Origin of the sequence: Actinokineospora baliensis (genome assembly GCF_016907695.1) — a bacterium.
GTDB lineage: Bacteria > Actinomycetota > Actinomycetes > Mycobacteriales > Pseudonocardiaceae > Actinokineospora > Actinokineospora baliensis.
The window spans coordinates 3,440,172-3,497,842 of sequence record NZ_JAFBCK010000001.1; the positions used below are offsets into that span (position 1 = coordinate 3,440,172).

The window sequence follows — 57,671 nt, forward strand, 5'->3', positions numbered from 1 at the left end:
CTACGGCACGCCGGAGGCGATGCGCCGCGCGTTCCTGCGCGCGCTGCAGGTGGGTCCCGCGGAATACCGCCGCCGCTTCACGTCCACTGTGGAGCGCTGACCAGAAGACCGATCCGCGCTGGGGGTGCGCCCCGGCTCCCGGGGTGTTTTCCGGGGCCGGGGCGCGATCGGGACCGCTTGACGCCATTCGGGGGTACCTGCACCGGTGGTGTTTCTTCTAGCGTGGCCCGCGATCGCCCGCCTGACCGTGTTCGCCCGACCGGTTCCCGTGGTGCCGGTCCTGGGTGCGAGTCACGGCCGTGGGGCGGCTTATGCCCAGGCCGCCCCACGCCCGCGGTCACCGTCACCGGGGTGGGTGAGGCTGCTGGCGTCCGCCCTCTGTGGACGGTACGACTCGGGGTGCCGCCTGGATCCGCGGTGCCACCTCCCCGAGGAGCAGTCCGATGACGCGTGCCCACGCCAGAATCGCCGCCGTGCTCGCCGTGACCCTGGCCGCGAGCGTGCCAGCCCTGCCCTCGCAGGCGGCCCCCGCCGCGCCGCTGCAATGGGTCGCGCTGGGGGATTCCTACGCCGCGGGCGCGATTCCCGCCGCCGGGGTGGAGCTGCCCGTGCCGGGTGGGCGCGACGGCTGCGGCAGGACAGCGGGTTCCTACCCGGAAGTGCTGCGCGAGCGGCTGGCGCAGCAGTACGACCTCACCAACGTCACCTGCGCGGGCGCGACCATCGCGAACCTGTACGACCAGTCGCAGGAACCCACCGGGTACAACCTGCCGTTCTTCGACGTGTTCGACCCCGACTACCCGTTCCCCCTGGTGCCACCGCAGATCTCCGCCATCCCCGAGAGCGCGAACCTGGTGACGATCGGCGTCGGCGGCAACACCTTCGGGTTCGCGGAGTTGGTCTACGCGTGTCTGCAGTTGGGCAGCATCTCGGACAAGGACCTCGACCACCCCTGCACCGACTACTTCACCTCCGGCGGTGACGGCGTGCCCACCGTCACCGAGCGGCTCACCACCGTCAGCCAGGAGTACGGCGACCTGATCGAGATGATCCGCGCGGTGGCGCCCAACGCCACCGTGGTCGCCGTCGGCTACCCGTCGATCATCCCCGAGGACGTCAACACCTGCGCGTACGGGACCGACCCGCGGGCGCTGCGCAACTTCGCCACCGCCACCTACCCGGACCTGCGGTGGCTGCGCTCGGACGTGCTGGAACGGCTCAACCAGGTGATCGCGCAGCAGGCCGCGGTGCACAACGCGGTGTACGTGGACACCTACGCCGCCACGTTGGGGCACGACGTGTGCAGGCCCGACGGGGCCAACTGGGTGGAGGGCATCGTGGACCGCTCCGGTGGCTGGGCGCTGATCCACCCCAACGCGGCGGGCCACCAGCGGGTCGCCGACGCCATCGAGGCGGTCCTGCCGCGCCGGTAGTGCTGACTCGGGCTCGCTTCTCGGGTCTGGGCTGCCGACACCCGGCGTACCGACCTTCGGCTTGCCGCCCTTGACCGTGCGCGGCCCGTCCCCGAATGCTGGACGGGTCCGCGCGTGGGAGGGAGACGGTCGGTGCGTGCCGTGGTGTTCGAGCAGTTCGGCGAGGACCCCTGGGTCGAGACGGTTCCCGACCCCACCCCGTCCCCGCGCGGGGTCGTCATCAGCGTCGCGGCGACCGGCCTGTGCCGCAGCGACTGGCACGGCTGGATCGGGCACGACCCGGACATCCGGTTGCCGCACGTGCCGGGGCACGAGCTCGCGGGCACGGTCGCCGCGGTGGGCGCGGGGGTGAGCCGGTGGCGCGAGGGCGACCGGGTGACCGTGCCGTTCGTCTGCGCGTGCGGGCGGTGCCCGTCCTGCGCGGCGGGCGACCAGCAGGTGTGCGAACGGCAGACCCAGCCCGGCTTCACCCATTGGGGATCGTTCGCCGACTACGTCGCGGTCGAGGACGCCGAGGTGAACCTGATCGGGCTGTCCGAGGACATGCCGTTCGCGACCGCGGCGGGACTCGGTTGCCGCGTCGCGACGGCTTTTCGCGCAGTGATCGCGCAGGGCCGGGTGGCACCGGGGGAGTGGGTCGCCGTGCACGGGTGCGGCGGCGTTGGGCTCTCCGCGGTCGCTGTGGCGGTCGCTGCCGGAGCCAGGGTGCTCGCGGTCGACATCTCGTTCGCGGCGTTGGAGATGGCGGCATCGCTGGGCGCGGTGTCCTGCCTCAACCCGGTGACAACCGTAGACATACCGTCGGCGATCGTGGACGCCACCGGCGGCGGGGCACACCTGTCACTGGACGCCCTAGGTAGCCCAGCCACGTGCGCGGCGTCGATCACCTGCCTACGCAGACGCGGAAGGCACGTGCAGGTGGGCCTGTTGCCCAAGGACCCGCCGGTACCCATGGCGCGGGTGATCGCCTACGAACTCGAGTTGCTCGGCAGCCACGGCATGCCCGCCCACGCGTACCCGGAGATGATGTCCATGGTGTCCACCGGCATCCTCCGCCCCGACCTGCTCATCACCCGCACGATCCCGCTGGACGACGCGCCGTCCGCGCTGACGGCCATGGGCAACACCCCGGGCAACGGCGTCACCATGATCGAACCCTGACCGCCCGTCGGGGCCTTCAGACGCGGCCGGTCTCGTAGGCCCACATGGCGACCTCGACGCGGTTGCGGGCGCCGAGCTTGCGCATGAGGTTGGCCAGGTGGGCTTTGACGGTGCTCGGGGTGATGTGGAGCTCGCCCGCGATCTCGGTGTTGGTGCGGCCCTGCGCCACCGGCACGAGGACTTCCTCCTCGCGGGCAGTGAGCGGCTCTACCGGCTGCCTCGGCGAGGAGGGTCGTTCGTGGGCGAACGCCGCGAGCAGCCGGACGGTCACGCTGGGCGCGATCAGCGCCTCGCCGTCGGCGGCGGCGTGGATGGCCTGGGTCAGCAAGGCGGGTCCGGCGTCCTTGAGCAGGAACCCGCGGGCACCCGCTTTGAGCGCCCCGTGGACGTACTCGTCGAGGTCGAAGGTCGTGATGACCACGATCGGCAGGGGATCGGCGACATCGGGACCCGCGAGCCGCCGGGTGGCCTCGATGCCGTTCATCAGCGGCATCCGGATGTCGAACAGGCCGACGTCGGGGCGCAGGTCCAGCGCCAGGCGGACGGCCTCGCGCCCGTCGGCGGCCGCGCCGACCACGTCGATGTCGGGTTGGGCGTCGAGCAGCATGGCCAGCCCGGTGCGCACGATGGGCTGGTCGTCGGCGATGAGGACCCTGATGCTCATCGGGGCGTCCCGGTTCGGGGCAGGACCGCCTCCACCCGCCAGCCCCGCTCGGCGGCGGGGCCCGCGTGGAAGGTGCCGCCGAGCAGCGCGGCGCGCTCCCGCATGCCCACCAGGCCGTAACCCGCTGGGGAGCGCCCACCTGCGGCGGAGCCGTCGTCGTCGACGGTCAGCCGCACCCGGTCGGCATCACCCGTGACGGCGACGGTGACCCGGGTCGCGTGCCGGGCGTGCCGCCGGGCGTTGGTGATGGACTCCTGGACCAGGCGGTAGACCGCGGCCCCGACCGCCGGGCTGAGGTCGTCGAACTCGCCGCGCAGCGTCACGTCCACGCGGGGACGCGTCTGGCCTCCGGTGGCGAGCCGCTCGACCTCGGCGACGCCGGGCTGCGGCGCGAACTCGGTGTCCTGCGCGGCGCGGAGCACGCCCACGATGGCGCGCATCTCGGCGAGGGTGCGGGTCGCCGCGTCCTCGATGGTGGCCAGGGCCTCGACGGCCCGCTCGGGGTGGGTGGCCGCGACGGCACGCCCCGCTTGGGCCTGGATGGTGATGCCCGAGACGTGGTGGGCGACGGTGTCGTGCAGTTCGCGGGCGAGCTGTTCGCGCTCGCGGGCCTTGGCCTGGTCGATGTCGCGGACGCGGATCTTCGTGCCGTAGCGGACCGCGGCGCCGAGCGCGGCGGCGAACAGGAAGAACGCGTACCCCGCGACCGTGTCCTCCAGGCTGGTCGGGTCGGCGACGAAGGTGATGGCCAGCCACAGCAGGATGAAGCCGAAGCCGCTCGCCGCTTCGCGGCCGGAGCCCCACCGGAACAGGGCGTAGGTCAGGACCAGCGTCGCGGAGGTGCTGTTCAGCAGGGTGCCCTGCGACCCGGTGAAAAGCCTGACGAGGTCGACGACGGTCAACGTGCTGAACGCGACCGCGACAGCGGCGAGCGGGTGCGTACGTCGCCACGGCAGGGGGCCGAGGACCGCCAGCACCACGAGCAGCAGCAGCGGGCGTGGCGCCAGACCCTCGCGAAGCACCACTTCCACCAGGGACCAGCAGACCAGTACCGCGACCAAGGCCCAGTCCTGCGGCCTCCGCTGCGGGGCGTGCGCGGGACGGGGTTCGGCCCACAGCGAGCGGAGTGCGTTGGTGGCCATCTGGTCAGCCTAAGCGGCCCGCGCGGTCGGCGTATCCGTCGAAAGTACAAGAGCCCGGCTGTGCCAATGGCCAGGTCGAATCAGGCTCCGCGGCGGATGTATCCGCCGCGGCCATCCGTGAGAGTTGGAGCATCCACCCGATCGAGTCAGGGAGCACCGTGATGAGGACGTCTCAATCCCCCACCGCACTGGAGAACCCGTCGTCGTCGCCGGGCGCGCTGGAAGACCAGCGCGTGTCCGTGCGGACCAAGCTCGCGGCGGCGTGGGCCAGCCTCATGTCCCTCTACATCTACGTCGACTACCTCGCCCTGTACAAGCCCGGCTTCATCGACGAGATCCGGGGCGGCTCCGTCCACGACTTCGACACCGGGCCCACCTTCGTCGGCCTCTCGATCACGCTCATGTCCATCCCGGCCGTGATGATCCTGCTGTCCACGGTGCTGCCCGCCAGGGCCAACCGCGTCACCAACCTCGTCGTGGCGGTGCTCTACATCCCCGTCACGGTGTACAACGTGGCGGGCGAGCCGTGGAGCTACGGCTACTTCTACGGTTTCTCCATCGGACTCGAGTTGCTGATCCTGGCCTTCGTCCTGCGCTCCGCCTGGGCCTGGCCGCGCCGGACGCACTAGCCGCGCCGGACCCACTAGCCGCGCTGGTCGCTCTAGCCGCCGAACTCCGCGCGGACCTGCGGGAGCACCTCGGTGCCCAGCAACTCGATGGCGGCCATGACCTGCTTGTGCGGCACGCCGGACCAGTCCATCTGCATCGCGTAGCGGTCGGCGCCGACCAGCTTGCCGACGCTGATCATGCGGTCGGCGATCTCGGCCGGGCTGCCCGCGAACAACGCCTGGGCGTTGTGCGCGTAGGCGTCGTAGTCGGCGCGGGACGGAACGCTCCAGCCGCGGGAGCGGGCGCCGTACTTCATGGTCTCCAACCAGTACGGGTAGAACGTGTCCTTGGCCTCTTGCGACTTCTTTGAGATGAAGCCAATGGCGCCCATCGTCACGTGCAGTCCGGTTTGGCCGGTGCTCTCGCCCGCGCGCCTATAGAGGTCCACGAGTGGGGCGAACCGTTCCGGCTGACCGCCGATGACCGCGTAGACCACCGGTAGACCCAACAGTCCCGCTCGGACGGACGACTGCGGGTTGCCGCCGGTGCCGACGGAGATGCGCAGGTGCTCGCCGTAGGGCCGCGGCAGGACGTGCGCGTCCTCCAGCGGCGGCCGGAACCGGCCGGACCAGGTGATCGGGTCCTCGCGGTCCAGGTGCAGCAGCAGGGCCAACTTCTCGTCGAACAGGTCGTCGTAGTCGCCCAGGTCGGCGCCGAAGAGCGGGAAGGACTCGGTGAACGACCCGCGGCCCGCGAGCAGCTCGGCGCGGCCCCGGCTGAGCTGGTCGAGCGTGGTGAACTGCTGGTAGAGCCGGACCGGGTCCTCGGTGCTGAGCACGGTCACCGCGCTGCTGAGCGTGATCCGCTCGGTGACCGCGGCCGCGGCGGCGAGCACGGTGCCGGGGTTGGAGATGGCGTAGGTGTCGAGGTGGTGCTCGCCGAGCCCGTAGAACGACAGGCCGAGCTCGTCGGCGAGCCTGATGCGTTCGAGGGTGTTGGCGAGCGCCTCGGCCACCGAGACCTGCTCGCCGGTGACCGGGTCGGGGTGGCGGTCGGCGAAGCTGTAGATGCCGAGTTCCATGCGGGCCTCCATTCGCCTTATGATGACACATCAACAAATCGCGGGAGCGGAGGCCCCTCCGGATGTGGCTCGACGAGCGCGAATCCCGGGTCTGGCGGGCCCACCTGGCCCTGCACCGCGACCTCCAGGCCGTCCTGGAACGCCGCCTCACCCGCGACAGCGGCCTGTCCCTCGCCGACTACGCCCTCCTGGTCCCCCTCTCCGAGTCCGCCGACGGCCTCGTCCGAGCCCGAGACCTGGCCGCCGCGGTCGGCTGGGAGCGCAGCAGGCTCTCCCACCACCTCACCCGCATGGAGTCCCGAGGCCTGATAACCCGAGAAACCTGCCCCGAAGACGCCCGAGGCGCCATGGTCCGCCTCACCCCCCACGGCCGAGCCACCATCACCGCCGCCGCCCCAGACCACGTAGCCACCGTCCGCCGCACCTTCCTCGCCCCCCTCACCGACGCCGACCTGACCACCCTCGACGACATCTACCGCCGCCTCTCCGCCGCCCTCGCCGAAGAGGAGTGACCGGTACCCAACTGACCCGCTGGCGGTGCGGCAGCGTGTTGTCCGAAGTGCTGCGGATCGCGTCCACCACGATGGCCTGCCTCGGGCGGCCGGACATCGGCTTCCTCCACCAGTTGAGCTCCTCGACCCGCCGCTGAGGTAAGGAACGGCCCCTCGGTCGGCGCGCTCACGTCTTCGACGCGGTTAGCCCCGGAGGGGGCCAGTGGGGGGCTGACCTGGGCGAGCTAAGGTGAGCCTAACTTTAGTGCGGGAGGTGCGGTGCGGGTCGGCTTGCTCGGGGTGGGGTTGGTGCTGGTCTGCCTGGCCAGCGTGGCCATCGGGTCGCGGACCATCCCGCTCTCGACCGTGTGGGACGTGGTGAGCGGGGCTCTGCCCACCGGCGACGAGGCGACGATCATTTGGGATCGGCGGGTGCCGCGCACGCTGTTGGGCCTGCTCGTCGGGGTCGCGCTCGGGGTGGCGGGTGCGCTCATGCAGTCGCTGACCCGCAATCCGCTCGCTGACCCCGCCTTGCTCGGTGTCGACATCGGTGCTTCGACCGCGGTGGTGGCCGCCATCGCGTTCTTCGGCATTTCGACCGTCGGCGGATACATCTGGTTCGCCTTCTTCGGTGCCGCCGCCGCCTCTGTCCTCGTGTACCTGCTCGGGTCGACCGGCCGTGCTGTGACCCCGGAGCGGATGGTGCTCGCGGGTGCGGCCATCACCGCGACGCTCGGGGCGTTCGTGGCGGCGACGATCGTGCTCGACCCGGCGGCGTTCCAGCAGTTCCGGTTCTGGCAGATCGGGTCGCTGGAAGGGCGCGGCATGGATGTCGTGTCGCAGATCCACTGGTTCATCCTCGCGGGCCTGGTCATCGCGGCCGGGTTGGCGGGTCCGCTCAACGCGATCGCGCTCGGCGACGAGACCGGGCGGGCGCTCGGGGTGAACCTGACCACCGTCCGGGTCGGCTCGGCCGCCGCCATCACCCTGCTCTGCGGGGCCGCGACCGCCGCGGTGGGGCCGATCGCGTTCATCGGGCTGACCGTGCCGCACATGGCGCGGGCGCTGGTGGGGCCGGACCTGCGGCGGGTGCTGCCGTTGTGCGCGCTGATCGGGCCGGTGCTGCTGCTCGGCGCGGACGTGGTCGGGCGGTTGATCATCTCGCCGCGGGAGATGGAGGTCGGGATCATCACCGCCTTCGTCGGCGCCCCGGTGTTCATCGCGTTGTGCAGGCGCCGGAAGTTGGCGCACCTATGAGCCTGGTGACCGGCACGCCCGTCCGGATCGGCGGTCTGTCCACCCGCGCCCACCCGCGCGCGATCATCGTGGTCTTCGCCCTGCTCGCGGTCACCTTCGGGCTGGCCGTGCTCGGCATGCTCACCGGTGATTTCCCGCTCACCCTGACCCAGTTGCTCGACACGCTCAACGGCGCGGGCACCGGTGGCCAGAAGTACATCGTCTTCGACCTGCGCCTGCCGAGGGTGAGCATCGCCGTCATCGTCGGCGCGGCGCTGGGGATCAGCGGGGCCATCTTCCAGAGCCTGTCCCGCAACCCGTTGGGCAGCCCCGACATCATCGGTTTCTCCACCGGTTCCGCCACCGGTGCCATCCTCGTGCTGATCGTCTTCGGCGGTGGGGTCACCCAGATCGCTTTGGGCTCTATCGCAGGTGGCATCGTCGCGGCGATCGTCGTCTACGGACTCGCCTATAGGACAGGCGTTCAGGGTTACCGGCTGATCCTTATCGGCATCGGTGTCACAGCCGTCCTCGGCTCCCTGAACACGTACATCCTCACTAGAGCCGGACTACGCCAAGCCCAAGCCGCTCAAGTGTGGCTTGTCGGCAGCCTTAACGGCCGGGGTTGGTCAGAGGTACTTCCGGTGGCCATAGCGCTCGCGCTCCTCCTACCGGCCGCATTGGTGCTAGGCCGAAGGTTGGGCTTCTTGGAGATGGGTGACGAGACCGCGACGATGCTTGGCATCCGCACCGAGCCCACCCGTCTCGCGCTGGTCGTCATCAGTGTCGCTCTTACCGCGGTGGCCACCGCGTGCGCGGGACCTATCGCGTTCGTCGCACTCGCCGCGCCACAACTCGCACGTCGACTCGCGGGCTCGGCCGGGGTGGCCATAGTGCCCGCTGCCGCGATGGGCGCGGCTCTATTGCTGGCCGGGGATGTGTTGTCACAGCGCGCTTTCGGGCAGAACGCACTACCGGTCGGCGTGGCCACCGCGGCCATCGGCGGCCTCTACCTCGCCTGGTTGTTGGCCAGCGAGTGGCGTTCCGGGCGGCGCTGATCCATCACATTGACACCCCGCCGGGTGGCAAGTAAGGATGACCTAACTTTTCTTAGCGCGCCCTTGCTCGCGCGCGGCCACAGGGAGGACACCGGGGTGGATCTGCTGCGCAGCGGCCTGCGGAGGGAGCGGGCCGTGCTCGGCGCGGGCCTGGCCGCCACGGTGGTGCAACAGGCCGCGCTGCTGGCCCTGCCGTGGTGCGTCCAGCACGGCCTCGACGAGGGCATCGCCCCCGGCGACACCGGTCGCACCGCGTTCTGGTCGGTCACCACCGCCGTGGTCGCCGCCGTCATGCTGGTCGCGGCGGTCGCGGGGAAGTGGTGGGCGAACCTGGCGGCGAACCGGATCGCGCACGCGCTGCGCGCCGACCTCGCCCGAGGCGTCGGCGGCCTCGACCGCGCCGCCATCGCCCCGTTCGGCCGCGGTGACCTCGCCATGCGGGTCACCAGGGACACCGAGCTGATCACCGCCTGGGTGCAGGGGCTCACCCGGTGGTCGCGGGTCGTGGTGACGGTGCTGGTCGTGGTGCCCGCCGTGGCCGTGCTCGACCCGGTGCTGCTCATCGTGCTGCTGGTCGCGATGCCGCTGCTCGGCCTGCTCAACGCCCAGTTCCCCGGCCGCTACCGCACCGCCAACGAGCGCCTCTCCGGCGCGCACGGCACCCGCGCCGACGCGGTGGAGGACCTGCTCTCGGCCAGTGCCGCGGTGCGCGGACTCGGCGGTGAGCAGGTGCTGGTGCGCCGCCACACCGAGGTCAGCGCGCACGTCACCCGGCACACCCTCGGCGTGGCCCGGATCTCGGCGTGGTGGGTCTCCGCCCCGCCCGCGCTGCTGCGGCTGGCCGTGGCGATCGGTCTCGCCGTCGGCGGGCTGGCCGCCATCGACGGCCGGATCAGCGTCGGCTCCCTGGTCGCCTTCACCTCGTGGATGATCACCATGACGGTCGCGGTGACCGTCCTGGTCGACCTGCTGGTCAACCGGAACCAGGCCAGGGTCGCCGCGGCGCGCGTCGCCGAGGTGCTGGCCGCCCGACCCGCCGTCGCCGCCCCCGCCGACCCGCGGCCGCTGCCCGAGACCGGCATGCTCGCCGCGGTCGGCGTCAGCGCGGTGCGCGACGGCCGCACCGTGCTCGACCCGGTCGACCTGGTCGCCGGGCCGGGGGAGTTGGTCGTGGTGACCGGCCCGACCGGCTCCGGCAAGTCGGTGCTGGTGCGGTTGCTGTGCAGGCTGGACGACCCGGACCACGGCACCGTCCACTTCGGCGGGATCGATCTGCGGTTGGCCGACCCGGAGCAGGTGTGGCGCCGGGTGGGTGTTGTGCCGCAACGGCCCGTGGTGCTCTCGGGCACGATCCGCGACAACATCACCCTCGACCGCGACGTCGACCTGGCCCTCGTGCGCGAAGCGTGCCATGTCGCCGCGCTCGACGAGTTCATCGACGGCCTCCCCGACGGGTACGACACCGTCGTGGGCGAGCGCGGCGAGACCCTCTCCGGCGGGCAGGTCCAACGGCTCGCGCTGGCCAGGGGGCTGCTGGACAAGCCACCGGTGCTGGTGCTCGACGACGTCACCTCCGCGGTGGACGCCGAGACCGAGCGCACCATCCTGCGCAGGCTGCGCGACTGGTCCCCGGAGACCGCCATCGTCTTCGTCACCCACCGCCCGGCCGTGGTCGCCGCCGCGGACCGCCTGATCACCCTCACCGAGGACATGGAGGTCGTCGGTGGCTGAGATCCGCACCCTCGCCGAGGCGCCGTCGACCAAGGGCGTCCTGCGCCGCTTCTGGCCGCACCTGCGGCAGCACCGCTGGCGCATCGCCGCCGCCCTGCTCACCACCGCCGCGGCCACCGCCGCTGTGGTCGGCATCGCCCCGGTCATCGGCTCGGGTGTGGACGCGGTGCTCGCCAAGGACAAGGGCGGGCTGTGGCTGGCCGTGTTCGTCCTCATCGGACTGACGCTGTGCAGGCTCGTCCTGCTCGCCGCCGCGGAGCTGCAGTTGACCTCGGTCGGCGAGCGGGTCGTGCGGCACCTGCGGGAACTGGTCGTCGACCGGCTCGCGTCGGCGCCGCTGCGCTTCATCGAGGCGCACCGCACCGGCGACCTGCTGCGCCGCAGCACCGGTGAGGTCGCCGAGTTGGCCCAGTTCGTCCGGGCCAGCCTGCCGGACCTGCTCGGCGCCCTGATCACGCTCAGCATGACGATTGTGGTGCTGCTCGCCTACTCCTGGCTGATGACCCTGATCCTGTTGGCGGTCTTCCTGCCCGCGGCGATCCTGGTGCTGCGCTGGTTCGACCGCGCGGCCGATGACGCGTTCGGTGACCAGGCCGCCGCGGAGGCGACCATGGCCGCCCAGTTCACCGAGTTCGTCGCGGCGGGGGAGACGCTGCGCCTCGGTGGTGGGGTGCGCGCCCGGCTGCGCCGTTTCGGCCGTTCCAACGACGAAGCGCTCAAGGCGGCCAACCGCACGGTCGCGGTGCAGAACCGCCTAGAGACGATGAGTCTGCTGGAGGGCTTGTCCACTGCGGTGTTGCTGCTGCTCGGCGTGTGGTTGGTGACCTCCGATCAGATCAGCGTCGGCACGGTCGTGGTTTTCGTGCTGGCCACTAAGAACCTGTTCGAGGGTGTTCTTAACCTCTCCGAGCTCTTGGCCGAGTTGCAGCTTGCCCGTGTAGGCCTTGCGCGGCTGCTCGACCTCTTAGAGGCGACCGAGCGGCAAGGTAAGAGCGGCGCGAGCACCCCGGCACCCGAGCGCGCGGAACTGTCCACTGCGGACCTCGGCTACGCCTACGTTAATGGGGCCGAAGTTCTGCACGACGTCTCCGTGTCCTTCACGGAAGGCGACCGCGCAGGCCTAGTAGGCCAAACAGGCTCCGGTAAGACCACGCTCGCCAAGCTGCTCAGCGGCCTCTATACGCCCGACCGCGGCAAAGTCACCTACGGCGGCGTCGACTTGGCCGATCTCGACGAAGCCGACCTGCGCGGCAAGCTCGTCCTCGTCCCGCAGCAGGTGCATCTGGTCGATGGCACGATCGCAGACAACCTCGCTCTGGCGCCGACGGCACCAACACGCCAGGACATGGTCGACGCCGTGCACGCACTGGGCCTCGACGAGTGGGTGGCTTCGCTTCCGGACGGTCTCGACACCGTCGTCGGCAGGCGCGGCGACCGGCTCTCCGCGGGGGAGCGGCAGATCCTCGGCTTGGTCCGCGCCTCGCTGGTGGACCCGGCGGTGCTGATCCTGGACGAGGCCACGGCCGACATCGACCCGGAGACCTCGGCCCGGCTGGAACGGGCTGTGGACCACCTGCACACCGGTCGTACGCTCATCGTCATCGCCCACCGCGAGGCCACCATCGAGCGGCTGCCGCGCGTGGTGCGGCTCGCTGGGGGAAGGGTCGTCCACGAAGAAAGGGCCGTCTAGTGCCGGTAGTCGACCTCAACGGCATCAGCTTGAGCTACCACGACAAGGGCACCGGTGACCCTGTCCTGATGCTGATGGGTACTGGCAGCTCCGGTCGCGTGTGGCACCTGCACCAGCAGCCCGCTCTTGTCGCCGCCGGGTACCGCGTGATCACCGTGGACAACCGGGGTATCGCGCCCACCTCTGAGTGCGCCGACGGCATCACTGTGGCCGACATGGCCGCAGACGTCGTCGCGCTCGCGGAGCACCTAGAGCTCTCCACGATCGCTCTTATAGGCACCTCCCTCGGCGCGCGCATCGCGGTTGAGGTTGCTGCTACTCGGCCTGAGTTGGTCGACCGGCTCGTGCTGATGGCAACGAGGGCCCGCCAAGAGGCTCTGCACGCCGCTTTCGACGCGGGCGAGTTGGAGTTGGCGACCGCGGGCATTCGATTGCCGCCGCGCTACCACGCAGCTTCTACAGCTTTGTGGAACCTTTCTCCGCGCACGTTGTTCGACAACGGCAAAGCGCGGGAATGGCTCGACATCCTGGAGTTCACCACCCAGCCGGTCGGGCCGGGCGTGCTGGCCCAGATGGCGATCGTCGACGACCCCGCCGTGCTCGGGCTGTGCGCGAGGATCACCGCGTCCGCCCTGGTCATCGCCTTCTCCGACGACGTGATCACCCCGCCGCACCTGGGCCGCGAGGTGGCGGGCGCGATCACCGGCGCACGGTTCGCCGAGGTCGCCGACGGGGGTCATTACGGCTATTTGGAGCAGCCCGGCGAGGTCAACTCGCTGCTGCTGGACTTCCTCGGTCGCGGCTGATCAACGCCTGTGTGACCGAAGGCGCACCGGGGCGGCTGGCACTTTTCCCGACCGGCGAATTAGGTTAGCCTAACCAACGGTTTCCCGGTACCCCCTGAGGAGTGCGCGCGATGTCGACCAACCCGTTCGACGACGAGAACGGCACCTTCCACGCCCTCGTCAACGACGAGGGCCAGTACTCGCTGTGGCCGACGTTCGTCGACGTCCCGGCGGGCTGGCAGGTCGTGTTCGGCCCGGACACCCGCGCCGCCGCGCTCGCCCACATCGAGGCGAACTGGACCGACATGCGCCCGCGCAGCCTGGCCCAGCGGATGGACGCCGACCGGACGAGCGCCTGACCGTGGCCGCGCCCCGAGTGGCGGGCCGAGGCCCGGCCGGACGCGAGTCGCTGCGCCCGTACCGGCTCACCGTCGCCAGGACCACGGCGGTCACCCCGCACACCGTGCGGATCACCCTGACCGGCGCGGACCTGGCGCACTACACCGCGGTCGGCCCGGAACCCCGGTGCAAGGTGCTGCTGCCGCCCGCGCCGGGCGCCGAGGTGGTCGTGCCGGACGCGGTCCCGTTCTGGGACGCGATGCGGGCCATCCCGGAGCACTCGCGCCCGATCGTGCGGACCTACACGGTGCGCGCGGCGCGCCCGGAGCAGCACGAGCTGGACATCGACTTCGTGCTCCACGGCGACACCGGTCCCGCTTCGCGGTGGGCCGCCGCCGCGCGTGAAGGCGACGTGATCGGCCTCTACGGCTTTCTGAGCAGCTTCGACCCACCTGCCGACACCAGCGGGTACCTGCTGGTCGGCGACGAGACAGCGCTGCCCGCGATCTGCGGGATCGCCGCGTCGCTCCCGGCCGGTGTGCCCGCCAGGGTGCTGGTGGAGGTCGAGTCCGCCGCCGAGGAGCAGCCGGTGGACTCATCGGCCGACCTGTCGGTCACGTGGCTGCACCGCGACGGCGCCGAGGCGGGCACGGGAACCCGGCTCGCTGACGCGGTCCGCGCCGAACCGGTCGACCCGCGCACGTACGCGTGGGTGGCGGGGGAATCCTCCGCCGTGCAGGCGGTGCGCGCGACCCTCGTGCTGGAGCGGGACCTCACCAAGCAGCGGGTGTACTTCAGCGGCTACTGGCGGCGTGGTCACGCCGAGGACGAGTAGGCCGCTTCCTCCGATGAAATCCAGCCGACGCCGGGACGACGTAGGTCCCGGCTCGGTGAAGGCCGTCCCGGAAAGGGTGTGCGGGGATGTCTGTCCGAGTGGGTCTGTCGCCCGCGCAACAGGCGCTGTGGTTCGCTCAGCGGCTCGACGCCACCGGCGCCGGGTACAGCGTTGCCGAGGCGGTAGAGCTCCGCGGACCGCTTGACGTACCGGCGTTCCTGCGCGCTCTTACCGCCGTCGCGGGTGAGGTGGGCGTGCTCGGCACGGTGTTCGTCGTGGACGGTGCCGAGGTCAGCCAGCTCCCCAGTGCTGTCGCGGTCCCGACGGATCTGGTGGACCTCAGCAGCGCGGCCGATCCGGAGGTGGCCGCTCGACGCTGGATGGACGAGGACCTCGCGCGGCCGGTCGACCTGGTCGCCGGTCCGGTGGCCGCGCAGGCTCTGATCGTGCTGGGACCCGAGCACCACCTGTGGTACCTGCGCGCGCACCACATCGTTCTCGATGGGTACGGGTTCTCGTTGGTCGGCCGTCGCGTCGCCGAGGTCTACCGGGCTCTTACCGTAAGCGGGGAGGTTGGGCCCAACCCGTTTGCCCCGGTCGCGGACTACGTGGCGGAGCAGGAGAAGTACCGCGCTTCCGACAAGTTCGACGTGGACCGCCAGTGGTGGGCTGAGCGGGTCGCCGACCTGCCCGAGGTCGTGTCGCCGTCGAGCGTGACCGAATCGGTCGTGGGGTTCCGGCGGCACCGGGGCAGCGTCGCGCTGCGGTTGGACCCCTTGCACGGCCCCGCGCTCGTGGCGGCGACTGTCGGCCTCTTGGTGCATCGCGCCACCGGGGCAGACGAGGTAGTGCTGGGCCTGCCGATGATGGGTCGCCTCGGGTCGGTCTCGGCGCGCATCCCCACGACGACGGTCAACGTGCTGCCGCTGCGGATCGCGGTGTCGCCAGGCATGGCGGTCGGTGACCTGCTCGCCGCCGTGCGGGCGGAGATGCGGGCTGTGAGCCCGCACCAGACCTACCGCGGTGAGGACGTGCGCCGGGACGCGCACCTGCTCGCCGCTGGGCGCCGGTTGGTCGGGCCGTGGGTGAACCTGAAGCCGTACCGGGCGGAGTTGGACTTCGGTGCCACTGGGTCGACCGTGCACTACCTGGCGGCCGGACCCGTGGCAGACCTGTCGTTCACGGTCTACAGCGCGCAGGGGTCGCTGGAGGTCGAGGTCGACGGCAACCCCGCCCGGTACACCGACGCGGACCTCGCGGCCTACCTCGACGCTTTCGCGACCGTGCTGCGCGGTCTTGTCGAAGCCGAGGCGAACCTGCCGACGGGTCGGTTGGGTCTCGTGGCCGAACCGGATCCTGCGGTTGGTCCCGCTCTTACCCGCCCATCGGCCAGCCTGGCTGAACTCGTTGTGGCGCAGGCGGTGCGCACGCCAGACCGCGTTGCGGTGCGTGATGGGTCGCGGTCGGTGACCTATAGCGAGTTGGTGGATCGCGTAGGCGGCATCGCGGCCGCACTGCGAGAGCGTGGGGCTGGCCCGGAGACGGTGGTGGCGGTAGCGCTGCCTCGGACCGTTGACCTTGTCGCGACACTGTTGGCCGTCGCTTCCACTGGTGCCGCCTATCTACCGCTGGACCTGTCGTTTCCGGCTGACCGCGTGCAGTACATGCTCGAGGATGCCTCGCCTGTGCTCGTTGTCGGCGCCAATGGCCTGCAGCTCGACTCGATCGGAACAGGCCCACTCAGCCCTGCAGCGGTGAGTTCCGACCAGGCCGCGTATGTGCTCTATACGTCAGGATCTACAGGGCGCCCCAAGGGCGTAGTCGTTCCGTCCGGTGCTTTAGTCAACTTCCTGCTGGACATGGTTGACCGGGTCGCCCTTGGCGCGGACGACGTGATGGTCGCGGTGACGACCGTCGGATTCGACATCTCCGCGCTGGAGCTGTTCGTCCCGCTGCTCTCGGGTGCCACCGTGCGACTGGTCGACGGCGACACTGCTCGCGATCCCGCACTCCTGTCCGCTGTTCTCGCCGATGGCGCCACCGTCATGCAGGCGACCCCGTCGCTGTGGCAGGCGCTCGTGTCCGCGCGTCCCCAGGCGATCCAGGGACTACGGGTCCTGGTCGGCGGCGAGGGACTACCAGCGGACCTCGCACGGGAGCTCATCCGTTCTCGCGGCGTCACGAACCTCTATGGGCCGACCGAAACCACGATCTGGTCGACCGCGCACAACCTGGCCGGTGTTGACACCGCCATCGGCGCACCCATCGCGAACACAACCGTCTATGTGCTCGATGGCGCTCTTAGGCCCGTGCCGCCCGGAGTACCCGGTGAGCTCTACATCGCTGGAGAGGGTCTTGCGCGTGGGTACCACGCCCGCCCAGGGCTGAGCGCGGAGCGCTTCACCGCTGACCCGTTCGGTGCGCCTGGTAGTCGCATGTACCGCACTGGCGACCTCGCTCGTCGCGGCCACGACGGGCTCTTGCACGTCCTCGGCCGTGTCGACCACCAGGTGAAGGTGCGCGGGTTCCGCATCGAGCTCGGCGAGATTGAGACTGTCCTCGCCCGGCACCCCTCTGTGGAGCGTGCCGTCGTAGTGGCGCACGGAGCGAGCCTGGCGGAACAGCGCTTGGTTGCCTACGTCGTCCCGTCGGTACCTGACGACCTGACCGAGTGGGCACGGGCAGCCCTACCGGACTACATGGTCCCCTCGGCGCTAGTAGGCCTCGACGAGATCCCCTTGACGCCTAACGGCAAGGTCGACCGTCGCGCGTTGCCCGCGCCGGATGTCGTAGGCGGCGGTCGCGCACCGCGGAACCCGCGCGAACGCGCGTTGTGCGAACTAGTGGGCGAGGTCCTCGGGGTTCGTGGCGTTGGCATAGACGACGATTTCTTCGCTCTAGGCGGTACCTCGCTGCTCGCGACCCGCTTGAGCGTCCGGGCGCGCGTCGAGTTGGGCGTGGAGTTGTCCATCCGGTCGGTGTTCGACGCACCGACTGTGGCCGGGCTGGTCGACCGCCTCACAGCGGCAGCCGCTGTGACGGGACCGCGGGCTGGGGAGCGGCCGGAACGAGTGCCGCTGTCGTTCGCGCAGCGGCGGTTGTGGTTCGTCCACGAGCTGGACGGGCCCGACCCGACCTACCACATCCCCCTGCTGCTGAAGTTCGACCAGCAGGTCGACTCCGGTGCCCTGCGCGCGGCGGTCGCTGATGTCGCGCAGCGGCACGAGGTTCTGCGCACCGTGGTCGCGACAGACGCCGACGGGATCGCCTACCAGGTCATCGGGCACGCATGGCCCACCGTCGTCGAGGGTGGTTCCGTTGACGAGGCCGCGCGAGCGCCCTTCGACCTGCGCGAGGACGCACCGCTTCGCGTGCACGTCTTCGGCGATGCCGTTCTGCTCGTCTTGCACCACATCGCCGGTGACGAGTGGTCTCTTGGTCCGCTGGTAGCCGACCTAGAGGCGGCCTACGGCGCCAGAGTCGCCGGATCGACACCGTCGCTTCAACCGCTCGCTGTGCAGTACGCGGACTTCACGGTGTGGCAGCGGGGACTCGCGGAGGACGGCCTGGAGTTCTGGGCCGACGCCCTGCGCGGCGCACCGGATGAGGTCGGCCTGAGGCCCGACCACCCGCGCCCCGCGCGAGCCTCGCACCGCGGTGGCACCGTTCCGCTGGAGATCCCCGCCGACCTGCACGCGGCCGTCCGAGCGCTGGCTCTGCGTTCCGGCACGAGCGTGTTCATGGTCCTGCACGCCGCTCTGGCGGCCGTGTTGGCGCGTTCCGGGGCGGGAACCGACATCGTGATCGGAACCCCCACCGCGGGCCGTGTGGACCCGGTTCTGGACCCGCTGATCGGGTTCTTCGTGAACACCGTGCCGCTGCGCACCGACGTGTCCGGCGATCCCAGCTTCACCGCGCTGCTCTCCCGCGTCCGCGCAGCGGACCTGGCCGCGTTCGACCACCAGAACACGCCCTTCGAGCGGCTCGTGGAGACCGTGGCGCCGCGCCGGTCCGCCGGTAGGCACCCGGTGTTCCAGGTGTTGTTCGCCTACCACCCCGAACTGCCGTCCCCGTCCGCTGAACTCGTGCACACCGGTACGGCGAAGTTCGACCTGACCGTGGACGTGTCCGAGAGCCCCGACGGCGTGACCGGTTTCGTCGAGTTCGCCGAAGACCTCTACCGGCCTCAGACAATCCAGGCGTTCGCGGCGCGCCTAGTGGCGTTCCTGCGTGCCGTAGTGGCGACACCTGACGTCACCGTGGACTCGGTGGACCTGCTCTCCGCCACCGAACGCGCGGCAGTGACCTCCTTGTGGCAGGGCGCCAGCGTGCCAGTAGCGGGAGAGTCGATCCCGGCTCTGTTCGCCGCCCAAGTGCGCGCCAACCCGTCCGGCACTGCCGTGATCGTTGATGGCGGCTCAAGCCTCTCCTATGCGGAACTCGACGCTCACGTCTCCGCGCTCGCGGCCGAACTGCGGTCCCGCGGTGTCGGGGCAGGCTCTGTGGTCGGCGTGCTCCTGGAGCGATCCGCGGCTCTTATCGTGGCTCTGCTCGCTGTCCAACGCGCTGGCGGCGCCTACCTGCCACTGGACCCCGACTACCCGCTCGAGCGCCTGGCATTCATGCTCGCCGACGCCGCCCCGACGGTGGTCCTCTCGTACCCCGGTGCACCCACCCTGGTCGAAGACCCGCTCATCCTCGACGGCACCTACCCGTGGAAACCGTCCACGGCGCCGGAGCCCAGTGGTGACCGCGCGGCCTACGTCATCTACACGTCCGGGTCGACCGGCCGCCCCAAGGGGACGGTGGTCCCGCAGTCGGGCATCGTGAACCGGCTCGCGTGGATGCAGGCCGAGTACGGCCTCACGCCGGGGGAGCGGGTGCTGCAGAAGACGCCCGCCAGCTTCGACGTGTCGGTGTGGGAGTTCTTCTGGCCACTGGTCACCGGAGCCACCCTGGTCTTCGCCAAGCCCGGAGGACATCGGGACCCCGCTTACTTGGCCGAGGTGATCGGACGGCACGACATCAGCACGGTGCACTTTGTGCCGTCGATGCTGCGCGCGTTCGTGGCTGACCCCGCCGCCAAGCGGGCCACCGCGCTGCGCAGGGTGCTGTGCTCGGGTGAAGCCCTCCCCGAAGACCTTAGAGACGAGTTCCGCTCGGTGAGCGCCGCGGAGCTCCACAACCTCTATGGGCCTACTGAGGCATCGGTCGATGTCACCGCGACCCAGGTCGCGGACACTGGCACCGTCTCCATTGGACGGCCGGTGTGGAACACGCAGACCTACGTCCTGGACCGCAACCTCCGTCCGGTCCCCCCACGCGTCCCAGGTGAGCTGTACCTGGCGGGTGTACAGCTCGCCTGGGGCTACCTCAACCGCCCCGGTCTGACCGCGGAACGGTTCGTCGCCAACCCGTTCGCACCTGGGCGGCTCTACCGCACCGGTGACCTCGCGCAGTGGAACGACGGCCTCTTGGAGTACCTGGGTCGCGTAGACGACCAGGTCAAGCTGCGTGGTATCCGCATCGAGCTGGGAGAGGTCGAAGCGGCCATGATGGCTGTCGACGGCGTCACCCACGCTGTCGCGGCCGTCCGGCAAGACAGGCTCCTCGGCTATGTGGTCCCCGCCGATGCCAGCACCCGCGTCAAGGACGAACTCGCTAGGACGTTGCCCGCGCACTTAGTGCCGTCGGTCGTCGTCGGTATCGACAGCGTCCCGCTCAGCCCTAGCGGTAAGACGGACCGCAAGGCCCTGCCGGAGCCGCAGGCGTCTGCGGACGTCACGCGCGCGCCAGCCAACGCGGTCGAGGAGTTCCTCTGTGCCGCTTACGCCGACCTGCTCGGGTTGGATGTGGTTGGCGTTGACGACGACTTCTTCGCTCTAGGCGGTCACTCCCTACTGGCAACCCGGTTGGTCAACCGCATCCGCACTGGCCTAAGCGCCGAGCTGTCGGTAAGAGATATTTTCGAAGCCTCTACCGTCGCTGGCCTCGCTGCCCGCACAGACATCACCGCGACCCGTCGCCCGGTTCCCGGGGAGCTGGTTCGCCCCGACCTGCCGCCGTTGTCTGCTGCCCAGCAGCGGCTCTGGTTCGCATTCCGCGTTGAGGGGCCGTCCCCGACCTACAACATCCCGTTCACCGCACGCCTTACCGGCGCCGTGGACACGCACGCCCTCCAGGCTGCGCTGAACGACCTGGCCTATAGGCACGAAGCGCTGCGCACGATCCTCACCGACACCCACCAGGTCATCACCGAGCGCCAGCCCGTTCTCGAGGTGGTCTCCACGACAGAGGCCGAGCTGCCCTCGCTGCTCACGCCCGCGGCCGAGTACGCCTTCGACCTCGCCGCGGACATCCCGGTTCGCGCCTGGCTGTTCACCACGGAGACCGCGTCCGTCCTGCTCGTCCTGGTGCACCACGTCGCTGCCGACGAGTGGTCGGAGGCCACCCTCTGGGCGGAGCTGGGCACTGCCTACGCGGCGCGCAAGGCAGGGCAGGCGCCGGAGTTCGCGCCGCTGCCAGTCCAGTACGCCGACTACGCGATCTGGCAGCGCGCCCTGCTCGACACCGTCGCCGACACCCAGCTCGCCTACTGGCGACGCGCGCTCGATGGCCTGCCCGACGAGATCCCCCTGCCCACCGACCGCTCTAGGTCCGCGTCCAGCGACCACCGAGGCGCGAGGGTGCGGGCGGAGGTCGGTGCCGATACGCACAGAGCGCTCACGGAGCTCGCTGCCGACCAGGGCGCATCGCTGTTCATGGTCGGCCACGCCGTCGTCGCGGCCCTGCTCACCGGGCTCGGCGCGGGGACCGACATCCCGCTCGGCGCGCCCGTCGCGGGCCGGGTGGACGAGCGGCTCGACGGGCTCATCGGGTTCCTGGTCAACACCGTCGTCCTGCGCCTGAACACCGCGGGCGACCCGGCGTTCACGGATCTCATCGCCCGCGCCCGCACCGCCGACCTGGCCGCGTACGCCCACCAGGACGTGCCGTTCGACCGCGTCGTTGACCACGTGGCGCCGGTCCGGCAGTTGGGCCGCAACCCGCTGTTCCAGACCATGCTCGTGCACCGCGCCGCCCCGACCGCCCGCCCTGGCCTGCCCGACCACGGCGGCGACGTCGAACCGGTCGAGCTGACCACCGCCAAGGTCGACCTCACGATCACCCTCGCCGAGCGGGCCGAGGGCGGCATCGACATCTCCGTCGACTACGCCACCGCCCTTTTCGACCACGACACCGCCGCTGACCTGGCTTGGCGGCTCACCACGCTGCTCGAAGCGGTCGCGGCTGACCCGACCGCGCGGGTGTCCACCGTCGACATCCGCACCGCCGCCGAGCGCGGCTGGTTGGCGCCCCGTCCGCTCCCCGCGGGCGCGCGCACCCTGCCGGAGCTGTTGGCCGCCCAGGTCGCGGCCCGGCCCGATGACGTCGCGCTCGTGGCCGACGAGACGCTGACGTTCGCTCAGCTGGGGTCCCGAGTTCGCAAGCTCGCGCACCACCTGAACCGCCTCGGGGTCCGCAGCGAAGACGTAGTCGCCGTCGCCCTGCCCAGGACCGCGAACTTGGTCGTGGCACTGCTCGCCGTGATCGAGGCTGGCGCCGCGTACCTGCCACTAGACCCGGATTACCCCCGCGCGCGGCTCGACCACGTTCTTGGCGACGCTCGCCCGGTTCTCCTCATCACCGACAGTCTTACTGCCGACGTGCGGACTCTGCACCCGGATGACCCGGCGATCGCGGGCAACCCTGACACCCCGCTCAACCGCCTGCCGCACCCAGACAGCGCGGCCTACGTGATCTACACGTCTGGCTCCACCGGTCTGCCTAAGGGCGTCACGGTCGCGCACCGCCAGATCGCCTCTCTATTCAGCGCCAACCAGGCCGATGTCTTCCAGCCGGTTGCTGGCGGTGGCCGCCTTAGGGTCGCGCATGGGTTCTCCTTCGCGTTCGACGCCTCTTGGCAGCAGTTGCTGTGGCTGCTCGATGGTCACGAACTGCACTTGCTGACTCGTGACGAGTACGCCGACCCGGCCTCTTACCTCGCCGCCGTCACTGAGCGCCAGATCGACTTCGTCGAGGCCACCCCGAGCACCATCGCCATGCTTGTCGACCGCGGCCTGCTCGAGACCAGCGTCAAGGCAGTCGCCATGGGCGGCGAAGCCGTGCCTAACGCGCTGTGGGAGCGCCTCGCTGCGGGAACCGCTGCGTTCGACTTCTACGGCCCCACTGAAGCCACAGTCATGGTCACCATGGCCGCCATCGAGGGCGACACACCCAACATCGGTGGACCGGTAGCGGGCTCCACCGCCTACGTCCTCGACGAGTGGCTTAGGCCCACGCCTGCTGGCGTCGTCGGTGAGCTTTACGTTGGGGGAGCGCAGGTCGCGCGGGGCTACTTGAACCGGCCAGCGCTGACCGCAGAGAAGTTCGTGGCCAACCCCTTCGGCGAAGGTAGGCTCTACCGGACTGGTGACCTGGTGCGCCGGGGGCGGGACGGCTCGCTGCGGTTCGCGGGTCGGTCTGACGATCAGGTCAAGATCCGTGGCTTCCGCGTTGAGCTCGGCGAGGTCGAGGCCGCCTTGACCGCGCTGCCCAGTGTGAGCGCCGCTGTGGTCGTTCTCCGCGACCGACGTCTGGTCGGCTATGTGACGCCCGAGTCTGTCGACGTTGGGTCCGTCCGCGCGGCTCTTAGGGACATCCTGCCCGAGCAGGCTGTACCCGGTGCGGTTGTAGCTCTGGCGCAGTTGCCTCTTACCGCCAACGGCAAGGTCGACCGCGCAGCGTTGCCAGAACCCGACTTCACCGCAGTGGTGTCGTCCAAGCGCCCGGAGACCGCTGCAGAGCGGGCATTGGCCGAGGTCTTCGCGACCGTGTTGGGTCTGCCGTCGGTTGGGCTCGATGACGACTTCTTCGCCATCGGCGGCGACAGCATCATGTCCATCCAGCTGGTCACGGCCGCCCGGGCTGCTGGCATCGGCATCGCCCCCCGCGATGTGTTCGAACTCCGCACCGTCCAAGTCCTTGCCGCACATGGCTCCACCATCGCGGCCGGGCTCGTTGGCTCGCCCACCGGTGAACTCCCCCTCACACCCGTCATGCGTGACCTGGTCAAGCGTGGTGGCCCCAACCGTCGCTTCGCACAAACCACAGTGCTGGTCACACCAGAGGGTCTTAGCGAGGACACGCTTAAGCTCGCCATCAGTCGTGTCTTGGCGACTCACAGCATCCTGGGCGCCCGCCTTACCGACACAGGCTTGACCATTGGCGACGCTCCTCGGCTCAACGACGTGCTGCGCGTAGGGCCGTGGGACGCCTCTGAGGCGATTGACGCGCTCGACCCACGCGAAGGTTCTATGGTCGCCTTCCGCTGGGATGGCGTCGGCAGGCTTCTTATCGCTGCCCACCACCTCGTGGTCGACGGCGTCTCTTGGCGCGTACTCGCGGGTGATCTCGCCGCCGCGTGCGAGGGTGAGCTGCCCGCCGAGTCGACAGCGTTCCGCCTATGGGCCCACGACCTCATGACCCGCCCGCGCTCCGACGGCGATTTCTGGCACGCGCTGCTCGCCGAGCACACGCGGCCATGGGGGACAGCGCCCCTTGACCCCACCCGCGACACCGCGGGCGCGACCCGCACAGAACGGGTCGAACTGGACCCGGACACCACAGCGACGCTGCTGACTACGCTGCCCCGCCGGTTCGGTGCGGGCGTCCGAGAGGCGATTCTCGCCGGGCTCGCCACCGTCGCGGGAGGCCCGGCGCGCGTCGACATCGAAGGGCACGGCCGCGAGGAACAGGCCGTTCCCGGCGCCGACCTGACCCGGTCCGTCGGCTGGTTCACCTCCCTGCACCCCTTGGTCGTCAACGGCGGCCTCAAGCAGGTCAAGGAACAAGCCCGTGCCGTGCCCGACAACGGCATCGGCTATGGCCTCATCGGTGGCCCTGCCTCGGAAATCCTGGTCAACTACCTCGGCCGCTTCACCGTGGACGGCCGGCCCTGGACGCCTGCCCCCGACGCCAACGCGCTCGGCGGGGGCATCGAGCCGCTGATGCCGGTTAGCCACGCCATCGCTCTTAACGCAGCCGTGGAGGACCGCGCGGGTGGCGCTGTCCTGGTCGCGGAGTGGACCTACGCACTCGACGCCTGCGCAGCCATCGACGTCGCTGCCATCGCGTCTGCTTGGGCCGAGGCTCTTACGGCTCTTGCCATAGAGGCGCGATCCTCCGACACCGTCGAACACACCCCTTCCGACTTCCCGCTGGTGGCGCTTCCACAGTCCGACGTGGATGCTCTTGTCGCTACCTACCCGACCCTGAGCGACATCTGGCCTCTTAGCCCGCTCCAGACCGGGCTGCTCTACCTGGCCGAGATGAACGATGTCTACACCGTCCAGCTAGTGCTCGACCTCGAAGGCGACATCGATCCCGTTCGCCTGCGGGCAGCTGTTGGCACACTGCTCCACCGGCACCCCAACTTGCGCACCTCCTTCCTGACAACGGAATCAGGAACCCCAGTCCAGGTGGTCACGCCTCTAGGCGACATCCCGTTCCAGACCGCCGATGACCTCGACGCGTTCCTAGAGGCCGACCGAGCGCGGGGGTTCACCATCGCCGCCGGGCCGCTTGTGCGGTTCACCCTGGTCGGTTCCAAGCTCGTCGTGACCAACCACCACCTGGTGCTTGATGGCTGGTCGGGCCCGCTGCTGGTGCGTGACCTCATCGGCCTCTACTCCGGCACGGACCTACCCGAGGTCGGTGACTACCGCCGCTACCTCGCTTCGCTGGTCGAACGCGACACCACGCCGTGGCGTACCGCGCTCGAAGGCACGACCGAGCCCACCATCCTCGCGCCCGGCGCCGAGGTCTCCGGCGCACCGCGTGAGGTGGTCGTGCCGGTGCGCGGTGACCTCGCCGAGATCGCCCGCACGCACCGGGTCACGGTCAACACCGTCGTCCAGGTCGCCTGGGGCCTCACCCTGGCCCGGCTGCTCAGCCGCGACGACATCGTCTTCGGTGCCACCGTGTCTGGTCGCTCCAGCGCGGTCGAGGGAATCTCGGACATGGTCGGGCTGTTCATCAACACCGTCCCCGTGCGGATCCGCCTCGACCCGGCGGAGTCGCCCGCGGCCCTGCTCGCCCGGGTCCAGGACGAGCAGGCCACCCTCATCGACCACCACGACGTGGGGCTCGCCGAGATCCAGCGCCTGGCAGGCATCGGCGAGCTGTTCGACACCCTTCTGGTGGTCGAGAGCTACCCCATCGCCGAGCAGTCCGCACAGGCGGAGCTCCGGGTTACCGGCGCTGTCGGGCACGACGCCACGCACTACCCCGTCGCCGTAGTGGCCCACCCTGGCCAAGACCTGCGGTTGCGTTACCACGGTGAAATCGGTGATCTAGCCGAACGCTTCGCCATCGCCTTGGACAACCTTGCCACCGCCGAGCGCGTTGGCCAGATCGACCTTCTTAGCGCCACCGAACGCCACACCGTCCTCGACACGTTCAACGACACCGCCGAACTCGAGGTGACCCGCACTCTTACCGCCATGGTCACCGACCAGATGGCGGCGGTGCCCGACGCGATCGCCGTCGTCGACGGATCACGCAGGCTCACCTATAGCGAGCTGGACACGCTCACGGCGTCTCTGGCCGCCAGGCTGCAGGCTGAAGGGGTAGGCCCGGAGACCACCGTTGGCATCGCTTTGCCGCGTTCAGCGGAGATGGTCGTCGCGCTCGTGGCCGTGCTGCGCGCGGGTGGTGCGTTCGTCCCGGTCGACCCGACCTGGCCCGCGGACCGCCGTGACCGGGTCGTGGCCGACTCCCGAGCGGTGCTCGCGATCACGGGAGCTGACGGCGTGCCGCTGCCGGTCCCCACGGTCGTCGCCGACCTCGACGCGTGGCCGCACCCGGCGGCGACCCCGAACCCGGTCGCGGTCGACGGTCTCGGTCTCGCCTACGTGATCTTCACGTCCGGGTCGACCGGCGTGCCCAAGGGCGCGATGATCCGGCACGAAGCCATCAGCGCCCGCCTGCACTGGCAGAAGGGCCTGCTCGGCTTCGGCACCGACGACGCCACCCTCTTCAAGGCGCCGCTGGCCTTCGACATCTCCATCAACGAGATCTTCTTGCCGCTGGTGCACGGCGGCCGGGTCGTCGTCGCTGCCGCGGGTGGCGAGCGGGACCCCGACTACCTGCTCGACGTGATCGACAGCGAAGGCGTCACCTTCGTCTACCTGCCGTCGTCGATGCTGGACGCGTTGCTGACAGCGGCAACAGAACCAGGCTCTCTCTCCGGGCTCCGGCACGTGTGGTGTGGCGGCGAGGTTCTTACGCCGGATCTGTTCGACCGGTTCCGCCGCAGGCTCACCACGACGATGTACCACGGCTACGGCCCGGCAGAGGCCACGATCGGCGTATCGCACGTCGTCTACCGCGACGCCGCAGAGCGCATCGCCACGTCCATCGGCAAGCCCAACCCGAACACCCGCCTCTATGTCCTGGACCCCCACCTGCGCCCGGTTCCCGTAGGCCAAGCAGGCGAGCTCTATGCGGGCGGCTATCTCCTTGGGCGCGGTTACGTCAACGCTCCCGGTCTTACCGCGGGCCGGTTCGTTGCCGACCCGTTCGGCACCGCGGGTTCACGGCTCTATCGCACGGGTGACCTGGCCCGGTGGAACGTGGATGGCTCCCTGGACTTCGTGGGCCGCGCCGACAACCAGGTCAAGGTGCGCGGGATGCGGCTCGAACTCGAAGAGGTCGAGTCCGCGCTGTCCAACCACCCCACTGTGCGGCGCGCCGTTGTCACCGTTCGCAAGTCCTCGCTGGTGGCCTACGTCGTCCCTGACGGCTTTGCCACCACGGGTGAGTTGTCCGACTGGGCGCGTTCGGTGCTGCCGGACTACATGGTCCCGTCGACCTTCGTGCTCCTGGACGTCCTACCGACCACCGTCAACGGCAAGGTCGACCGGGCAGCCCTGCCGGAACCCGAGCGCGTGGTCACCGCCACCCGCGCACCCGCCACCGCGGCCGAGGCCGCTCTGGTCAGCCTGGTCGGCGAAGTGCTGGGGCTCGACGAGGTGGGCGCCACCGACGACTTCTTCGCGCTTGGTGGCGACAGCATCATCTCGATGCAGCTCGTCGCCCGCGCGCGGGCAGCGGGAATCCGGTTCACCACCCGCCAGGTGTTCGAGGCCCGCACGATCGCGGCGTTGGCTGAGCTCGCCGAGTTCGGTACGACAACGCCGACGTTGCCGGACAACGCGATCGGCGAGATCCCGCTGACCCCCGTGATGCGCGACGTCCTCGGCCGAGGCGGCCCCATCAACCGGTTCCACCAGTCACGGCTCTTGCTCGCTCCGGCCGCCCTGACCCTCGACAGCCTTACCCGCGCGCTGGCCGCAGTGCTCGACACGCACCCGGTTCTGCGCACTCGGCTCGCGGGGGACTCACTGGTGGTCGACGACGCCCGCGAGGTCGTCACCAGGGTTGACGCGGTCGGCCACTACGGCCCGCAGTGGGCTAAGACGCTGCAGGACGCTACTGAGTACGCGATCGCCTCTCTTAATCCAGTCGAGGGCGCGATGGTTCGCGTGGTCTGGTTCGACCGCGGCACCGGCGAACCAGGCCGCGTTCTTGTCGTCGCGCACCACTTGGTCATCGACGGCGTCTCTTGGCGTGTCCTGGTGCCCGCGATCGCAGCTGCGGTCAACGGCGAGAACCTCAGTACACCCACCTTGTCGTTCCGAGGCTGGGCAACTGCGCTCGCCAAGGAAGACCGAAGCGCTGAGCTCCCGGTCTGGCAAGAGATCCTCGCTCCGGCACACAGCATCACAGCGCGCCCCCTTAGCCCCACCGTCGACACCGTGGGCACTGCTAAGACGCTGACTGTCTCCGTCCCCAACGCAGCTGCGTTGCTAGGCGCGGTCCCGACGGCCTTCCACACCGGCCCGGCCGAAGTGCTCCTATCGGCGCTCGCCAGCGCTGTCGGCCAGCCGATCGTGGTCGACCTAGAGGGACACGGTCGCTCCGACGACGTCACGGACACCATTGGCTGGTTCACCGACATCCACCCCGTCCGGCTCGTCCCGGGTGACAGCCCGGCCGCGACGCTGAAGCTCACCAAGGACGCCGTCCGCGCGGTCCCCGGCGACGGCCTCGGCTATGGCCTGCTCCGCGAGCAACTCCCCGCGACCACCCAAGACATCCTGGTCAACTACCTGGGTCGAATCGGGGCGGGTGAGTCCGGCGACTGGTCCACCGCGCCCGAGGCCGCCGCGCTGACCAGTGGCGCTGACGACGCGCTGCCCGTCGGCAACCCCATCGCCCTCAACGTCCTCGCCGACGGCGACACCCTCACCGCGCACTTCGCGTGGGTCGGCGCCGTCGCCGACGAGACCGTGCGCGACCTGGCCGACCGGTGGGCCGCCGCGCTCGCGGCCCTCGCCACCACCGACGGTGGTGGGCACTCGCCGTCCGACTGGCCGCTGGCCGCGCTCACCCAGGCCGAGGTCGACGAGATCGACCGGGGCCACGACGCGGTCGACGTCTGGCCGACCACACCGCTGCAGGAAGGCCTGCTGTTCCTCTCCCGCTTCGACGAGTCCGAAGTGGACGTCTACACCACCCAGCAGGTGCTCACCCTGCGCGGTGCCGTCGACGGCAATCGTTTGCGCGCCGCCGCACAGGCTGTTGTCGACCGGCACGGCACGCTGCGCGCCGCCTTCCCGACCCTGGCCACCGGTCGCCTCGCCCAGGTGATCGCGCGCCACGTCGACGTGCCATGGCGCGAGGCGACGGCAACCACCGCGGCTGAGGTCCAAGACCTGGTTGACGCCGAACGTGCCACCCGGTTCGACCTGGGCACCGCCCCGCTGATCCGGTTCCTGCTGGTCCGGCTGCCCGGTGAGGAGGCGCGGCTGGTCCTGACCAACCACCACGCCATCCTCGACGGCTGGTCCACCCCGCTGCTGGCCCGCGAGCTGTTCGCGCGGTACGCCGGGCAAGAACCGCCCGCGATCCGCTCTTACCGCGAACACCTCACCGACCTTGCCGCGCGCGACCACGACGCGGCCCAGGCCGCTTGGCGGCACGCTCTGGCCGAGCTCGACGAACCGACCCTGGTGTCACCGGACGCACCTCGCGTGGGTGTGTTGCCCGGCCAGCTCGACCTAACGCTGTCCGCCGACACCGTGGCGGCGCTGACGGCGACAGTCCGCGGTATCGGCGTCACGCTTAGTGCGGCCGTGCAAGCTGCGTGGGGCCTTGTGTTGGCCGCCCACACCGGACGCGATGACATCGTCTTCGGCGCCACGGTCTCCGGCCGCGATGGTGACATCCCCGGTGTCGAGTCGATGGTCGGTCTGTTCATCAACACGGTGCCCGTCCGGGTCCGCCTTGACCCGGCTGAATCGCTGGCCGAGCTGCTCACCCGCCTCCACAGCGAGCAAGCCGCGCTGCTCGACCACCAGCACATCGGGCTCGCTGACATCCAGCGAGTCGCGGGCCTCGGGGATCTGTTCGACACGCTTACCGTCTTCGAGAGCTACCCGGTCGACTCCGACGCGCTAGAGCGAGCCGAGACCGCCGCCGGATTCCGCGTCACCGAGGTCGTAGGACGCGACTCCACCCACTACCCGTTGACCCTGTTGGTGCTGCCGGGCGCGGAAACCACTCTTACCTTGCGCTACCGCCCAGATCTCTTCGATGAGCACGCCGCGAACGCGCTTCTTAGCCGAGTGATCCGAGCGCTGGCATCCATCGCCGAGCGGTCAGGCGAGTCCGTGGGCTCCTTGTCGTTGCTCACCCGCGATGAGCACTACAACGCTTTGACCGCATGGCAGGGCAGAGCAGTCGCCGTTGACGCCACCACCCTGCCCGCGCTGTTTAAGGCGCGAGTCACCGATACACCCGACGCCGCCGCGGTCGTAGTGGACGACGGGCCGACCCTGACCTACGCCGAGTTGGACGAGCGCGTAGGCACGCTGGCAGGTGTCCTAATCGCAAAGGGCGTCCGACCGGGCTCGGTTGTCGGTGTGCGGCTAGAGCGCTCGGCCGCGCTGATCGTGTCGCTGCTCGCGGTGCAACGAGCGGGTGGCGCTTACTTGCCGCTGGACCCGGACTACCCGCAGGACCGGCTCGCGATGATGATCGCCGACGCTGCCCCGACGGTCATTCTCACCAGCGAACCCAGCGACGGCGGGCTCGTCATCGACGCAGAGGGGCGCCCTGCCGAGTCGGCTTCACTGCTCGCCGATGAGGTCACTACGCAGGACCGGGCCGCCTACGTCATCTACACCTCTGGGTCGACAGGTCGGCCTAAGGGCGTTGTCGTGCCGCACTCCGGCATCGTCAACAGGCTCCTGTGGATGCAAGACGAGTACGGGCTGACCCCGGGGGAGCGGGTACTCCAGAAGACACCGGCGAGCTTCGACGTGTCGGTGTGGGAGTTCTTCTGGCCCCTGATCACCGGCGCCACTCTTGTGTTCGCCAAGCCGGGTGGCCACCGCGACCCCTCTTACCTCGCCCAGGTCATCGAGCGGCACCACGTCACCACGGTCCACTTCGTGCCGTCGATGCTGCGGGCATTCGTCGCCGATGAGGCATCCCACCGTGTCACCACGCTGCGTCGTGTCCTTTGCTCCGGCGAGGCGCTCCCGGCGGACCTCCGTGACGACTTCCGGGACGTGTCAGGCGCCGAGCTGCACAACCTCTACGGCCCCACAGAGGCGTCGGTCGACGTGACCGCCATCCAGGTCGCTGACACCGGTCCAGTGCCGATCGGACGACCCGTCTGGAACACCCAGACCTACGTCCTCGACTCTTTCCTGCGCCCGGTGCCCCCTGGTCTGCCTGGCGAGCTTTACCTGGCGGGCGACCAGCTCGCTTGGGGGTACCTCAACCGACCCGGACTCACCGCAGGCAGGTTCGTGGCCAACCCCTTCGGCCCCGGGCGGCTCTACCGCACCGGTGATCTCGCCCGTTGGCGGGACGGTGTCCTCGACTACCTCGGTCGGGCAGACGACCAGATCAAGCTGCGCGGCTTCCGCATCGAACTCGGCGAGATCGAGGCCGCTCTGTCGGCACACGTCGCCCAAGCCGTCGCGGCGGTCGTGGACGACCGCCTTGTCGGCTACCTCGTCGGCGATGTCGACACGGATGCGCTGCGCGTCGAGCTCGCTAAGACCCTGCCCGACCACATGGTCCCGTCGGCGTTCGTGAGCCTTGAACGCATTCCGCTCACCCCTAGCGGTAAGACCGACAGGAAGGCCCTGCCGAAGCCCAACTTCGCTTCGCTGGTCACGGATCGCGAAGCAGAGACCTCTATAGAGCGAGTCCTCGCCGATCTGGTCGCCACAGTGCTGGGGCTGCCCAAGGTGGGCGTGGACGACGACTTCTTCACCCTTGGCGGCGACAGCATCGTCTCCATCCAACTGGTCGGTCGCGCCCGCGCGGGCGGGATCAGGTTCTCCCCGCGCGATGTTTTCGAGCGGCGCACCGTGGCCGGGATCGCGCTCGTCGCGGAGACCGACCAGCGCGAACCGGAGGCCGAGGGCGCCGGTGTCGGCCTGGTGCCGTTCACCCCGATCATGCGCGACACCCTCGCCCGTGGTGGGCCGCTCGGCAGGTTCTCCCAGGCCAGGTTGCTGCGCACCCCGGCCGACCTGGACTTCGACCGCCTCACCCAGGCCGTGGCGGCTCTGCGCGCCCGGCACCACGTCCTGCGCGCCCGGCTCACCGACGACGGCCTGCTGGTACCGGAGGTGGCACCCGCCGACGTGGTCCGCCGGGTCGACGCCACCGCGTACACCGACGCCGAACTCGCCGCTGCGGCCGCCGCTGTCGCCGACGAGCTCGACCCGGCCGCGGGAGAGGTCCTGCGAGCCGTCTGGTTCGACCGTGGCGGCGCTGAGGGCAGGCTTCTGCTGGTGGCCCACCACTTCGTGGTCGACGGCGTCTCCTGGCGCGTTCTGGAGCCCGATCTGGTCAAGGCGTACCGGGGTGAGCCGCTGGACCCGGTGGGCACCTCGTTCCGCCAGTGGGCGCTCGGGCTGGCCGAGGCCGACCGCAAGGCCGAACTCGACCACTGGGGTGGCCTCGCCGACTGCTCCAGCGCGCTCATCGCCACCAGGGAGATCGACGCCACCGACACCGTCGCCACCGGCCGCGAACTCCGCGTCACGCTGTCGGCGGAGGAGACGCTGCCGCTGCTGACCACCGTGCCTGAGCTGTTCCACGGCACCGTCAACGACGTCCTCCTCGCCGGATTCGCGATCGCCGCGGCCGCGACCCGGAGCAACATCGCGCGCGTAGTGGACGTGGAAGGGCATGGCCGCGAAGAGCAGGTCGTGCCTGGGGCCGACCTGTCCCGCACCGTTGGCTGGTTCACCACCGTCTACCCGGTCCGGCTCGACCTGACCGGAATCGACGCCGCAGACGCCTTCGCGGGGGGACCGTCGGTGGACGCGGCCGTTAAGAGGGTCAAGGAGCACCTGCGGGCCGTACCGGACAACGGGATCGGCCACGGGCTCCTAGGGGACACCGGCATCGGTAAGAGGGAGATTCTCGTCAACTACCTCGGCCGATTCGGTACCGCGACCGAAACCGGCCCCTGGACGGCCGCCCCCGAAGCCGCTGCTCTCGGCGGCGGGGTCGACCCCGCCATGCCCATCACCCACGCGGTGCAGGTCAACGCGGTCACCGTCGACGGCCCCGACGGGCCGACGCTAACCGCGACCTGGGCGTGGGGCGGCTCGGCGGTCGACGACACCGCGGTGCGGGACCTGGCCGATGCCTGGTTCACCGCGCTGCGCGCCATCACCCGGTCCGGCGGCGGTGGCCACACCCCGTCCGACCTCACCTTCAGTGACCTGTCGCAGGACGAGCTCGATGAGTTCGAGTCGGAGTGGAATCTGTGAACACGCGCAAGTCCGGACTGGAAGACGTCCTGCCCCTCTCGCCGCTGCAGCAGGGGCTGCTCTTCCACAGCGAGTACGCGACCGAAGCCGATGACCCCTATTTGGTCCAGTTCGTGCTGGACCTGGAAGGGCCGCTCGAGCCCGCGGTCCTCAGGGCCGCGGCGCGAGCATTGATCGACCGGCACGCCAACTTGCGTGCCTGCTTCCGCCGCCGCAAGAACGGCGAGGTACTCGCCCCGGTCCCGCGCGCGGTAGAGCTGCCGTGGCGTGAGCTGGACCTGGACGAGTCCGACTGGGACGGTGTTCTCGCCGCCGACCGCGTTGAGCGGTTCGACCTCGCCCAAGCCCCGCTGCTGCGCGTCCTACTCGCGAAACTCGGCCCTAACCGCCACCGGCTGCTGCTGACCTACCACCACATCCTCCTGGACGGGTGGTCCACGCCGCTGCTGGCCCGCGAACTGTTCCAGCTCTACACCGCCAAGGGCGATGCGTCGAAGCTGCCAGCCGTCCGCCCGTACAAGGACTACCTGTCCTGGCTGCGCAACAAGGACGCGGACGCGGCCCGCGCTGCTTGGGCAGAGGCGTTGCGCGGGGTCGAAGAGCCCAGCCTGCTCGCTCCTGGCGCGGATCCCTCTGGGTCGGCTGAGCAGACGCCTATAGCGTTGCCGGATGGCCTCCTAGATGGCATGGCCAGCCTGGCTCGCTCGGCTGGAGTCACGCTCAACACCGTCGTGCAGGCCGCGTGGGCACTGCTGCTCGCGCGCACTCTTGGGCGGCAGGACGTCGTCTTTGGCGCCACGGTGTCTGGTCGTCCCGCGGACCTGCCCGGCGTCGAATCGATGATCGGCCTGTTCATCAACACCGTGCCGGTGCGGGTGCGGCTCGAACCCGCCGAGACGGTCACCGCGTTGCTGGCCCGCGTGCAGGCCGAGCAGGCGCGGGTCATGGACCACCAGCAGCTCGGGCTCGCTGACATCCAGCGGACCGTCGGGATCGGTGAGCTGTTCGACACCCTCACCGTGTTCGAGAGCTACTTCGTCGACACCGCCGCGCTGGAGAGCGCTGAAGCCGCCACCGGCCTGCGGGTTCGCGCGGGGGAGACCCGCGACGCCACGCACTACCCGGCCACCCTCGTCGCGACGGGCGGCGAGCTGCTGCTGAAGTACCGACCAGGGCTGGTCGACCCGGACGCGCTCACCACCAGGCTCGTCCGCGTCTTGACCGCGCTGGTGGCCGACCCGACCGCCGCGGTGGCCAGGGTCGACGGGCTGTCGGACACCGAGCGCGGCAACCTGGTCCACGGGTGGAACCCGACCGGGCAGCGAGGTGCTGTCGCCACGATCCCGGCCCGGTTCGCCGAACAGGTCACCCGGGCGCCCGAGGCAGTCGCCCTCGTCGCGGGCACTGAGCGGATCTCTTACGCGGAACTGGACGATCGGTCCGACCGTCTCGCACAAGTTCTTGTCGAACGTGGAGCGCGCCCCGGCGGGATCGTCGCCATTGGCCTGCCTCGCTCGGCGAACCTCGTCGTCGCTGTGTTGGCAGTGCTCAAATCCGGCGCTGCGTACCTACCGCTCGACCCCAGCTACCCCCGCGCGCGTCTAGACCTCATGCTGGCCGACGCGGCGCCAACACTGCTCATCACAGACCTGGACGACTTCGACGTCCCCACTGTGTCGCCCACTGACAGCAGCGAACAGGCTTTCGCACCTGTGGCCCTGTCCTCGGACAGCCCCGCCTATGTCATCTACACCTCTGGGTCGACTGGCACGCCTAAGGGTGTCCTGGTGCCTCACCGCACCGTGGACCGCCTTCTTAGCGCTACCGACCACTGGTTCGGCTTCGGTGCCAATGACGTGTGGACGTTGTTCCACTCGTACGCCTTCGACTTCTCCGTATGGGAACTGTGGGGCGCACTGCTGCGCGGCGGAACCCTTGTCGTCGTCGACCACGCGACGAGCCGATCTCCCGAGGCGTTCCTGGAGCTGTTGGAACGGGAACGGGTCACGGTTCTCAACCAGACGCCATCGGCGTTCCACCAACTCGACGCCGCTGACGCTGCTCGAGGCGGGGTGGACCTAGCGCTGCGGTACGTCATCTTCGGCGGTGAAGCACTAGAGCCCCGCAAACTGGCGGGCTGGTACGAGCGCCACGCCGACGACGCGCCACGCCTGGTCAACATGTACGGGATCACTGAGACCACCGTGCACGTCACCTACCTACCGCTGACGCGCGCTGCCGCCGCTGAGGGAACCCCAGACATCGGCGTCCCCATCCCCGACCTCCGCGCCTACGTCCTCGACGACGGTCTTAGCCTCGCTGCGCCCGGTGTCGTTGGTGAGCTCTATGTCGCGGGCGAAGGTCTTGCCGATGGCTACCTCAACCGCCCCGGTCTGACCTCGACGCGGTTCGTCGCCAACCCCTTCGGCCAAGGACGCCTCTACCGCTCGGGCGACCTGGCCCGGTGGCGGTCGGATGGCACCCTGGAGTATTTCGGCCGCGCGGACGGGCAGGTCAAGCTGCGAGGTTTCCGCATCGAGCTGGGCGAGATCGAAGCCGTCCTATCGGCCCACCCGAACGTTGCGCACGCAGTCGCCGTTGTCCGCGAGGACCGCACCACCCGACTCGTCGCCTACGTCGTGCCCACTGCGGGCGCGACTGTGGATGATCTGCGGGAATGGGCTGCGCGGGACCTGCCCGAGCACATGGTCCCCGCCGCGGTCGTAGTGCTCGACCGCATCCCTCTAACCCCCAACGGCAAGGTCGACCGCGCTGCGTTGCCCGCCCCCGACTTCGCGGGTCTTACGACCACGAGGCAGGCGGAGACCGAGGCCGAACAGACTCTTGCGGCTGTCTTCGCCGAGGTCCTCGGTGTGCCTGCTGTCGGCATGGACGACGACTTCTTCAGCCTCGGTGGCGACAGCATCATCTCGATCCAGCTCGTCGCCCGCGCCCGCGCCGAAGGTCTGCGCTTCTCCCCGCGCGACGTCTTCGAGCGCCGCACCGTCGCCCGCATCGCCGAGGTTGCCACCGAACCCGCGGTCGTCGTTACCACCTCCGGGACCGGCACGCTGCCGCTGACCCCGATCATGCGCGAGCTCCTCGGCCGCGGTGGACCGATCACCCGGGTCGCCCAGGCTCGACTGCTCGTCGCCCCCGCCGGGCTCACCCTGGCCAAGCTGACCGCCGCCGTCCAGTCCGTCGTGGACACCCACGACGTCCTGCGCGCCCGCCTCGTCGGCGACGCGCTGGAAGTCCGACCGGTCGGGTCGGTGACCGCCGCGGTGCGCCAGGTCGAGAGCATCGACCACGCCGGGGAAGCGGCGCGGTCCTACGCCGAACTGGACCCGGCCGCGGGCGAGGTGTTGCGGGTCGTGTGGTTCGCGCCGGACCGGCTGCTGATCATCGCCCACCACCTCGTCGTCGACGGCGTGTCCTGGCGGATCATCGTCCCGGATCTCGCCGACGCGGTCGAGGGCAAGGCATTGGTCCCTATAGGCACCTCGTTCCGCGAGTGGGCAACCGAGCTCGCCGCGCAGGACCGGACGGCAGAACTCGACCACTGGCGCGCCACCGTGGACGGTGTCGAAGGTCGGCAAGTTGTCGCCGCGCGCGACACCGTCTCCACTGTGCGCTCAGTGCGGGTCTCGGTGTCCCAGGAGACCACCGCTCGCCTACTCGGCGCGGTCCCGGCCGCGTACCGCGCGGGCGTCGAGGACGTCCTGCTCACCGCGTTGGCCCTAGCCCTCGCCACGACCCGCGGCGTTCCGTGGCACGTAGTGGACCGAGAAGGGCACGGTCGCGTCGAGGATGCCGTCCCAGGGGCCGACCTGCACCGCACGGTCGGCTGGTTCACGACGCTGCACCCGGTCCGGCTGGACCTGTCCGGTGTGGACATCGCCGACGCTGTGGCTGGAGGGCCTGCCGCGGGGCTGGCGCTCAAGCAGGTCAAGGAGCTGCTGCGAGCCGTCCCCGGTGACGGCATCGGATTCGGGTTGCTGCGCGATTCGCTGCCCGCGGGCACCCCCGAGGTCCTGTTCAACTACCTCGGCCGGTTCGGCTCGCCTGGGTCGGCGACCGCGTGGTCCGGCGCGCCTGAGGCGGCCGCGCTCGGCGGCGACGCGAACCCCGAGCTGCCGGTCAGCCACGCGCTCGCCATCAACGCCGTCACCGCCGATGGCGCGCTGACCGCCACCTTCTCTTGGCCCGCCGCCCTGTTCGACCAGGTCGAGGTTGACCACCTGGCTGCGGCGTGGGTGAGCGCGCTCGACGCCATCGACCGGCACGCGGCGACCGGCGCCACCGGCCGCACACCGTCGGACTTCCCCCTGGTCGACCTCGGCCAGACCGAGGTCGACACGCTGGTAGCGGCCAACCCGGGCTTGGTCGACGTCTGGCGGCCGACCCCGCTGCAGCAGGGCATCGCGTTCCTGTCCCGCTTCGACGACACCGGCACTGACGTCTACAACGTGCAGTTCGCCTGCGAGCTCACCGGGCCTCTTGACCCTGCCCGCCTACGCGCGGCCGGGCAGGCCCTGCTCGACCGGCATGACACGCTGCGTTCAGCGATCGCCCACGTTGGCTCCGGCGACCCTGTCCTAGTCGTGCAGCAGCGGGTAGACCTGCCGTGGCGCGAGGTCGACGGTGACGACTGGGAGCGCGTAGTAGCGCAAGACCAGCAGACACGGTTCGACGTGACTACGGCTCCGCTGGTCCGCTTCACCCTTGGGCGAGTGGATGTCGAGCGCCACCGGCTGCTCCTGTCCTTCCACCACGTCCTTCTAGACGGCTGGTCGACGCCTCTTCTCGTGCGTGAGCTGTTCGAGCTCTACGCGGGTAACGCGTTGCCCGCTGTCCGGCCGTACCGCGACTTCCTTGCCTGGCTGTCCGAGCGTGACGCGGGTGTACAGCCCTGGGCGAAAGCTCTTGCGGGAGCGGAATCCACGTTGGTCGCCCCCGCAGGCGCGGCGCGCTCGGGCGCCTTGCCCCGCCGCGTTGACCTAACGCTGCCGGATGGGCTCGCGCAGGTAGCGCGGGAGTGTGGGGTCACGCTCAACACACTCGTGCAGGCCGCCTGGGGTCTAACGGTCGCTCGCGGCCTAGGGCGCCAAGACGTCGTGTTCGGTGCCACCGTGTCCGGGCGCCCAGCGGACCTACCCGGTGTCGAGTCGATGATCGGTCTGTTCATCAACACGCTGCCGGTTCGAGTGCGCCTCGACCCCACCGAGACGGTTGCCGGCCTACTGACGCGTGTTCAGGCCGAGCAGGCCGCACTGCTGGACCACCAGCACATCGGGCTCGCCGACATCCAGCGCGCGGTTGGTGTGGGGGAGCTGTTCGACACCCTCACCGTGTTCGAGAGCTTCCCGATCGACACGGCCGCGCTGGACCGGGCCGAGACCGCCGCCGGGTTCCAGGTCAGCGGCGTGACCGGCGCCGACGCCACGAACTACCCGATCACCCTCACCGTCGGCGGGGGCTTGTCGGCCTGGCTGGACGTGCGCGATGACCTCGTGTCCGCGGAGCTCGTGACCGCGTGGGCAGAGAGGTTCGTTCGTGCGCTCGCGGCGTTCGCTGCGCCTGGTTCGCGGGTACGTGATCTGGATCTGATGTCCGACGCGGATCGGTCGGCTTTTATCACTAACGGGCCGGTTGTGGACGTCACCGACTCCTCGGTGCTCGACGTCCTTGCGCGTCAAGACCCCTCTATGCGTGCCGTGGTCGGGCCAGACGCTGAACTGACCTATGGCGAGTTGTCGGACCGGGCTGACCAGATCGCTGGGCTCCTCCAGAGCCGCGGCGTGCGCGCTGGCGACGTAGTGGCGTTGGCTCTGCCGCCTTCTGCCGGGCTTGTCGCGGCCATCATCGGCGTGTGGAAAGCCGGGGCCGCCTACCTCGTGCTCGACCCCGAGTACCCGGCCGACCGGTTGCGGCACATGGTGGCTGAGGCGCGGCCCGCGCTCACCCTGACCATCTCGGCCGTGGGCATGGCCGGGGCCGTCGAGATCGACTCGGTGTCAAGGTACGAGTTCAGGGGCGGGCCGGTCTCGGGCGCGGCGTACGTGATCTTCACGTCCGGTTCGACCGGGCGACCGAAGGGCGTGCTCGTCGAGCACGCCGGGTTGGTGAACCTGCTGGCTTCGCACGAAGCCTCGGTGATGCGGCCGGGTTCCGTTTTGCAGGCGGCGTCGTTCTCCTTCGACGCGTCGCTGGACCCGCTGCTGTGGATGGTCGCTGGTCACGAAATGCATGTCGTCGCCGAGCCGAACGTGGAGTACGTGCGCGCCAACGGCATCGCGTACGTGGATGCCGCTCCTTCGCTGCTGGGTCAACTGGTGTCCGACGGTCTGTTGTCGTCGGGTGTGTCGGTTGTGGGTACCGGTGGTGAGTCTGTCAGCGCTGCCTTGTGGGCGGAGTTGGCCGCTAGTTCTGTTGAGGCGTTCAACTTCTATGGTCCGACTGAGTGCACTGTGGACGCTGTGGTGGCGCCCGTCGTCGGTTCGGATGTGGTGATCGGTCGGCCGGTCGCGAACTCGGCTGTGTATGTGTTGGACTCGGCTCTTGGCTTGGTGGCGCCGGGTGTTGTTGGTGAGTTGTATGTTGGTGGGCCTGGTGTTGCTCGGGGATATCTGGGTCAGCCTGGGTTGACCGCGTCGCGGTTTGTGGCGAATCCGTTTGGTGATGGGCGGTTGTATCGCACGGGTGACTTGGTGCGGTGGTCGTCCGGTTCGCTGGAGTTCCTGGGTCGGGCCGACGACCAGGTGAAGGTGCGCGGCTTCCGGGTCGAACTGGGCGAGGTCGAGACCGTCCTGGCCGAACACCCCGCGGTGACCGCCGCCATCGCAACGGTGCGCGACGGCCGTCTCATCGCGCACGTCATCGGCAACACCGACCTGCGTGCACACGCCGCGTCGCTGTTGCCCGACCACATGGTGCCGTCCGCATTCGTTGCCGTGGACGAGTTCCCGTTGCTGCCCAACGGCAAGGTCAACCGCGCCGCGCTGCCCGACCCCGACTTCGCGTCCCTGGTCTCCACCCGCGCCGCGACCACCGAGGTCGAGGCCACCCTCGTCGAGATCTTCGCCGCCGTCCTCGGCCTCCCGACCGTCGGCGTCGACGACGACTTCTTCGCCCTAGGCGGCGACAGCATCGTCTCCATCCAACTCGTCAGCCGCGCCCGAACCGAAGGCCTCCGCTTCTCCCCCCGCGACGTCTTCGAACAACGCACCGTAGCCGCCCTAGCCCACGTCGCCGAACCCGACAAGCCCACCCTCGTCCCGGACAACGGCACCGGCCTGATCCCGTTCACCCCGATCATGCGTTCGTTGCTGGAGCTCGACGGCCCGATTGGTCGCTTCGCCCAGGTGCAGGTCCTCCGCGCCCCCGCCGACCTGTCCGCCGCCCGCCTCGTCGCCGCCGTCCAGAAGATCGTCGACACCCACGCCGTCCTCCGCGCCCGCTTGGTGCCCGATGGCCTAGACGTCACCGATTCCCTCGACGCCGTCGACATCGTTTCCCGCGTGCCCGGCCCTCTCGACGTCGATTCCGTTCTGGACACACTGGACCCGATTTCCGGCCCCCTGATCCGCGTGGCGTGGTTCCCCGACGCCGCACCTTCCGTTCACCCTTCCGGTTCTTCTTCTCTTTCTTCCCCCGCCGCGACCTCGGTGTCGAGTTATCCACAACCCCCCGAGTTGTCCACCGACGTCTCGCAGTCACCCGTTCGTGGTGGTGGTACCGATAGACTGGCCCAGGGACGCCCCCCGGGAACGGGTGGGGGCTGGACTCGTGGGGGTCTGGCGGTTGATGAAGTTGATCAGTCCGGTGTGGATGGTGTGGGCAACGGGGTTGTGGTTGTGGCGGTCCATCATTTGGCTGTGGATGGGGTGTCGTGGCGGGTTTTGGTGCCGGATTTGGTGGCCGCGTATGGGGGCGCGGAGTTGGAGCCGGTGGGGACCTCGTTCCGGGGTTGGGCGTTGGGGTTGGGGGATGCGGCCGAGGCCCGGAGTGGGGAGTTGGCGCATTGGCGCGCGGTGGTCGCCGAGGATGAGGCGCCGCTCGGGGATCGGGGGTTGGATGGGGACACCGTTTCTCAGTTGAAGCGGGTTGTCACCACGGTGCCCGATGACGTAGCCGAGCCGCTGCTGGGGGCGGTGCCGGAGTTGTTCCACGCGGAGGTCGACGACATCCTGTTGACCGGGTTCGCGTTGGGGCTCGCGCGGTGGTCGGACAGGTACCGCGGGCAGCGGCGCACCGCGATCACCGTGGACCTCGAGTCGCACGGCCGCGACGAGGACGCTGTGCCGGGGGCAGATCTGCACCGCACAGTCGGTTGGTTCACCAGTGTCCACCCGGTCCGCCTCGACCTCGCCGAGATCGACATCGCCGACGCCGTTTCGGGGGGACCGGCGGCGGGGCGGGCGGTCAAGCAGGTCAAGGAGTGCCTGCGGTCCACGCCTGGCAGTGGCATCGGGTTCGGGCTGCTCAGCCACGCGCACCCGGATCTGGCGGGCAGGCGGCAGGTCCTGTTCAACTACCTTGGCCGCTTCGACACCTCGTCGGCCGCCGGGCCGTGGTCGGCCCTGCCGGGCATCGGCGGGGGAGCCGACGCGGAGATGCCCGCCGAGTACCCGTTGCAGGTGGACATCACCACCGTCGACGGGCCCGAGTTCCGCATCGCGTGGACCTACCCCGACGGGGTCTTCACCGAGCGCGACATCCGCGACCTCGCCACCTGCGTCGCCGGGGCGTTGCGCGCGGTGGCCGAGCACGGCGCCGAAGAGGGCGCGGGCGGCTTGACCCCCTCCGACCTGCTGGTTCCTGGTTTCGCCCAGGAGCAGATCGACCGCTTCGAGGCGAACTGGAGAAACCTGTGACCCTGCAGGACATCTGGCCCCTGTCCCCGCTGCAGGAGGGCCTGCTCTTCCTCTCCGGCTACGACGAGTCCGAAGTGGACATCTACACGGTGCAGACCGTGCTGGAGGTCGAGGGCCCGCTCGACGCCGAGCTCATGCGCGAGTCGGCTGGCGCGCTGCTGCGCAGGCACCCCAACCTGCGGGTCTGCTTCACCACCGAGGAGCGCCCGGTGCAGCTCGTGCCCGCCAGGGTGGCGCTGCCGTGGACCGAGGTCGACACCACCGAGGCCGACTGGCCCGCGCTCCTCGAGCGCGACCGCGCCACCCGGTTCGACCTGACCTCGCCGCCGCTGATCCGGTTCCTGCTGGCCCGGCTCGGCCCCGACCGCCACCGGCTGCTGGTCACCAACCACCACATCCTGCTCGACGGCTGGTCCACGCCGCTGCTGCTCGGCGAGCTGTTCGAGATCTACGGCGCGCGCGGCGACACCGGCGGCCTGCGCCGCGTCCGCCCGTTCCGCGACTACCTCGTGTGGCTCAACCGCCAGGACCGCGAACTCGGCGAGAAGACCTGGGCCGACGCGCTCGCGGGCGTCACGGAACCGACTCTTGTCGGCCCGCCGGGCGCGGCCAACTCGGGCTCCCTTACCCAGCGCGTCCCGGTCCCGGTCACGCCTGACTTGGCTAAGAGCCTCGGCGAGGTCGCCCGGAAGCTGCGCGTCACCGTCAACACACTGCTGCAGACCGCGTGGGGCCTTGTCCTCGCCCGCCACCTGGGTCGATCCGACGTCGTGTTCGGCGCCACGGTGTCCGGTCGCCCCGCGGACCTGCCCGGTGTCGAGTCGATGATCGGCCTGTTCATCAACACCGTCCCCGTGCGCGTCCGACTCGACCCGGCCGAAACCGTCGGCGCGCTGCTCGCCCGCGTGCAGGCCGAGCAGGCGCGGGTCATGGACCACCAGTACGTCGGCCTGTCCCGGGTGCAGCGCGGCACCGGGCTGCCGGAGCTGTTCGACACCATCACCGTATTCGAGAGCTACCCCGTCGACACCGAGGCGCTCGGTCGCGCGGAGAACGCGGCGGGCCTGCGCGTGGTCGGCGTCCAGGGCACCGACGACACCAACTACCCGCTGACCCTGACCGCCGAGGCCTCCGACGGCCTCGAGGTCTGGATCGACCACCGGCCCGACGTCGTCGACACCGAGGCCACGACCACTTTCGCCGCCCGGCTGGTCGCCGCGTTGACCGCGTTCACCACCGATGCCGAGGCACCGGTCCGCTCGATCGACCTCATGTCGCCCACCGAGCGCGCGTCGATCGCCGCGTTCGGTCGCGGTGTGTTGATCGGGGTCGTGCAAACGTCAGTGCTGCAAGCGTTTGCGTCGACAGTCGCGAGCGCGCCGGACGACGTCGCGGTCATGGACGGCGCACGTTCTCTTACGTTCGCCGAGTTGGATGAGCGGTCCGATTGGCTCGCGGGGTGGCTGCAGACCCAAGGTGTCACCCGCGAGGCCGTAGTCGCCTCTATGCTGCCGCGCACTGTTGACGCCATTGTCGCGCTGCTCGCCATCTGGAAGGCGGGCGCGGTACACCTACCTGTGGACCCGGCGTACCCGGCCGACCGCATCAGCTTCATGATGGAGGACGCCCAGCCCGCGCTGGTTCTCTCCTCTATTGATGACGACATGTCTGCGCCACCGGTGCCCGTAGTGGTCGATGGTGCTGCCTACATGATTTACACGTCTGGCTCCACCGGTAGGCCCAAGGGCGTTGTTGTCGAGCACGCCGGTCTAGTGAACCTCCTTGCGTCCCACCGTTCGGTGATGCGCCCTGGGCCGGTTCTGCACGCCGCGTCGCTGTCGTTCGACGCGTCGCTGGACCCGTTGCTGTGGTTGTTCGCCGGGAACACCCTCCATATCGCCGACAACGACCTGATGCACGACTCGCGCGCCATGGTCGAGTACGTCCAGGCGAACGGCATCGCGTATGTGGATGTCGCGCCGGTGCTGCTCGGCCAGTTGGTTTCTGACGGGTTGTTGTCGTCGGGTGTGTCCGTTGTGGGCACTGGCGGAGAAGCTGTTGGTGCCGCTTTGTGGGTGGAGTTGGCGGCCAGTTCTGTTGAGGCGTTCAACTTCTATGGTCCGACTGAGTGCACTGTGGACGCTGTGGTGGCGCCCGTTGTCGGCTCGGATGTGGTGATCGGCCGTCCCGTCGCGAACTCGGTGGTGTACGTGCTCGATGCCGCTCTTAGTCTGGTCGCGCCTGGTGTTGTTGGTGAGTTGTATGTTGGTGGGCCTGGTGTTGCGCGGGGGTACCTGGGGCAGCCTGGGTTGACTGCGTCGCGGTTTGTGGCCAATCCCTTTGGGGGTGGGCGGTTGTACCGCACGGGTGACCTGGTGCGGTGGTCGTCCGGGTCGCTGGAGTTCCTTGGCCGCGTGGACGACCAGGTGAAGATCCGCGGCTTCCGGGTCGAGCTCGGCGAGGTCGAGTCGGTGCTGGCCGAGATCGCCCCGCAGGTGACCGTCGCCGTACGCGACTCCCGACTCATCGCGTACGTCATCGGCGCCACCGCCGACGCGGTCCGCGCCCACGCCAAGGCGGCGCTGCCGGAGCACATGGTCCCGTCCGCGGTGGTGGTCCTCGACGAGTTCCCCACGCTGCCGAGCGGCAAGGTCAACCGGGCCGCGCTCCCGGCGCCGGACTTGAGCGGCCTCGTCACCGCGGGCCGGGAACCCCGCACCGAGACCGAATCCCTGCTGCGCGACCTGTTCGCCGCCGTGCTCGGCCTGCCGTCCGTCGGCGTGGACGACGACTTCTTCACCCTCGGCGGCGACAGCATCGTGTCGATCCAGCTGGTCAGCCGCGCCCGCGCCGCCGGCCTCACCCTGTCCCCGCGCGACGTCTTCGAGCAGCGCACCGTCGCCGCGCTCGCCGCCGCCGTGAAGACCGAGCCCGTGGCGGTCGAGGAGGAGGGCGCGGCCGTCGGGCATGTTCCGCTGACCCCGATCATGCACTCCCTGCTGGAGCTCGACGGTCCGATCGGTCGCTTCGCCCAGGTGCAGGTCCTCCGCGCCCCCACTGACATGTCCGCCGCTCGCCTGGTCGCTGCCGTCCAGAAGCTCGTTGACGTCCACGCCATCCTGCGCGCCCGTCTGGTCTCCGATGGCCTCGTGGTCGCCGACTCGCTGGACGCCGTCGATGTCGTCTCCCGGGTTCCCGGCCCCCTCGACGTCGATTCCCTTTTGGACTCTCTCGACCCGGGTTCTGGTCCCTTGATCCGCGTCGCCTGGTTCCCCGACGCTGCGGTTGATCCCGTTCACCCTTCCGGTTCTTCTTCTCCTCCTTCCCCTGACGCGACCTCGGTGTCGAGTTATCCACAACCCCCCGAGTTGTCCACCGACGTCTCGCTGTCACCCGTTCGTGGTGCTGCTACCGATAGACTGGCCCAGGGACGCCCCCCGGGAACGGGTGGGGGCTGGACTCGTGGCGGTCTGGCGGTTGATGAAAATGATCAGTCCGGTGTGGACGGTGGGGGCGCTGGGGCTGGGGTTGTGGTTGTGGCGGTCCATCATTTGGCTGTGGATGGGGTGTCGTGGCGGATTTTGGTGCCGGATTTGGTGGCCGCGTATGGGGGCGCGGAGTTGGAGCCGGTGGGGACGTCGTTCCGGCGGTGGGCTGAGGGGTTGGTGGCGGCCGCGGGGCGGCTGGGTGAGGTTGGGCACTGGGCGGCGACGGTCGCGGGGGATGAGGGGTTGTTGGGGGGGCGGGCGCTCGACGGGGGGGACACGCTCGCTACGGCGCGGACGGCGCGGACTGAGATCGGGGGGTTGCCGAACGAGGTCGCGGGGCGGTTCAGGGCCGAGGTCGATGATGTGTTGCTGGCGGGGTTGGCGGTCGCGGTGGGGCGGTGGCGGGGGCGGACTTCGCTGTTGGTCGACCGGGAGGGGCACGGTCGCGACGAGGATCTTGTGCCTGGGGCCGATCTGCACCGCACGGTCGGCTGGTTCACGAGCCTCTACCCGGTCCGCTTCGACGGGATCGACGCGCGGGACGCCGTGGTCACGCTCAAGCGGGTCAAGGAGGCGCTTCGCGCGACGCCGGGTAGTGGGGTTGGGTTTGGGCTCTTAAGGCACCTCAACGCGGACACTGCGGGCAGGCTTGCCGCTAAGCCGCAGGTGCTCGTCAACTACCTTGGCCGGTTCGAGCCCGCCACAGAGCAAGGCCCCTGGAGTCCTATAGAGGCCGGTATCGCGGGCGGCGCCGATAAGGACATGCGGCTCGAGCACGCACTGCAGATCGACATCGTGGCCATCGGGGCGACTCTTACGGCCGACTGGACTTGGCCAGGTGACATGTTCACCGACGCTGAGATCGAGACGCTCAGCGGCCATTGGCGCGACGCCCTGGCAGAGCTGTCGACCGCGACCGGTGGGCGAACCCCTTCCGATTTCCCCCTGGTCACCCTCGACCAGCCCGAGGTTGACGCCCTCTTGGCCGATGGCGTCACTGACATCTGGCCGTTGTCCCCGCTCCAAGAGGGCTTGCTGTTCCTCTCCGGGCTAGAGGGCGCCGACGTGTACACCGTGCAGACGGTGCTCAACCTCGACGGCCCCGTAGACGCCCAGCGGTTGCGTAGTGCGGCCGATGCGCTCCTAGCGCGGCACGCGAACCTACGGGTGTGTTTCCGCACGCGCCCCAACGGTGAGCTCGTTCAGCTCGTGCGTGACGTCAAGGCGCCGTGGCGTGAGGTCACGGGTGACGAGTCCGTCGTCGCCGAGGACCTCGACACGCCCTTCGACCCCGCCACCGGTCCGCTGATCCGGTTCCTGCTGCTGACCCTGCCCGACGGCGGCAGGCAGCTCGTGATCACCAACCACCACGTCCTGCTCGACGGCTGGTCGACCCCGCTGCTGGGCCAGGAGCTCTTCCAGCTCTACGGCGGCGAGGAGCTCCCGGCCCCGCGCCCGTTCACCGACTACCTCACCTGGCTGTCCGCACAGGACAAGGCGGCGGCCGTCGCGGCCTGGGCCAAGTCGCTCGGCGGCGTCGAGCCGACCCTCATCGCGACCCCGACCGGCACCACGGTTCGCCCGGAACGGGTCGACGTCGGCCTGTCGCGTGCGTTGGGCGCCCGCCTCGCCGACACCGCCCGTTCCCTCGGCATCACCCTCAACACCGCCATCCAGCTCGCCTGGGGCTTGGTCCTCGCCCGCCACCTGGGCCGCGAGGACGTCGTGTTCGGCGCCACCGTGTCCGGGCGTCCCGCGGACCTGCCCGGTGTCGAGTCGATGATCGGCCTGTTCATCAACACCGTCGCGGTTCGCGTCCGGCTCGACCCCCGCGAGTCCGTGGCCGAGGCCGCCCGCCGGGTGCAGGCGGAGCAGTCGGCGCTCATCGAGCACCAGCACCTCGGGCTGGCCGACATCCACCGCGCCACCGGGCTGTCCGAGCTGTTCGACAGCCTCACCGTGTTCGAGAGCTACCCGGTCGACACCGACGCCCTGGGCCGCGCCGAGCAGTCGGCGGGCCTACGCGTGACCGGTGTGTCCGGCACCGATGCCACCGACTACCCGTTGACGCTGACCGCCGAGGTCGGCGACACCGTGGAGCTGTCGCTGGAGTACCGGCCCGACGTCCTCGACCGCGTTGGCGCGACCCGGCTCGCCGACGGCCTAGTGCGCGTCCTGGACACGATCGCCGACAACCCCAAGAGCCCGCTCCACACCATCACCCTGGTCACCGACCACGACTTGGCCGGACAAGCGAGCCTTGGCCCTGAGGTCACCGCCGGGGAGTCGGTGCTGGACGTGTTCGACCGCCAGGTCGCCGCGACCCCGGACGCCACGGCTGTTGTCGACGCCCAGCGTCGCCGGACCTACGCGGAGTTGGACACCCAAGCCCGGGCCGTCGCGGGTCACCTCGTCGACAGGGGTGTTCGCCCCGGTGACGTAGTCGGCCTCTCGATGACAGCCTCCACTGACCTAGTGGCCGCGATTCTCGGCACTTGGCGCGCGGGCGCGGCCTACGTGGTGCTCGACCCGGCCTACCCCGCAGAGCGCCTCTCTTACATGGTCGACGACGCGCAGCCCTCGGTGGTTCTTACGGACGTCAATGCCAAGGGCTCCTTCGACGCCACCCCGCCTCTTAGCGCCGCGTACGTCCTCTACACCTCCGGGTCTACCGGCAAGCCCAAGGGCGTAGTGGTCGAGCACAAGAACCTCGCGAACCTGCTTGCCTCGCACCAAGCGACGGTGATGCCGCAGCAGCGCCAACGCGTCGTCAATGCCGCGTCTTTCGCCTTCGACGCCTCGGTTGACGGGCTCCTCTGGATGCTGGCAGGCCACGAGCTGCACATCGTGAGCCCCGACCCGGCATCCCTCGTGACCTACGTCCGCGAGCACGGCATCAACTACCTCGACGCCGCGCCTGTTCTGCTCGCGCACCTGGTCGACGACGGCCTGTTGGACACCGGCATCTCCTTCATCGGCACCGGCGGTGAGGCGGTCAGCGACGCACTGTGGGCGCGACTCGCGGCCTCTAGCGTGACCGCGTTCAACTTCTACGGACCCACCGAAACGACAGTCGACGCCACCTTCGCGCGCATCGACGGAACCGCACCTGTCATCGGTACCCCTCTTGCGAACACCGAGGCCTACGTACTCAACCGCAGCCTTGGCCGCGTGCCGGTCGGCGTCCCGGGTGAGCTCTACATCGGGGGCGCAGGCGTCACCCGTGGCTACCTCAACCAGCCCGCTCTTACGGCGTCGAGGTTCATCCCCAACTTTGTCTCCGGCCAAGGCCGTCTCTACCGCACTGGTGACCTCGTGCAGTGGACCTCGGAAGGCACGCTGGAGTTCCTCGGCCGGGTCGACGACCAGATCAAGGTCCGCGGGTTCCGCATCGAACCCGGTGAGATCGAAGCCGCGCTGGCCGGCGACGCCACAGTGGCACAGGCGACGGTCATCGCCCGCGACCACCAACTCCTGGCCTACGTCATCGCGGCGGCCGGTAAGACGGCTGATCCGGCAGCACTTCGTAGCCAGCTAGCAGCGACCCTGCCCGAGCACATGGTGCCTGCGGCGGTTGTTGTGCTCGATGCTTTCCCAACCCTGCCCAGCGGCAAGGTCGACCGTAAGGCGCTTCCCGCGCCTGACTACGCCACGAGCTCCGCGCGGCCGCGGACGCCCGCTGAGGAGATCGTCGCCGCCTTGTGCGCCGAGGTGCTTGACCTACCGGTGGTCGGCCCGGACGACGACTTCTTCGCCATTGGCGGCCACTCGCTGCTCGCCACCCGACTCGTCTCACGCTTGCGCGTGGCTCTAGGCGCGGAACTGACCATCCGGGACGTGTTCACCGCGCGTACTGTCGCCGGTATCGCCGCCCTGGTCGGCAACTCGGGTGACACCCGCCCTGCGCTTAGGCCCGTCGAACGGCCGGAACTGCTGCCGTTGTCGTTCGCGCAGCAGCGACTGTGGTTCCTCTTCCGCATGGAAGGGCCTAGCGCCACCAACAACATCCCGTTCGTGGCACGGCTATCGGGTGCGGTCGACCCTGCCGCACTTCAAGCCGCGCTCAACGACCTAGTGGCTCGCCACGAGAGCCTACGCACGGTCTTCCCAGACCAGGACGGCATCGCTTACCAAGAGGTCCTACCTAACGCTGTAGTGCCGTTCGAGGTGGTTGCGGGCGATGGCGTTCAGGAGGCAACGGAGTATGCGTTCGACCTATCGCGCGAGATTCCGATTCGTGCTTGGCTCTTCCAGGATTCGCCTAGCGAGTCGGTGATCGTGCTGCTGGTGCACCACATCGCTGCGGACGAGTGGTCCACCGCGCCGCTCCTAGGCGATCTCGGTGTCGCCTACGCGGCGCGCCGTGCCGGAACGTCCCCCGAGTGGGCCGCGCTGCCCGTCCAGTACGCGGACTACACGCTATGGCAGCACGAGCTGCTCGGCTCCGAAGCTGACCCGGACAGCCTGGTGTCCCGCCAGGTCGCCTACTGGCGTGACACCCTCGCTGGGGCTCCGGAGGAGATCTCGCTGCCGTTGGACCGCCCCAGGCCCGCGGTGGCCTCTTACCGGGGCGACGACGTGCGGTTCGAGCTGGATCCGTCGGTCGCGGTCGCGCTGCGAGATCTCGCCCGCCGCGAGGGCGTCACCACGTTCATGGTCGTGCAGGCCGCCGTCGCCGCTCTGCTGTCGCGACTCGGCGCGGGCAACGACATCCCCCTCGGCACCCCCATCGCGGGCCGCGTCGACGAGGGCTTGGACCGACTGGTCGGGTTCTTCGTCAACACCCTGGTGCTGCGCACGGACGTCTCCGGCGACCCGACCTTCGCCGAGCTCCTGCGCCGCGTCCGCGAGGCCGACCTGGCCGCGTACGCGCACCAGGACGTGCCTTTCGAGCGGCTCGTGGAGTTGCTGAACCCGGCCCGCTCGATGGCCAGGCACCCGCTGTTCCACGTCATGGTCACCCACACCGGGCTCGACACCGACGACCTCGGCTTGCCCGGCACCAGCACCGCCGCGCAGGACGTGGCCACGACCACGGCCAAGTTCGACCTGTCGATCGGCCTCTCCGACACCCCGGACGGCATGGTCGGCGCCATCGAATACGCCACCGACCTGTTCGACGCCGACACCGCCGCGGACATCGCGACCCGCCTCGTCCGGCTGCTCACGGCCATCTCCCGCGACCCCGAGCAGCACGTCCGCACGGTCGACCTGCTGTCGACCGACGAGCGCGAATTGGTGCTGCGCGGGTGGAACGCCACGGCGGAGCCAGAAGTCACGCGCACGCTGCCCGAGCTCCTCAGCGACGCCTTCAACCAGTTCCCCAACGAGATCGCGTTGGTATCCGGGAAGACCCGGTTGTCCTACCGCGACCTGGACGTCCTGGTCGGGCAACTCGCGACCGAGCTGCGCGCCCGGGGCGTGGACTCCGAGCGCGTAGTGGCGATCGGCCTCCCGCGCGGCGCGGAGATGGTCATCGCGCTGCTGGCGATCCTGCGGGCTGGTGGCGCGTTCGTCCCGCTAGACCCGACTTGGCCGGACGCGCGGCGCGAGACAGTGCTGCAGGACTCCCGCGCGGTGCTTACCGTCACCGGGCCAGGTGGGGTTCCCGAGACCGAGCTGACCGTGCCGGTCGACCTGACCAATTGGGCCTATGGCGGCAACCCCGTCGCCACTGCGGCTCACACACACGGCGCGCAGCTCGCCTACGTCATGTTCACCTCTGGCTCCACCGGCACGCCTAAGGGCGCGATGATCCGCCACGAGGCGATCAGCGCCCGCCTGGTGTGGCAGAGCGGCCTACTCGGCTTCGGCCAAGGCGACGCCGCCCTGTTCAAGGCCCCCCTGTCGTTCGACATCTCCGTCAACGAGATCCTGTTGCCATTGGTCACCGGCGGCCGCGTAGTGATCGCCGAGTCTGGCGGTGAACGCGACCCGCGCTACCTGCTGGACCTCATCGACTCCGAAGGCGTCACCTTCGTCTACCTACCGTCGTCCATGCTCGATGCGCTGCTGGAGCTTGCAGCGGGCACCGACTCCCTGCGCGGACTCAAGCACGTCTGGTGCGGTGGCGAGGTTCTTACGCCGGAGCTGTTCGATCGGTTCCGCGCTGCGCTGAACACCACGATGTACCACGGCTATGGCCCGGCAGAGACGACCATTGGCGTTTCGCACGTGGTCTATCGCGAAGGTTCCGACCGCATGGCCACCTCGATCGGCGGCCCCAACCCGAACACGCAGCTCTATGTGTTGGACGACGCTCTTAACCCTGTGCCGCCAGGCATCGCAGGGGAGCTGTACGTCGGTGGCTACCTCCTAGGCCGCGGGTACGTGAGCAAGCCCGACCTCACCGCCTCCAGGTTTGTCGCCAACCCCTTCGGTGCACCGGGCACCCGCCTCTACCGCACTGGCGACCTCGTCCGGTGGGCAGGGGATGGCACCTTGGACTTCGTCGGACGGGTCGACAACCAAGTCAAGATCCGCGGTATGCGGCTAGAGCTCGAAGAGGTCGAAGCCGCGCTTCTCAGCCACCCTGGCGTCCGATCCGCCGTAGTCACCGTTCCCGCTGGTAGTGCCTACCTGGCTGCCTACGTGGTCGCCGACGGCGACGCCGACTTGTCCGACCTGGCGCCCTGGGCTCGCAACACCTTGCCCGACTACATGGTGCCGTCGGCTTTCGTGGAACTGGAAGCCCTGCCGATCACCGCCAACGGCAAGGTGGACCGCAAGGCCCTCCCGGAGCCCGTAGTGGACATGGGGGAGCGCCGCGCCGCGCGCTCACCGCGTGAGGAGTTGGTGGCGGGGATCTTCGCGGACCTGCTCGGGGTGGACAGCGTCGGCACTGACGACAACTTCTTCACCCTCGGTGGGCACTCGCTGCTCGCCACCAAGCTCGTCAGCCGCGTCCGATCCGTGCTGGGCGTTGAGCCGACCATCCGCGACGTTTTCGAGGCGCCCACCGTTGCCGGGCTCGTGTCACGCCTGCCCGCGTCCGGCGCCGCTCGTCCGGCTCTGGCCCGGCTGCCGCGCCCGGAGCGGTTGGCGCTGTCGTTCGCGCAGCAGCGGCTGTGGTTCCTGTTCCGCATGGAGGGGCCCAGTTCTACCTACAACATCCCGCTGATCGCCCGCCTCACCGGCGATGTCGACCCTGCCGCGCTACAAGCCGCGCTCAACGACGTAGTGGCTCGGCACGAGAGCTTGCGCACGGTCTTCCCTGACCACGACGGTGTGCCGTACCAGCACGTGCTGTCGGACGCCGTAGTGCCGTTCGAGGTTGTCTATGGCGATGGCGTTCAAGAGGCGGCGGAGTACGCCTTTGACCTGTCGCGCGAGATCCCGGTTCGTGCCTGGCTCTTCCAGGAGTCGCCTGGCGAGTCGGTGATTGTGCTGCTGGTGCACCACATCGCTGCGGACGAGTGGTCCACTGCGCCGCTTCTAGGCGATCTCGGCTCTGCCTACGCGGCTCGCCGTGTCGGGGCAGCTCCGGAGTGGACAGCACTCCCGGTCCAGTACGCTGACTACACGCAGTGGCAGCGAGAACTGCTGGGCTCTGAGGACGATCCCGACAGCGTTGTCTCGCGCCAGGTCGCCTACTGGCAGTCGACCCTCGACGGCATGCCCGAAGAGTTGACTCTCCCGACGGACAGGCCAAGGCCCGCCATCGCTTCATACCGAGGCGGCGAGGTCCGGTTCGACCTGAGCGGAGACGCGCTAAGAGGCCTCCGAACCGCGGCCCGTGCCAATGGGGCAACCCTCTTCATGGCCACCCAAGCAGCCGTGGCCGCCCTCTTGTCGCGCCTGGGTGCGGGGGCTGACATCCCCCTCGGCTCGCCTATCGCGGGCCGCACCGATGAAGCACTCGACGACCTCGTCGGGTTCTTCCTCAACACACTTGTGCTGCGCACAGACGTCTCCGGCGACCCAACCTTCGCCGAGCTCCTTCGCAGGGTCCGAGAGACCGACCTGGCGGCCTACGCGCACCAGGACGTGCCTTTCGAGCGCCTGGTGGAGATCCTCAACCCCACCCGGTCGATGGGACGGCACCCGCTGTTCCAGACCATGGTCGTCTTCCACGACGCTGACGAGCGCGACCTCGGCCTGCCCGGGGTGGCCACCGCGGAGCAGGACACGGAGGTCACGACCGCCCGGTTCGACCTGACCTTCACCTTCACCGAGCTTTCCGACGGCATCACCGGCACCGTCGAATACGCCGACGACCTGTTCGACCGCGCCAGCGCCGCCCAGCTCGCCGAACGCCTAGTGCGTCTCGTCGAAGCCGCTGTCGCGACACCGGCGGTACCGATCGGTTCGGTAGACCTGCTGACCGCTGAAGAGCGGCTTGCACTCCTGGACTTCCCTATAGAGCCACCGGTCACCGACACCATCCCGGCCCGCTTCGCTGCTCAGGCAGCCCGCACACCGGATGTCACCGCAGTGGAAGCTGCCGACGGCAGCATCACCTATAGGGAGCTACAGCAGCGCGTTGAGTCGTTGGCTGGCGAGCTGACCCGGCGCGGAGCGGGACCCGAGCGAATCGTCGCGTTGGCCCTACCGCGCTCGGTGGACATGGTCGTCGCGATGCTCGCGGTCCTCCGGTCCGGTGCCGCCTACCTGCCGCTCGACCCGGAGTACCCGGCAGACCGGCTCGAGTACATGGTCACCGACGCCGAGCCCGCGCTCCTGGTCACCACCGAGGCACTGCGCGACGTGCTCCCCGCAGTGGCGCAAACCATCACCTTCGCCGACGACTGGCACGGTGCCGCGCCCGCAGCGCTGCCCGATGTGGACAGTCCTGCCTACGTCATCTACACCTCCGGGTCCACGGGTCGGCCTAAGGGCGTCGTCGTTCCCCACGGCGCGGTCGCGAACTTCGCCGAAGCCATGGCCGGGCTGGTCGGATTCGGTGTTGGCGAACGGTTGTTGGCGGTCACGACCCTGTCGTTCGACATCGCCGTGCTGGAGTTGCTCGTGCCGTTGACGCGCGGGGTGACCGTCCGGGTCGCCTCCCGTGAAGAGGTGCTCGACCCGCCGCTGCTGGCCGGGCTCGTCACCGACTACGTCCAGGCCACGCCGTCGTTGTGGCAGGCGATCGTCGACACCGGTGCGGCGCTGGGCTCCACGACCGCCCTGGTTGGCGGCGAAGCCCTGCCGCCGTCCTTGGCGGGCGCGCTCGCCGCACGAGCTCGCCGCGTCGTCAACCTCTACGGCCCCACGGAGACCACCGTGTGGTCCACCTCCGCCGAGGTCGTCGACGAGCGGGTGGTCATCGGCCACCCCATCCGCGCCACCCAGACCTATGTCCTCGACTCCCGGCTCGGCTTGGTCCCCGATGGCGTGGTGGGCGAGTTGTATCTCGCGGGCGACGGTGTCGTCCGCGGCTACCACCGCCGACCCGACCTCACCGCGACCCGGTTCGTCGCCAACCCGCATGGCCCCGGTCGCCTCTACCGCACCGGCGACCTCGTCCGCCGCACCCCAGCGGGCCTCGAATACCTAGGCCGGGTCGACGACCAGGTCAAGGTCCGCGGCTTCCGCATCGAGCTCGGTGAAATCGAATCGGTGCTCACCGCGACGCCCGGGGTCACCCGAGCTGTCGTTGTCGCGCGCGAGTCCCGGCTGGTCGCCTATGTAACCCCCGAGACCATCGACCCGGCTGCGGTCCGCTCCCGCGCTGCGGCACACCTACCCGACTACATGGTTCCCTCTGCCGTAGTGCCGCTCGACGCGTTCCCGCTCACGGCTAACGGCAAGCTCAACCGCCGCGCGTTGCCCTCGCCCGACTTCACGGCGCTCTCCACCAGCCGCGCACCTGCCACGCCTCGCGAGTACCTCTTGTGCGAGTTGTTCAGCGAAGTCCTAGGCATCGATTCTGTCGGCGCGGATGACGACTTCTTCGTCCTAGGCGGCCATTCGCTGCTGTTGGTCCGCCTGAGCTCCGCAATAGAGGCCCGTACTGGCGTTCGTCTGCCGATCACCGCGCTGTTCACGTCGCCTACCCCTGCCGCTTTGGCAGCGCGGTTGGACGGGGGAGTGGTGACCGGAGCGTTGGATCCCGTGCTGGAGCTGCGATCCGGAACCGGTACCCCCGTGTTCTTCCTGCATCCCGCCAGCGGCCTGGCTTGGCAATTCGCGCCCCTTAAGGCGTGGCTGCCAGTGCCGATGTACGGGTTGCAGTCACCGCTGCTCACCGATCCCGACACCTCTTACGCGAACCTGGCCGACCTGGCCGAGCGCTACGTCTCGGAGATCCTCCGGATCCAGCCAGACGGGCCATACCGGCTGGTCGGCTGGTCCTTCGGCGGGAACGTGGCCTACCTGGTCGCGTGCGCGCTGCGGGCCAGGGGAGTGGAGGTGTCGTTGTTGGCGCTACTGGATTCGCGGCACTTCGACCCCGCGCTCGACGTCGTGCCCGCGGACCGGGAAGCGGCGCTGGTCGGCCTGCTGTCCGACCTGGATTACGAGGTGCCATCCGAGGTCACGCTGGAGTCCGCTGTCGAGGCGATCCGGGCACGTGGGGACGTGATGTCGCAGTTCTCCACCGACGAGGTCGGTGCGGTCGTCGAGAGCTACCTGACCAGCCAACGGCTCCTCTCGGAAGCGCACTACCCGGCCTACGACGGTCGTGTCGTGCTCGTGGACGCCTTGGTGCCGGAGGCCGGGTTCGAGGCGGTGCACTACTCGGCGGCCGACGACTGGCGCGAAGCCGCGCGGCGGCTGGAGGTCGTCGAGTTCGACTGCCGCCACGCCGAGGTCGTGTCCCCCGGGATGCTGCCGGAACTGGGGGAGCTCCTCCGACGCCTGCTGTAGCCGCTCTTGTGGTCTCCCAACGGGTCGCGGTGGCTGTTCACGGGCCGGAAGCGGGCCGACACGGTGTGCTAGTGTCGGATTTGCACCTTTCCCGCTCAAAGCTACCTGAATCCAGGAGTCGCGTGATGTTCAAGCGGATGCTGTCGGCGTTCGGCGTTGGAGGGCCCTCGGTGGACACCGTGCTGGACTCCCCGCACGTGGGCCCCGGGCAGACCATCGGCGGCCGGGTGCGGATCAAGGGTGGCAGCGCCGACGTGGAGATCGGCCAGGTCGTGCTCGCCCTGCAGTCGCGCGTCGAGGTCGAGCACCACGGCGGCGAGGCCGTCGGCACCGGCGAGCTGGTGCGCGTCGTGGTCGCCGAGCGGGTCCGGGTGTCGGCCAACCAGGACCTCGACGTGCCGTTCCGGCTCGCGGTGCCGTGGGAGGCGCCGATCACCGCGGTCGGCGGCAGCCCGCTGCCGGGGATGAACCTGGGCGTGCGCACCGACCTGGTCATCGCGGGCGCCCCGGACAAGGGCGACCTCGACCCGGTCGTCGTGCACCCGCTGCCCTCACAGGACCGGGTGCTCGACGCGTTCGGCGCGCTGGGCTTCCGCTTCGCCAAGGCCGATGTCGAGGTGGGCAGGCTGCACGGGGTGCCGCAGCAGCTGCCGGTGTACCAGGAGATCGAGTTCTACGCGCCGCCGCAGTTCTCCGGCCGGATCAACCAGGTCGAGCTGACCTTCGTCGCGACACCGCACGAGCTGCACATCGTCCTCGAGGCCGACCGCCGCGGCGGGGTGTTCGGCGGTGGCGGCGACGCCTTCGGCCGGTTCTCCCTGACCCACCAGGAAGCCGAGGCCACCGACTGGGCCCCGCTCATCGGCCAGTGGCTCGAGCAGGTCTCCCAGCGCTCCACCCCCAACCCCGCCTTCGGCGGCGGCTACCCCCAGCAGCCCTACGGCCAGCAGCCTTACGGCCAGCCCGGCTACGGTCAGCAGCCCTACGGCCACCAGGGCCACCAGGGCCACTACGGACACGACCAGCACCACCGCCGCGGCCCCGGCATGGGCGCCGTGGTCGGCGGCGCCGCGGCGGGCATCGTCGGCGGCATGATCCTCGGCGACATGCTCGACGGCGGCCTCATCGACGGCGACGGCGGCGAAGACTTCGCAGGCGAGGAATAGTCCCTACCGGCCCGCCGGTCACCCCCGGCGGGCCGCTCGACGCCCGGCAAGCGCAGTGACGGGGGAGAAGCTCCAGCGGCCCGCTAGCCATAGCGCTGGTGGGCCGCTCTGCGCCCACAGCCAGCAGGTGCTCCACACGGTCGGATCATGCCCGGCTGCAATGCCCGGC

General features: G+C 69.7%; 20 protein-coding genes (1 of these 20 only partly in view). 17 read left to right on the forward strand and 3 right to left on the reverse strand.

The features are described from left to right. The 3 genes from JOD54_RS16490 to JOD54_RS16500 form a co-directional block, all read left to right on the forward strand. Positions 1 to 100: the 3' portion of a GlxA family transcriptional regulator gene (locus tag JOD54_RS16490; RefSeq protein ID WP_307860109.1), read on the forward strand. It extends 869 nt beyond the left edge of the window; 100 of the gene's 969 nt are visible here — the last part of the coding sequence; the start codon falls outside the window, past its left edge; the stop codon is at positions 98 to 100. Positions 101 to 443: 343 nt separating this feature from the next. Beyond that, positions 444 to 1,433, forward strand: a complete 990-nt coding sequence (locus tag JOD54_RS16495; protein ID WP_204451379.1) for an SGNH/GDSL hydrolase family protein — start codon at positions 444 to 446, stop codon at positions 1,431 to 1,433. Between the two features lie 132 nt (positions 1,434 to 1,565). Next, complete coding sequence (locus JOD54_RS16500; RefSeq protein ID WP_204451380.1) at positions 1,566 to 2,594, forward strand: zinc-dependent alcohol dehydrogenase family protein; 1,029 nt, start codon at positions 1,566 to 1,568, stop codon at positions 2,592 to 2,594. Between the two features lie 16 nt (positions 2,595 to 2,610). On the opposite strand, the gene JOD54_RS16505 is transcribed toward JOD54_RS16500, so the two are convergent. Together JOD54_RS16505 and JOD54_RS16510 are read right to left on the reverse strand one after the other, a co-directional pair. After that, the gene (locus tag JOD54_RS16505; protein WP_204451381.1) at positions 2,611 to 3,258 is read right to left on the reverse strand and encodes a response regulator; all 648 of its coding nucleotides are present in this window, start codon (positions 3,256 to 3,258) and stop codon (positions 2,611 to 2,613) included. Continuing rightward, entirely contained in the window at positions 3,255 to 4,400 is a 1,146-nt protein-coding gene (locus tag JOD54_RS16510) for a sensor histidine kinase (protein WP_204451382.1), read from the reverse strand. Before JOD54_RS16510 ends, JOD54_RS16505 begins: the two co-directional genes overlap by 4 nt. A 161-nt stretch (positions 4,401 to 4,561) precedes the next feature. On the opposite strand from JOD54_RS16510, the gene JOD54_RS16515 reads away from it, so the two are divergent. After that, positions 4,562 to 5,029, forward strand: coding sequence for a DUF6326 family protein (locus tag JOD54_RS16515; protein WP_204451383.1), 468 nt, complete (start codon positions 4,562 to 4,564; stop codon positions 5,027 to 5,029). A gap of 32 nt (positions 5,030 to 5,061) precedes the next feature. Here JOD54_RS16515 and JOD54_RS16520 read toward each other — a convergent pair whose 3' ends face one another. After that, the gene (locus tag JOD54_RS16520; RefSeq protein ID WP_204456320.1) at positions 5,062 to 6,090 is read right to left on the reverse strand and encodes an LLM class flavin-dependent oxidoreductase; all 1,029 of its coding nucleotides are present in this window, start codon (positions 6,088 to 6,090) and stop codon (positions 5,062 to 5,064) included. Between the two features lie 62 nt (positions 6,091 to 6,152). On the opposite strand from JOD54_RS16520, the gene JOD54_RS35055 reads away from it, so the two are divergent. The 13 genes from JOD54_RS35055 to JOD54_RS16585 all read left to right on the forward strand — a co-directional run bounded on the left by JOD54_RS35055 (position 6,153) and on the right by JOD54_RS16585 (position 57,502). Next, positions 6,153 to 6,602: a MarR family winged helix-turn-helix transcriptional regulator gene (locus JOD54_RS35055; protein ID WP_204451384.1), complete on the forward strand. Its 450-nt coding sequence runs from the start codon at positions 6,153 to 6,155 to the stop codon at positions 6,600 to 6,602. Next, complete coding sequence (locus JOD54_RS16530; protein WP_204451385.1) at positions 6,599 to 6,739, forward strand: hypothetical protein; 141 nt, start codon at positions 6,599 to 6,601, stop codon at positions 6,737 to 6,739. The genes JOD54_RS35055 and JOD54_RS16530 overlap by 4 nt, the downstream gene beginning before the upstream one ends. A gap of 121 nt (positions 6,740 to 6,860) precedes the next feature. Continuing rightward, positions 6,861 to 7,838: a FecCD family ABC transporter permease gene (locus JOD54_RS16535; protein ID WP_204451386.1), complete on the forward strand. Its 978-nt coding sequence runs from the start codon at positions 6,861 to 6,863 to the stop codon at positions 7,836 to 7,838. After that, the gene (locus tag JOD54_RS16540; protein ID WP_204451387.1) at positions 7,835 to 8,875 is read left to right on the forward strand and encodes a FecCD family ABC transporter permease; all 1,041 of its coding nucleotides are present in this window, start codon (positions 7,835 to 7,837) and stop codon (positions 8,873 to 8,875) included. Before JOD54_RS16535 ends, JOD54_RS16540 begins: the two co-directional genes overlap by 4 nt. 96 nt (positions 8,876 to 8,971) lie before the next feature. Continuing rightward, complete coding sequence (locus JOD54_RS16545) at positions 8,972 to 10,606, forward strand: ABC transporter ATP-binding protein (RefSeq protein WP_204451388.1); 1,635 nt, start codon at positions 8,972 to 8,974, stop codon at positions 10,604 to 10,606. Next, a complete protein-coding gene (locus JOD54_RS16550; protein WP_204451389.1) occupies positions 10,599 to 12,296 on the forward strand; it encodes an ABC transporter ATP-binding protein in 1,698 nt (565 codons plus the stop codon). Before JOD54_RS16545 ends, JOD54_RS16550 begins: the two co-directional genes overlap by 8 nt. After that, positions 12,296 to 13,102 carry an alpha/beta fold hydrolase gene (locus JOD54_RS16555; protein WP_204451390.1) on the forward strand — a complete coding sequence of 269 codons (807 nt, stop codon included), beginning with the start codon at positions 12,296 to 12,298 and terminating at the stop codon, positions 13,100 to 13,102. The genes JOD54_RS16550 and JOD54_RS16555 overlap by 1 nt, the downstream gene beginning before the upstream one ends. A gap of 110 nt (positions 13,103 to 13,212) precedes the next feature. Beyond that, positions 13,213 to 13,440, forward strand: coding sequence for an MbtH family protein (locus JOD54_RS16560; RefSeq protein WP_204451391.1), 228 nt, complete (start codon positions 13,213 to 13,215; stop codon positions 13,438 to 13,440). 2 nt (positions 13,441 to 13,442) lie between these two features. Next, positions 13,443 to 14,255 (forward strand): siderophore-interacting protein, encoded by an 813-nt coding sequence (locus JOD54_RS16565; protein ID WP_204451392.1) that lies wholly within the window; start codon positions 13,443 to 13,445, stop codon positions 14,253 to 14,255. An 86-nt stretch (positions 14,256 to 14,341) separates the two neighbouring features. Beyond that, a complete protein-coding gene (locus JOD54_RS16570; RefSeq protein ID WP_204451393.1) occupies positions 14,342 to 33,166 on the forward strand; it encodes a non-ribosomal peptide synthetase in 18,825 nt (6,274 codons plus the stop codon). After that, positions 33,163 to 42,042 carry a non-ribosomal peptide synthetase gene (locus JOD54_RS16575; protein WP_204451394.1) on the forward strand — a complete coding sequence of 2,960 codons (8,880 nt, stop codon included), beginning with the start codon at positions 33,163 to 33,165 and terminating at the stop codon, positions 42,040 to 42,042. Before JOD54_RS16570 ends, JOD54_RS16575 begins: the two co-directional genes overlap by 4 nt. Then, on the forward strand, positions 42,039 to 56,336 hold the full coding sequence (locus tag JOD54_RS16580; RefSeq protein WP_204451395.1) for a non-ribosomal peptide synthetase: 14,298 nt from the start codon (positions 42,039 to 42,041) through the stop codon (positions 56,334 to 56,336). Before JOD54_RS16575 ends, JOD54_RS16580 begins: the two co-directional genes overlap by 4 nt. A gap of 125 nt (positions 56,337 to 56,461) precedes the next feature. Beyond that, a complete protein-coding gene (locus tag JOD54_RS16585) occupies positions 56,462 to 57,502 on the forward strand; it encodes a sporulation protein (RefSeq protein ID WP_204451396.1) in 1,041 nt (346 codons plus the stop codon). Positions 57,503 to 57,671 lie beyond the last annotated feature (169 nt).

Bases quoted from the DNA above. Each gene is read 5' to 3' on its own strand.
- JOD54_RS16495 (WP_204451379.1), top strand. From the start codon at position 444: ATGACGCGTGCCCACGCCAGAATCGCCGCCGTGCTCGCCGTGACCCTG.
- JOD54_RS16505 (WP_204451381.1), bottom strand. From the start codon at position 3,258: ATGAGCATCAGGGTCCTCATCGCCGACGACCAGCCCATCGTGCGCACC.
- JOD54_RS16510 (WP_204451382.1), bottom strand. From the start codon at position 4,400: ATGGCCACCAACGCACTCCGCTCGCTGTGGGCCGAACCCCGTCCCGCG.
- JOD54_RS16515 (WP_204451383.1), top strand. From the start codon at position 4,562: ATGAGGACGTCTCAATCCCCCACCGCACTGGAGAACCCGTCGTCGTCG.
- JOD54_RS16520 (WP_204456320.1), bottom strand. From the start codon at position 6,090: ATGGAACTCGGCATCTACAGCTTCGCCGACCGCCACCCCGACCCGGTC.
- JOD54_RS35055 (WP_204451384.1), top strand. From the start codon at position 6,153: ATGTGGCTCGACGAGCGCGAATCCCGGGTCTGGCGGGCCCACCTGGCC.
- JOD54_RS16540 (WP_204451387.1), top strand. From the start codon at position 7,835: ATGAGCCTGGTGACCGGCACGCCCGTCCGGATCGGCGGTCTGTCCACC.
- JOD54_RS16560 (WP_204451391.1), top strand. From the start codon at position 13,213: ATGTCGACCAACCCGTTCGACGACGAGAACGGCACCTTCCACGCCCTC.
- JOD54_RS16570 (WP_204451393.1), top strand. From the start codon at position 14,342: ATGTCTGTCCGAGTGGGTCTGTCGCCCGCGCAACAGGCGCTGTGGTTC.
- JOD54_RS16585 (WP_204451396.1), top strand. From the start codon at position 56,462: ATGTTCAAGCGGATGCTGTCGGCGTTCGGCGTTGGAGGGCCCTCGGTG.